This is a genomic window from Ruegeria sediminis, from assembly GCF_005938215.1.
In the GTDB taxonomy this organism is placed as follows: Bacteria; Pseudomonadota; Alphaproteobacteria; order Rhodobacterales; family Rhodobacteraceae; genus Ruegeria; species Ruegeria sediminis.
The window spans coordinates 56,219-111,575 of sequence record NZ_VCPD01000005.1 but is presented as its reverse complement, the minus strand read 5'-3'; the positions used below and the strand labels follow the sequence as shown (position 1 = coordinate 111,575).

The window sequence follows — 55,357 nt, the reverse complement described above, 5'->3', positions numbered from 1 at the left end:
AGTCACCTCCACGCGTCGAAGCGCACCACATGTGGCCACGCAAAGCCAGAGTACCGAACAAAGTGTTGAAAAGCGGTAAAGAGAGACGTCCCGATTTTTGCCGGGGTCGGAAGCAGCTGACGGAACTCCGTTGGCGAAGGCCCGGCCGGACCCCCGGCCCGTCGCCGCGGCGGCAAAATCGCCTTGTACAAACCGGACAAACCCCGTCCGGCCCAATGTACAAAACGGAAGAAACCGCCGGTCAGGTCAGTTGCCCGACTCCTTCTGCTGCGCCTCGATCTCGCGCCATTTGGCGACGTTCCGGTTGTGCTCCTGCAGCGTTTCGGCAAAGGCGTGCCCGCCCGTGCCATCGGCCACGAAGAACACGAAATCGGTCTTCTCCGGTGCAACCGCGGCCTCCAGGCTGGCCAGCCCGGGATTGGCGATCGGCGTCGGAGGCAAGCCGTCGATAAGGTAAGTATTCCAAGGCGTTGCGCGCCTAAGCTCACTTTGCCGCAAGCCACGGCCCAGCGTGCCTTGCCCCTTGGTGATGCCATAGATCACGGTCGGGTCCGTCTGCAGCTTCATGCCCTTTTCCAGACGGTTGACGAACACGCTGGCGACCTGCCCGCGCTCTTCTGGAACGCCGGTTTCCTTTTCGATGATCGACGCCAGTATCAGCATCTCCTCGGGGCTCTCCAGAGGCAGCCCTTCCTGCCGGTTTTCCCAGGCGGCGCCTATCCTAAGCTGCTGTTTTTCCACCATTCTTTGCAGAACCGCCGAACGCTCGGCCCCCGGCCTGACCTCGTAGCTGTCGGGCGCCAGCATCCCTTCCGCCGGCACGTCCGTCACCTCTCCGGCCAGCACGTCGATCGCCTTCAGCGCCTCGACCACCTGCCAGTTGGTCACGCCCTCGGCCATGGCGATGCGATATCGCGTATCCGCCTGCTCCCGCTTTTCCGTATAGGAATTAGGCACTTCGTCCACGGCCGGATCAAACTCCGCGACCTCGACGAACTCCAGCGTGGCCGGGTCCAGTTCGCGCACCAGAACCTTGTTGCTGGTCACGCCGATGCGATAGACAACTTCGGTGCCGCAGGTGCTTGCGCCGCCCTTGGTGATGTCCTCGACGATCTCCTCCATCGACGCCCGTTCGCGCACCAGGAAGCTTCCGGCCTTAAGTTCTTGAGATTTATCAGAATATTGGGCTCCAAGACGGAAGATCATGCCGCTGGTCACCGCGCCCTGCTCCTGCAGATCCTGGCTGACGCGGGCCATGTTTGACCCCCGCTCCACCCGCAGGCAGATCGCCGTCTCCAAGGGCCCTTCAGCGGTGTATTGCGCCTTGCCCCAAAGGACCAGACCCGCGATCAGGAACAGGCCGACCACCAGAACGGTCAGCATGTTTGAGGCAAGCGCGCGCCACATTCAACCGGCCTTTCCGAAGATCACGCTCGCATTGGTGCCGCCAAAGCCGAACGAGTTCGACAGGGCCACGTTGATTTCGCGCTCGCGCTTCTGGTTCGGCGCCAGATCGACCGGCGTCTCGACGGCCGGATTGTCCAGGTTGATCGTCGGCGGCGCGACCTGGTCCCGGATCGCGAGGATCGAGAAGATGGCCTCGATCGCCCCCGCGGCCCCCAAAAGGTGCCCCGTGGCGGATTTGGTCGAGGTCATCGTGACCTTGCCGGCATGCTCGCCCAACAGCCGCTCCACCGCGCCGAGTTCGATCGTGTCGGCCATGGTCGAGGTGCCATGCGCGTTGATGTAGTCCAGATCCTTCGGCTCCAGCCCGGCGCTTTTCAGCGCGGCCTTCATCGAACGTTCGGCCCCATCCCCGTCCTCGGAGGGCGCGGTGATGTGATAGGCGTCGCCGGACATGCCATAGCCAAGCACCTCGGCATAGATCTTGGCGCCGCGCGCCATGGCATGCTCGTACTCTTCCAGCACGACCACGCCAGCGCCTTCGCCCATGACAAAGCCGTCGCGGTCCACGTCATAGGGCCGACTGGCGGCCTTGGGGTTGTCCGCGAATTTCGTGGACAGGGCCTTGCAAGCGTTGAATCCGGCGATGCCGATCTCGCAGATGCAGCCTTCGCCGCCGCCTGCGATCATCACATCCGCGTCGCCCAACCGGATAAGACGGCTGGCGTCCCCGATCGCATGCGCGCCTGTCGAACAGGCCGTGACAACCGAGTGGTTCGGGCCCTTGAAGCCAAAGCGGATCGACACCTGCCCCGAGGCAAGGTTGATCAGCGCGCCGGGAATGAAGAACGGCGAGACACGGCGCGGCCCGCGCTCCTTGATCAGGTTGGCAGTTTCGGCGATGGAGCCGAGGCCGCCGATGCCGGAGCCTATCATGACACCCGTGCGCAGGCGCGCTTCCTCGTCCTCGGGCAGCCAATCGGCGTCCTTGCAGGCCATCTCGGCCGCTGCGATCGAGTACAGGATGAAATCCTCGATCTTGCGCTGTTCCTTCGGCGGCATCCAGTCGTCGGGATTGAAGGTGCCGTTTGTTCCGTCGCCGCGAGGAACCTCGCAGGCATAGGTCGTGGCGACCCCGCTTGCCTCGGCATCGAATAGGGTAATGGGCCCTGCGCCCGACTCTCCGGCCAGCAGCCGCGACCATGTTTCCTCGACCCCGCTGGCCAAAGGAGTGACCAAACCAAGACCGGTTACGACGACTCTGCGCATGAAGTGCCTCTTGCCTGCTTCCTGTTTAAGAACCGCTCTTACCCCGGCCAAGGGTCCGGGGGCAAGAGCGACGGCATTTCCATCTTCAGCGCATTTCAGCCACTTGCCTGCCGACCAGGCCAAGAACCGAGGTCACGAGTTGTGCAGCCGTCCGCGCCCCCGCCTGATCGCGGTCCCGCTCGGGCATGAACTCGACCAGATCGAAACCGGCGATCCTCGCCTTCGCGGCCACTCCCTTGATCAGATGAAGCGCCTGGCCATAGCTCAATCCTCCGGCGGTCGCCGCGATCACCGCCGGCATGATGGCGGGGTCCAATGCATCGCAATCGAAGCAAATCACCACTTGCGCCCTTGCCGGGATCAGGTCCAATGCGCGCTCCATCCCTCCCGCGGAGAGTTCATGCGCGGGGATCAGATGTGCGCCCCATGCCGTCGCCGCTTCCAGCGCATCCATGCCGGCCGATCCGACGCCGCGCGCGCCAACCTGCACTATCCGCTCAACGTGCCGCATTTCGCTGGCCCGCCGCATGGTCGAACTCAGGCCCATCCGCTCGCCCTGCACCTCATCGCGCCAATCGATATGCGCATCGATCTGAAGCACCGTCAGCGGCCCGTGCGCCTCGTAGGCTTGCAGGAACGGTATCGGAACCGAGTCATCGCCGCCCAGCAGGATCGGAACAGCGCCAGCTTGCAGAACCGCTTTCGTGGCGTTTTCGACTTTCGCCCGATTGCCTGGCGCATCCACGGCGTCGACCGAAAGATCGCCGGCATCGACTGCGCGAACACCCGCGGGCAGAACAGGACCGCCGAGGTCGAAATTCACCTTGCCGGTATCGCCGGCATATGCGGCAGCTCCGGTACGGATTGCGAACGGTCCGCCGGCGCAATAGGCCCCGACCGAGCCATATGGCGTTGCACAGTCCGCACCGAACACCACGATGTCGGCTGCGATCTCGTCGAAATCGCCTGTAGGCAGGCCAAGCAGGTTGCCCGCTTCGCCGCCACCGCCGAACATGTCCTTGAGATCGACCACCTGCGCCCCCTTTCTCCAAACATCCCACAGGATGATGACGTCAGAAGGCGCAGGCAAGCCTTATTGGAAATCCGCCACCGGCTCGTGCGCCGTCTTGGCAACCTGAATGGCCTCGGCCAGGTCGAGCGACTTGCGGAACAGCGCCCGTCCGACCAGTGCCCCCGAGATGTTGGGAATGTAGGCAAGACGCGAAATGTCATCGACCGTCCGCACGACGCCGCTGGCGATGACCGGGGTGCGCGACTTTTCCGCCAAGCCCGAGATGACGCCAAGCTGCGCTTCGACATCGCCCATGTCGCTGTCGATATCCGTGACGACGATGCCCGCGAACGGCGTGTCGGCAAAGGCTTCGATGAATGCTTCCGCCGTGAACGAGCTTTGGTGCTGCCATCCCTCGGTCATCACGTAGCCCTGCCAAACGTCCACCGACAGCACGATCTGATCCGGGTGCAGCTTGGCAAGTTCCTTGACCAGATGCGGTTCAATTGCCGCCAGCGTACTGATGACGATGCGCCCAGCGCCTTTGTCGATCCAGTGTTCCACATGCTCGCGGCTGCGCATACCTCCGCCCAGTTGCACCGGGATTTCTGCCGCTCGGATGATTTTTTCGACCAGCTCCGCGTTGGGGGTCGATCCAGCGACGGCGTCCAGGTCCGTGAGGTGCATCCACTCTGCCCCCGCCGCAGCCCATTTGCGCACGGTTTCGATCGGGTCCACGTGCCACACCATGGCTGAATCCAGCCGGCCTCTGTCGAGTGTAACGCACCGACCGTGCTGCAACTCCATTGTTGGATAGATGATCATGAGCCTGGTCCTCCGCCCATTCGCCGTTGATTTCCAGCATACCATATAGCAGCGGGATTCGCGCACATCGCACGGTTTCGGCATGGTCTGGACCATTTGCGTCGTGACGCGTCGGAATGAGGTTCAAATCCTCGCCGGAGGACCGTTCCGGCGCAGCAGATGCACGGATGCTCCGTCGCATTCGGTTTCGCGCATGACTTTGTAACCCAACCTCTCGGCGAGCTTGATCGAAGCGGCGTTCGCGGTTTCGATCATCGCCACCAACGGCCCCGGGATCACGCGGTCGAACCAGTCATGCGCGGCCTGTGCCGCCTCGAATCCCAGGCCCTGCCCCTGAGCTTCGGGCGCGAGGACCCATCCGGCTTCGGGAAAGGTGTCGAAATCCTCGCCCAGGCATCGGTTTCCGTAAAAGAACCCTGCCTGCCCGACCATGCGCCGCGTCGATTGCAGCACCACGCCCCATTGACCGAAACCCGTCATGTGCCAATGTCCGGCATTGCGCAGGAACGCGTTCCAGGACTCGCCGCGTGAGCGCGGCTTGCCGCCGACATGGCGCACGACTTGCGGGTCGCTCCATATTTCGGCGTACCGCTTGAAATCTTCCGGGCGCATCGCGCATAGCGTCAGACGCGCCGTGTTTATCATCGGGGTGGATCGTATCATGCCCTGCCCGCGCCGATCGTTTCTGCCTCGGCGACAGAGTGCAAAGCGAAGGGCGAGCATGCAAGCCGGATTTCGACCGGGCAAAGAAAAACGGCGCCTCCGTTGCCCGGAAGCGCCGCCTTTGATCTCACATCGAAACTCAGGAAGCTTCGGTGATGAATTTCACTGCGTCGCCGAAGGTCTGGATGGTTTCGGCCGCGTCGTCCGGGATCTCGATGCCGAACTCTTCTTCGAATGCCATCACCAGCTCAACGGTGTCCAAGCTGTCTGCGCCCAGATCGTCGATGAAGGACGCGTTCTCGGTCACTTTGTCCTCTTCAACACCCAGGTGTTCAACAACGATCTTTTTCACGCGATCTGCGACGTCGCTCATGTCTTATCCTCATTCCTTCAGGGCGCTGTGCCCGGTTCTGCCCTTGCCCGCTCGGGGTGGCTTTGTTTTGCCCGTTCCGGGCGGTTTGGGTCCCGGATGCCCGGGGAGAGAGAGCCGACCCATGGGAACAGCCCCCGCAAACATGTGCCGCCTATAGCACAGACAACGCAAGAGGCAAACGCTTTCGCATCCGCCTGGAATTGCGCTTACAACATGGCCATACCGCCGTTCACATGCAAGGTGGCGCCAGTCACATATCCGGCTTCCGGGCTCGCGAGATAGAGAACCGCGGCCGCGATTTCCGATGACTCTCCCATCCGCCCGGCAGGAACCTGCTTCAAGAGGCTGGTCTTCTGGTCATCGGTCAACTTGTCGGTCATCGCCGTCGTGATGAAACCCGGCGCGACCGCGTTGACGGTGATTCCCCGCGTCGCCACCTCGTAGGCCAGCGACTTGCCCATGGCGACCATCCCTGCCTTCGCGGCAGCATAGTTGGCCTGCCCCGGGTTGCCGATTGCACCCACCACCGACGAAACGTTGACGATCCGGCCCCAACGCGCCTTCATCATCCCGCGCAGCACGCCTTTGCACAGCTTCATGGTCGCGTTCATGTTGACGTCGATGACGCTCTGCCATTCGTCGTCGGACATCCGCATGAAAAGGTTGTCCTTCGTGATGCCCGCGTTGTTCACAAGGATGTCGACCGACCCCATGGCCTCGGCGGCCTGCTTGGGCAGCGCCTCGACCGCCTGCGGATCGCTCAGGTTGCATGGCAGGACATGCACCCGGTCGCCCAGTTCATCGGCCAGCGCCTTCAGCGGCTCGACCCGGGTGCCCGACAGCGCAACCGTGGCGCCGGCACCATGCAGCGCGCGCGCGATATCGCCGCCAATTCCGCCGGATGCGCCAGTGATCAGCGCGTTCTTTCCAGTCAAGTCAAACATGTTTTTTCCTTTCCGGGCGCAGAAGTTGGTTCCTCGCGACCCAAATTCCTTATCGAAACCTATGCGTCGCCCTCGGCGACCTTCTTCACGTCCTCCGGAGAGCCAACCGCCTTGCATTCGATGGCGCGATCGATCTTGCGGATCATGCCGGACAGGGCCTTGCCCGCTCCGATCTCCCAGGCTTCGATCACACCCTTCGCCGCCATGTATTGCACGCTTTCCCGCCAACGGACCGACCCGGTCACCTGCTCGACCAGCAACTGCCGGATCACGTCGGGGTCGGTCACGGTCTCGGCGCGAACATTGGCGATCAGTGGAACCGCCGGCGCCTTGATCGCGACGCCGGCCAACGCCTCGGCCATCACGTCCGCCGCGGGCTGCATGAGGGCGCAGTGGAACGGCGCGCTCACCGGCAGCATGATCGCGCGTTTTGCGCCCTTGTCCTTGGCGATTTCCGCGGCCCGTTCCACGGCCGCCTTCGCCCCCGAGACCACGACCTGCGTCGGGTCGTTGTCGTTCGCGGCCTGACAGACTTCGCCCTGCGCGGCCTCATCGGCAACGGCGCGCACAGCCTCAAGGTCCAGTCCCAGAATGGCGGCCATTGCACCCTCGCCCACGGGCACCGCGCTCTGCATCGCCTGACCCCGGGTGCGCAGCAGCCGCGAGGTATCCGCGACGGTCAGTGAGCCGGCAGCGGCCAGCGCCGAATATTCGCCCAGAGAATGCCCCGCCACGAACGACGCGTTGGAGACCGAAATACCTTCTGCTTCAAGCGCGCGCAGCGCCGCGATCGAGGTCGCCATCAGCGCGGGCTGAGCGTTCTGGGTCAGGGTCAGTTCTTCGATCTCGCCTTCCCAGATCAGCTTGCTGAGTTTCTCTCCCAGTGCCTCATCTACCTCGTCGAACACGGCCTTTGCTGCCGGATAGGCATCGGCCAGCGCCTTGCCCATTCCGATCGTCTGGGCACCCTGCCCGGGGAAAACGAATGCGATTGTCATTGCGACCTCTTCGGTGACGTTGGGTTGCGGCGCGGTGTAAACCGCCAACGCCCGCGGCACAAGCTCTGCATACAGACACGTTTCCTGTGCGCTTGACGCCATTGCGCCCCACCCTTGCCTGCCTAGATTGCCAACAGCAAGACGACAGGAGTCCGCACCCAATGCCGCTTTCCAACACGCCGCGCAGCTACGGAGGCATCGCCAAGACCTTCCATTGGCTGACCGCTCTGCTCATCCTGACGGTGATTCCCCTGGGCTGGATTGCCAATGACCTGGCCGAGGCGATCAATGACCCGTCGCGCGCCTCGACCCCCGCCGAGATCGCCAACGCCGTACGCTTCTTTTCCCTCCATAAAACCCTCGGCGTCGCCATCTTCTTCGTGGCCCTGGCCCGAATCCTCTGGGCTCAGACGCAACCCAAACCGGGACTTTTGAACGCTGATAAGCGGCTTGAGTCCTTTGCCGCCGAAACCGTCCACTGGCTGCTCTACGGCTCTCTCGTTTTTGTTCCTTTGTCCGGCTGGGTCCATCACGCCGCGACCGAAGGCTATGCGCCGATCCTGTGGCCGTTCGGGCAAGACTTGCCACTGGTCGCCAAATCCGCGCCGCTCGCGGAATTTGCCGGGGGCCTGCATGGCATCCTGGTCTGGGTGCTGGTCGTCGCGCTTGCCCTCCACATTCTGGGAGCGGTCAAGCATCACGTGATCGACCGCGATGCCACCCTGCGCCGGATGCTTCCCGGCCGCGCGGTCGCCGGCGAGCCGCCCGCACAACGCCACAGCGCCCTGCCGGCCGTGTCCGCCCTCGTCGTCTGGTGCATCGCATTGGGTGCCGGAATCCTGACCGGCGCTTTCCCTGCCCACGACACCGCCAGCCGCGCAGATGCCCGCCTGGATCAAGTGCAATCAGACTGGCAGGTATTGGACGGTTCTCTCTCCATCGCCGTGAAACAGCTTGGCGCCCCGGTCACCGGCGAATTCAGCGACTGGACCGCTGCGATCACGTTTGACGACCCGCCGGAACCCGGACCGGCAGGCACGGTCGAAGTAGCCGTGGCCATCGGTTCGTTGTCGCTCGGAACTGTCACGGATCAGGCGATGGGTCCCGATTTCTTCGATCACGCCAGCTTCCCGACCGCCAGTTTCAAGGGCGAGATCCTCAAGACGGAAACGGGATATGAGGCTCGGGGCCCACTGACCATCCGAGGCCATAGCATCGACATTACGCTGCCTTTCGCTTTGCAGCTCGAAGGCGATACCGCGACCATGTCAGCAAGCCTTGTCGTGGACCGCCTTGAATTCGGTATCGGAAAGACCATGCCGGATGAAAGCTCGCTCGCCTTCGCGGTCGAGATCGCGGTCGAACTGACCGCCACCCGTGGACGAGAGCTTGCGGCGGATACGACCGGAAGCCAACGACGGCCCTTGCAATAATGAGGCCTGTTCGCAATCGGGCCATCTGCACAATGAAAAACGCCGGCCCCTTTTCCGGGACCGGCGGTCGGTGTCGCAGGGTTTTCAGGCTTACTCGGCCTTCATCGCCTCGACCGAAATCCGGACTTCGACTTCATCGCTGACGTAAGGCGCGAATTTGCCGACTTCGAAATCCGAGCGCAGCAGCGTGGTCGTCGCGTCGAACCCGGCCCAGGGCTTGCCCGCCATCGGGTGATCGCCAACCTGGTTCAGGCGCGCGTCCAGAACAACCGGCTTGGTCACACCGTTCATGGTCAGGTCGCCGGTGATCTTGGCCGTGTTTTCCCCCGTCACCTCGATGCCGGTCGAGGTAAACGTGACCAGGTCACCTTCTGCCGCGCCAAAGAAATCCGCCGACATGAAATGCTCTTCGCGGGCTTCCCAGCCAGTGAACATCGACGTGACAGGCATCGAGACTGAAACGCTCGAAGCTTCCGGGTTCTCCTGGTCGAACAGAATCTCACCTTCGAAGCCCGAGAACATGCCGGTCGTGTTCGAAAAACCGAGGTGGTTGTAGACAAACACGACTTGGCTGTGGCTGGGGTCAAGATTGTACTTTACGGGTGCGGCAGTCGCTGCGGCGGCAGTGGTGGTTGCCAACGCGGCCGCCAGAAGGAAGGGCTTCATCAGATGTGCTCCATGAATTGCTATGCGATGCACCTCTGCAGGGGTGCACCTGAAAAGACATGTGCCGCCCGAAGGCGGCACGCAATCTTCATTCTCTCACAGTTTCTGTGACTAGATGAACACCCGGCAAGTCATTGTGAAATCATGACGGACCCGCTCAGCTGTCCCTTCAGCGCGTGGCTGACCTCTGCCGACGGCAGCGGCAGTTTCATCAGCAGACTGCCGTCCATGTCGAACAGTTCCACCTGCCGATCCGAAAACCTCGCACCGCCCAAGGTGTCGTAGCTGCGGCGCAAGACGGTCTGTGGGCGTCCGTTTTCGTTCTTCTGCAGAACGCGCACTTCGCGACGGATCGGATCGAAAAAGGCGTCGGGCCGGTTTTCCACGAATTCCAGCGTCAGCAGGACGACCCCGAAGATCAGATACAGCAAGGATGCGCCCGCCTTGATCGGCAGCACTTCGGCCCCGAAGGCCGAACCCGGCAGCACCCACATCGCGAAGGCGCTCATGATCAGAAAGGCGCCAAGCGCCCGGAACAGGATCAGCCGCGCGCGCCAGTTCGCAGCGAATGCGATCTTGACTGGAACGCTCGTCTCATAAGCCGGCGCCGAAACCGGCTGAGTGAGTGTGTTTGTGTTCATAACGGTCATTACTCTTCTCGCCCCGATACAAAGTTGCCTGAACTCCGGGTTTTTCCCCGCATGGTTTCAACTTTGAGCCGAAAAGCGTCAGCAATTGGGCAGCCCAAAGGTATTAGGGCGGCACCCCAGGGACATTTCTGCGGGGGCTTGCCCGCGGCGCTCAAACGTGTATATGGGGCCATCCTTTCGCAAAGCTTCATGAACCGCGCAGCCTCTCGTGGCAGGGTCGCGAAAGGGAAATGGCCCCGCCTATGAAATGCGCCTCGATAGAAACAGGAGAAAACATGCCGTTTTATGAGCATGTCATGATCGCGCGTCAGGACCTGTCCAACGCGCAGGCCGAAGGCCTCATCGAACATTTCGGCACCGTCCTCGCGGACAACGGCGGCAAGGTCGTCGACAGCGAGTACTGGGGCGTCAAGACGATGGCCTACAAGATCAACAAGAACCGCAAGGGCCACTATGCCTTCCTCAAGACCGACGCCCCCGCCGGCGCCGTGCAGGAGATGGAACGCCTGATGCGTCTGCATGACGACGTGATGCGCGTTCTGACCATCAAGGTCGAAGGCCACGAAGACGGCCCTTCGGTCCAGATGCAGAAGCGCGACGAGCGCGAACCGCGCCGCGAGCGCCGTTGATCACCGCCTGAGGAAAGGACACCAAACCATGGCTGCAAAACCGTTTTTCCGCCGCCGCAAGGTCTGCCCGTTCTCGGGTGATAACGCGCCGAAGATCGACTACAAGGATACTCGCCTGCTGCAACGCTACATCTCCGAGCGCGGCAAGATCGTTCCTTCGCGCATCACCGCCGTATCGGCCAAGAAGCAGCGTGAGCTGGCTCGTGCGATCAAGCGCGCCCGCTTCCTCGCCCTGCTGCCCTACGCCGTGAAGTAAGGAGCCGAACCCATGCAAGTCATCCTTTTGGAACGCGTTGCGAAACTGGGTCAGATGGGCGACGTCGTTGACGTCAAGCCCGGCTTTGCCCGCAACTTCCTGCTGCCCCAGGGCAAAGCCCTGAGCGCATCCGAAGCCAACATCGCTTCCTTCGAAGCCCAGAAGGCGCAGCTCGAAGCGCGCAACCTGGAAACCAAGAAAGAAGCCGAGGCTCTGGCCGAAAAGCTGGACGGTCAGCAGTTCATCGTGATTCGCTCGGCATCGGACGCCGGCGCGCTTTATGGCTCCGTCACCCCGCGTGACGCCGCCGACGCCGCGACCGCCGCGGGCTTCAGCGTCGACAAAAAGCAGATCGTCCTGGTCGCCCCGATCAAGGAACTCGGTCTGCACAGCCTCGCCGTGAAGCTTCACCCCGAGGTCGAGGTCGAAATCAAGCTGAACGTGGCCCGTTCTCAGGAAGAAGCCGAACTGCAGGCTTCGGGCAAATCGATCCAGGAAATGGCCGCTGAAGAAGAGGCCGCGGCTGAATTCGAGATCGCCGAACTGTTCGATGACATCGGCTCTGCCGCGTCCGAGGACGAAGTTCTGGCGGCTCAAACCGCCGAAGAAGGCGAAGAAAAGGCCTGATAGGGTCTGCACCTTCATTTCCGAAAGGCCGCGCAGTGTTTGCGCGGCCTTTTTTCTTGCAGCCCGGCGGCTTTCGGCGGGAAACGGCACATCGCCGGAACTCTACCTTGCGATGAGTCGACATCCCCCTATGATGCCCGCCGAAACGGAGGTCATTCATGCGAAACCTGCCCCGCCGCACCGTGATGGCTATGCTGGGCTCTGCCGTGTTGACGGCATGCACCAGCAGCAACGATCGACTGAGCAGCCGGAACGAGCCGTTCTCGCCTCCGCTCTATCCCAACGAAACCCCGGAATTGCGCCGCCTTATCAATAAATGGGCCGACTTCTACGGATTGCCCCGCCAACTGGTCCACAAACTGGCCATCCGGGAAAGCACGCACCGCCCCTGGGCCGTCAACAGACCATATTACGGGCTTCTCCAGATCCTGCCAGCGACGGCCCGATCGATGGGGTATCGCGGCTCGCCCGAAGGTCTTCTGGACGCCGACACCAATCTTCAGTTTGCGGGAAGATACCTGCGCGGGGCTTGGCTTTTGTCCGACGGCGATCAGCAACGCGCCATTTCACTCTACGCCCGCGGCTATTACTACGAGGCGAAGAAGCGCGGTATGCTGGTCGAAGTGGGCCTCAGGAAGGCCGATACATAGCCAAGAAACGAGTGCGAATTCCCCGAAACGGTCGAAAATCCACGGTCATAGTCCCAGAGAATTCTTCGATTGCCCCACACTGGAACCGGAACAACCATTGCGTGAAACGCTAAAAATGCGTCAAAAAATCTATATTAAACAGCCACAAACACTAAGAGAAACATACATACAACAGTACCGCGTGGACAAAACCTACTTCAGCTTGTCATGAAAACGAAAGTGTGTTGTTCTGCTTTCCGTCAGGGAAACGTAGGAAGCACACACTGGCGTCTGGGTGGTTGTGGGTGCGATAAAGCTGGCAACGCAAGTTGTCTCGGTACTAGCTAAATGGAAATTGTCGACCTCAGCACGCTTCCGCAGCCGGAGACTCAGTACACCGAGTTTCTGCGGCAGGTCTGTGAAAAATTCGAGATGGATAATGCCGCCTATGCCGGGATGAACCCTGCGGCCGGAACCATTCATGGACATGTCACCTACAGCGACGACTGGAAGGCCCATTACCAGGAACAGGGCTTTCACATGATCGACCCTACCCTGCACATGAGCCAACGCAGTATTGCGCCGGTGGACTGGAGCCGTCTGGAACGCAACAAGGATTTCCAGCGTGTCTTTCGCGACGCCAACGATTTCGGCATCGGCGATCAGGGCCTGACCATACCCGTGCGCGGCCCTTATGGCGATATCGGTTTGCTGAGCGCCACGCGCGAATGCAGCCGTGACGAGTGGAAGAAGCTCGTATCCAACGTGATCACCGAACTGCAGTCGATGGCCGTGCATATCCATGACTCGGTCATGGCCTCTGATGCCGTCACCAGGATCCTTTATCATCCGACCCTGTCGAGCCGCGAACTGGAGATCCTGCAATGGGTCGCAGCGGGCAAGTCTCAACAGGATATCGGCGACATTCTGTCGATTTCACACCGGACCGTCGAAGTGCATCTGCGCTCGAGCCGCGAGAAACTGAATGCCCTGACAACGCCTCAGGCAGTCGGCAGGGCCATCGGGATCGGGCTAATCTACCCTGGTTAATAAAAAAATCCGGCGGAATACGGGAAACCCCCAATAGTCTCAGAATCAAATCTGGATAACGATTGGTATACGGACACACCACTCGGAAGGGGGATAACATGATCATCGTAGTTGATGGCTTAAACAGACACATGTTCACAGGCATCGTGGACGAGATGTTTGAACTGAGGGCCAGGGTTTTCGGCGGCCGTCTCGGCTGGGATGTCAAGATCGAGGATGGCAAGGAGATCGACGAGTTCGACCACCTTGATCCCGCCTACGTTATCGGTCTCGACGACGAGGGGAATGTCGTCGCCGCCGTGCGGGCGCTTCAGACCACCGGGCCGCACATGCTGGCCGACGTATTCTGCGCCATTCTGGACGGCGAACCGCCCATCCGCAGCGCGACCATGTGGGAATCGACCCGGTTCTGTGTCGACACGCAGCGCCTGAACCGCGGCAAGGACAAGAACTCGGTTTCCTACGCGACCTGCGAATTGATGATCGGTTCGCTCGAATATGCGCGCAGCGCAGGTATCCAGGACATCGTGACGGTCATCGACCCCGTGATGGACAGGGTGCTCAAACGTTCGGACAACGCACCTTACGACTATGTCGGCAAGACGGTTCCGATGGGCAAGGTTCCCGCGCTCGCCGCGCTGCTGGACTGTACCGAGGAACGGATCAACAGGGTGCGCGACTTCGCGGGAATTCACCACGACGTGTTCCTGGAAGAAGACGCCGCGCTGGAATTGTTCGAACGCAAGGTGGCCGCGGCCAAGGCGGCCGAGACCAGCCCCGCCAACCGGGATCACAAACCGCTCAGCACCCTGGAAAGGTATTTTGTCGAGCAGATGCGCGAGGCAAAGACCGAAGCCGAAGTACAGGCCGTTCTCAAGCTGATCGAGGCGCTTTCGGACACCTTCACCCCAGAGCAAAGACAGGCTCTTATCAATACCCCCCGTGCTTTTGCTATTGAGGCCTGACCCCCTCACCTCATAAGGACAAAAGCCACCCAGGCGGAGCCGTCGAATTTCCGGCGGCTCCGCGCTATTCTGTTTTCGCTGTCTCCGTGTTTCAGGTCTGGGACCGGTCTGCGGAAAGAAAAAGCCCCCTGAGCGGGGGCTTGCCATCCAACGAAAATCAATCCTTTGCCAGTCAGACCGGATCCGCACGACGGCAAATCCGGCCCTGCCGGTGAGGAAAGAGGATCACTCCTCTTCCAGCGCCTCGACGGCCTTTTGCAGCTCGTCCTTGCCGACTTCCTTTTCGTTGATCTGCGCCAGTTCGAAGACATAGTCGACGACCTTGTCCTCGAAGATCGGCGCGCGCAGTTGCTGCTGCATCTGGGCGTTCTTCTGGATGAACTCGAAGAACTGACGCTCTTGCCCCGGGTACTGGCGGGCCTGGTTCATGATCGCCTGCGTCATCTCGGCATCGGTCACCTCGACCTTTGCCTTCTGACCCAGTTCGGCCAGCAACAGGCCCAGACGCACACGGCGCTCGGCCAGCTTGGTGTGTTCCTCTGTCGGTTCGATCTCGCCGTGGTTGTGATCGTGAACCTCGGGGTTTTCCTCGTGCCACAGCTGATGCGCGATCTGCTTGGCTTCGGCCTCGACCAGCGACGGCGGCAGGTCGAACTTGACCTTGGCGTCCAGCGCGTCCAGCAGGCCGCGCTTCATGACCGCACGGGCGGCGCCGGAATATTCCGCTTCCAGACGCTCCGCGATCTGCGCCTTGAGCGCCGCCAGATCCTCGGCGCCGAATTTCTTGGCCAGCTCGTCGTCGATCTCGGCGGCGACCGGCTCCTTCACTTCCTTGACGGTGCAGGTGAACACGGCTTCCTTGCCCGCCAGATGCTCGGCGCCATACTCTTCGGGGAAGGTCACGTTGACGTCCTTCACCTCTTCGGCCTTCACGCCGACCAGCTGATCCTCGAAGCCGGGGATGAAGCTGTTGGAGCCCAGAACCAGCGGGTAATCCTCCGCCGAGCCGCCGTCAAAGGCCTCACCGTCGACCTTGCCGACGAAATCGATGACGATCTGATCACCGTCCTTAGCTTTCGAACCCTTGCGGCGTGCTTTGAAGTCCTGAGCAGTCTCGGCCAGGCTTTTCAGAGCCTCGTCAACGGCCGCATCGTCGGCTTTCACCACCATCTTTTCCAGCGTGATCGACTTCAGATCGACCTCGGGGATTTCCGGCAGCGCCTCGTAGGACATCTCGACATGGACGTCGTCGCCCTCTTTCCAATCCTCGTTGGTCATTTTGACCTGGGGCTGCAGCGCCGGACGGTCGCCGCTGTCCTCGAAATGCTTGTTCATGGCGCTGTCGATGGTCTCCTGCATCGCCTCGCCCAACAGACGCTGGCCGAACTGTTTCTTCAGCAGCGCCATCGGTACCTTGCCCTTGCGGAAGCCTTTCATCTCGATATCCGGCTGCGCCTCGGTCAGCTTCTCGTTGACCTTGTCGTCCAGCTCGGCCGCAGTGACGACGATGTTGTAGCCGCGTTTCAGACCTTCGTTCAGCGTCTCGGTAACCTGCATTATGGTAGTCCCCATAGGATTCGGGGCGCGCGAAACCGCGCGCCGGGCAAATTTGACGCCTTCTATTTGCCATGCTGCGCAGGTGCAAGGGCCAAGTGCCGCTTCGGCCCGCATTTGCCGGCCAAATGCCCGCAATAATCACTTTGCAAAGCCCCGGACCAAACAGCTATTGCGCCGCGTACAGACCCGGTTCAGAACTTCCACAGCGCTCCCAGAACCCAGGTTTGGTTCCGCTGGTAGCGCGTCGTGCCGTCGTCGAAAACATGGCTTCTGTACTTCAAATAAGCATCCGTGTTGATGCGTTCGATCTTCTGCACAAGGGCAATGCCCCAGGCATGAGTATCTGAACCCTGGTTCACGAAATCCCGGCCGCTGTAGTAGTCGACGCCTACGCCGGTCTTGCCCCAGGTCAGCCATTGCCCCTCATAGGCGACCTTGCCGTACCAATATTCGGGGTTGCTGGCGCCAACCTTGTCGTCCTCGCGCCTGCCCGCCGCCACGGTAAAGCTCAGGCCGTTCCGCAGCAGGACGGACGCCGACCCCATCGTGTCCTTGCGGGTTCCCGTGTTGTCGTCGCGGGCACGTCGGGCATAGGCAACGCCGGCCGCAAACTGAACGCCACCCTCAAAGGTATTTGCGTAGAAAACCCCAAGGTCGAGCGTGTCGTCATCCTCGCTCAGATCCAGAATGTTCTGGCCCCAGGCCACGCCCCCGGAAACACCCGCGGTGAAACCATTGAACTTTGGCGTGTCGTAGCGCGCGCGCCAACCGCGACTGCCGTCGAAATTGTCGGCCGTGTCCCTGATCGTGGGGCCGCTCAGCGCGCCCGCCGGATCCCGGTAGATGAAGGACGTGTTTTCATCATTCGTGAACGAATAAAGCGCCAACCCGACATAGGATAGGTCGATCGTCGCCGCCCCATCTGACACCATGGATCCTTGTCCGAGCGAGGTCTTGCCCCACCGGCCTTTCAGCGAAAAATCGAAATGCCGGATATCATCGATGGTCCATCCGGAAAAGAAGCTGCCATTCTGATCCCACTCCGCCGAACTCGGCAGGCGCAACCCGGTCTCGAAGCGAAACATGAACTCGCGCTCACCAAGAGGCCGATAGTATCGCAATCCAAGTCGGCTGTTGGACAGCGCGTTGTCCAGAAGGCGGGTATTTGTCTGCTGCCCGTCGTCAACCGATATCAAGGCGGGGTCGAACTGCCCGTAGAACGAAACATGACCGCCGAATTTCGTGTCGAATTTCAACTCTGCAAAGGCTGGGACGGCCGAGCCGAATACAGCAATGGCAACGGTGGCGGCTGTCCGGGTTTTCGACGTCAAATTCGGCACGCGACAGATTTCCCGTTCAATACGAATGTCCGGTTTCACCCGGTTTGGTGCGGCTCGGCGTCCACCGATCCGCCCGCCGCGCGCTTCGGTTTCGCCATTGCGAAACTCGTACCTTCAGTTCTAACGGAAATCCAATGCAGGTTCCCAGAAACTCGCAACAACTGGCCGGCTTGGCCTTTGAGCATTGCGCGCAAGCAACGGATCTACAAACCCATATCCCGGAAAACCGCTGGCAGCTGTTCAGGCAGGTCCTCGGCGATCAGCCCCGGACCAAAGCTGCGTGCACATTCGACATGCAGCCACGCCGCCGTCTCGGCCGCGGCCATCGGGGCAAACCCGCGCGCAAGCAGGCCAGTGACAAACCCCGCCAGAACATCGCCCGAACCGGCGGTGGCAAGCCACGGCGCTGCCCGTTCGTAGTGCGCCGAATTGACCGAGCAACGCCCATTCGGCGCCGCGATCACCGTGTCCGCCCCCTTGAACAGCACGATACAACCCGCCCGCTTCGCCGCTTCCCGCGTCGCATCCACCTTGGAATAGGCGGGGCCTTTGGTGGGTACCTCTTTGAGCCGTTCTGCTAGGTCCGGGAACAGTCGGGCGAATTCTCCTCCATGCGGGGTCAGGACACATGTATCATGCAGCAGACCGAACAATTCATCCGGCCTGTCGGCAAAAGCCGTAAGCGCATCCGCATCCAGCACCGTTGGCCGGGGTTTAACCTCGCCTTGCCCCAGGACGACAGGCACAAGTTCCCGCGCCCGTTCAAGGCCCAGCCCCGGCCCCAGGCAAAGCGCATTCAGACGCTCGTCCACAAGTGTTTCCGCCAAGCCTTCGGCCCCGTCGACGCGCCGAAGCATCAGCGCCGTGATATGGCCCGCCACCTCCATCTGCGCTTCGGGCGGCACCCCCAGCGTCACCAGCCCGGCGCCTATCCGCAGCGCCCCCCGCGCCGCCAGCCGCGCGGCCCCGGTCTTGCCGGGGCCGCCGGAAAGCACGAGAGCATGGCCGTGGACGTATTTCTGCCCTGCGCCCGGCTTGACCAACCCGGCATCCGGATCCGGCTTGCCTGTCAGTGTCGCGACTTCATCCATACTTCCGGCTCGCAAACCGATATCGGCAACGGCCACCTTTCCGCAAAACATGGGTCCGGCACCCAACACATGCCCGAGTTTTCGCGCATGAAACGTCACGGTTAGCCCGGCTCGCGGGGCGCAGGCGCCATCCCCCAGCACCCGGCCGCTGTCGCTGCACAAGCCCGAAGGAATATCTACTGCCACAGTCTTCCGGGCTACAGCCGGCGCCGTATTGAACCTGACGACCCTGTCACGGACAACATCTGTCAAAGCACGGGTCAGGCCGGTCCCGAATAGCGCATCGACATACAGATCCGCGTCCTCCGATGGCTCTGGCGCATCGGCCAGATCTTGCACTTCGCCCAATTGCAGCCACCGCTGGAAATTCGCCCTTGCATCCGGCGGCAGCTTTTCCGGATCGCCATACAGAAACACATCCACGTCCCACCCGCGTTCCTTCAGCAACCGCGCAACCACGAACCCGTCGCCGCCATTGTTGCCGGGGCCGCACAATACCACCGCGCGCTGCGGTCTCTCGCCAAGATCCGGCCATTCCTCGAAAATCGCCTCGACAACGCCCTGCCCGGCCCGTTCCATCAGCTCCAGACCGGTCACCTCGCCGCTCTCGATCGCCGCCAGTTCGATCGCTCGCATCTGCGCCGCCGTCAGCAATTCCGTCATCTCAAGCCTCCTCGCGATTCATTTTCGCGCGTTTTTTGTGCAACTCGCACAAAACTTGACCTCTCGTCTAATTTTTAGCCACACCTCAGCCGGGCCGTTTCCGCAATCGCATTGCCGCCCCAGCATAGACGTGATCTGAGCCAGCCTGACAAGCATGCGAGGTATCTCCCGATGAAGAAGATCGAAGCGATCATCAAACCGTTCAAATTGGACGAAGTGAAGGAGGCGCTTCAGGACGTGGGTGTCCAGGGCCTGAGCGTGATCGAGGTCAAGGGGTTCGGTCGCCAGAAGGGCCACACCGAACTCTATCGCGGCGCGGAATACGTCGTCGATTTCCTGCCCAAGGTGAAGGTCGAAGTGGTACTGGACGACGATCAGGTCGACGCCGCGATCGAGGCCATCATCAGCGCGGCCAGGACCGACAAGATCGGCGACGGCAAGATCTTCGTCTCGCCCGTCGAACAAGCCATCCGCATCCGGACCGGTGAATCCGGCTCGGACGCGCTGTAACCAAACAACCAAGAACTCAAGCAGAGGACTTTAAAGAATGAGCAAGGACGCAGTTCTAAAGCTGATCAAGGAAGAGGATGCCGAATATGTGGACATCCGCTTCACCGACCCGCGCGGCAAGCTGCAGCACGTGACCATCGTGGCTGACCTGGTCGACGAAGACTTCCTGGAGGAAGGCTTCATGTTCGATGGCTCGTCCATCGCCGGCTGGAAGTCGATCGAGGCGTCGGACATGAAGCTGATGCCCGACACCGACAGCGCCTATGTCGATCCGTTCTATGCGGAAAAGACTGTCTGCATCCATTGTTCGGTTGTCGAACCGGACACCAGCGAGCCGTATGAGCGCGATCCGCGCGGAACTGCAATGAAAGCCGAAGCCTACCTGAAAGCCTCCGGCATCGGCGACGTGGCCTACATGGGCCCTGAGGCCGAGTTTTTCCTGTTCGACAACGTGCGCTACTCGAACACCATCAACAAGGTGTCCTTCGAGGTCGACGCAACCGACGCGTCCTGGAACACCGACACCGATTACGAGATGGGCAACATGGGCCACCGTCCGGGCCTCAAGGGCGGCTACTTCCCCGTGAACCCGATCGACGAGGCGCAGGACCTGCGTGCGGAAATGCTTTCGACCATGAAGCGTCTGGGCATGAAGGTGGACAAGCACCACCACGAAGTGGCCTCGTGCCAGCACGAACTGGGTCTGATCTTCGGCACGCTGACCAAGCAGGCCGACGAGATCCAGAAGTACAAATACGTGATCCACAACGTGGCCCATGCCTATGGCAAGTCGGCAACTTTCATGCCCAAGCCGATCTACGGCGACAACGGTTCGGGCATGCACGTCAACATGTCGATCTGGAAAGACGGCAAGCCGCTCTTTGCCGGTGACAAATATGCCGACCTGTCGGACGAAGCCCTGTGGTACATCGGCGGCATCCTGAAGCACGCCAAAACGCTGAACGCCTTCACCAACCCGGGCACCAACAGCTACAAGCGCCTGATCCCGGGCTTCGAGGCACCCGTTCTGCGCGCCTATTCGGCACGCAACCGGTCGGGCTGCGTCCGTATTCCGTGGACCGAAAGCCCCAAGGCCAAGCGCGTCGAAGCCCGCTTCCCCGATCCGTCGGCAAACCCCTACCTGGCCTTTGCCGCGCTGCTGATGGCCGGTCTGGACGGCATCAAGAACAAGATCGATCCGGGCGAGGCGATGGACAAGAACCTCTACGACCTGCCCGCCGAAGAACTGGTCGGCATCCCGACCGTCTGCGGCAGCCTGCGCGAGGCGCTGGAATGCCTGGCCGCCGATCACGACTTCCTGCTGCAGGGCGACGTGTTCACCAAGGACCAGATCCAGGGCTACATCGATCTGAAGATGGACGAAGTGCACAAGTACGAGCACACCCCGCATCCGGTCGAATACGGCATGTACTACAGCTGCTGACCGTCCAACGGCTCGGAACATCGAGGGCGCCCGCGAGGGCGCCCTTTTTCGTTGAGTTGCGTCTGGTGCGGCTTTGCTCCGCCCAGTCAAGCGCCGCTCGCGAGAATTTTTCTTTGCCCAAGGCGCGGCAACCGGTACCATTACAGTCATTTAGATGGATAAGTTAGATGCGCGAATTTTTCTCTGCTCTGGCGGTCATCCTTCTGTTGACCCCCGTCACACCATCGGCGGCCCCGTGCGGCAACACCGGCGCCGGATTCGAAGCTTGGAAAGAAGATTTCGCCGCGGAGGCGAAACGTGCCGGTGTTGGAAAGACCGGACTGCGCGCCTTGGCGCAGACCCGGTATTCGACGGCGACGATCGCGGCGGACCGCAACCAGAAAAGCTTCAGGTATTCGCTGGACAAATTCATGAAGGTGCGCGGGGCGGATGTCATCGTCGCGCAAGGCCGCAAGCGCAAGGCGCAGCACCCGCATTTCTACGCGGCGCTGGAACGGCAATACGGTGTTCCGGCGGGTATCCTGATCGCCATACACGGCATGGAAACAGGGTTCGGACGCTTCATGGGCGACAGCCAGGTCGTCTCGGCGATCACCACGCTGGCCTATGATTGCCGCCGGTCCGAGTTCTTTATCCCGCACGCGATCGGGGCGCTCAAGCTGGTGGACCAGGGCAGCATCACGATGTCGACCAAGGGCGCCAAACATGGCGAGCTGGGTCATACACAATTTTTGCCCGGTAACGCGCTTGTCTACGGGGTCGACGCCACCGGTGACAGGCGCGTCGATTTCTACAACATGACCGACGCGCTTGCCTCGACCGCGAATTTCCTGCGCCAGAAGGGCTGGAAACCCGGGCGCGGCTATCAGCCCGGCGAGCCGAATTTCGCCGTCATACAGCAATGGAACGGCGCAAGTGTCTACCAGCAGGCGATAGCCATCATGGCGAGTCGAATCGACGGCTGAATTGCGCCCACACTCTCCTTTGTCCGCCGCATTTCCGCCACAAAGCCGCCATGCGCCGCACTGAAACGCCATTGTTCATTGGTTTCCAATACGTAATCAATCCGGCGAAAAATCCAGATCTTTCCAATTCGGTCAAAATTTCTCCCTGATCGGCGGGTAGGATTTTTCCCGTCAATACACGTATTGGAGGATTTGCGCTGTGACACCGAAGAACAGGTACCATGGTGGCCTGGTATTCCATGGCGACGATGAGAAAGCGCTGGAACGCTTCAGCCAGATCGTTGCGGCGACCCTTCAAGACTACGGGCATCTTGTCGAGCGCAAGTCCCTTCTGACCGCAACCGAGGCGAGCATCGTCTCCAGCCAGTACCTTGTGCGGCTGAGCCTGGACGCCGAAGTGCCGGTACCCGAGGACCGGTTCGAAAGGCTGGACCGGACGGTGGGCCTGAAAACCCTGGTCAGAAAACCGGCGAACCGGAGCAAGAACCGGTTGGTCATCAGCATGTCGCCGGTTTCGAACCTTCTGGACGACAATGAAATCTCAGAGCTGATGCTGGTCGTCATGCTCTACCGGATGGTCGACATATGCGCCTCTCAGCATGTGGAATGGCTTTCCCCCAGTACGGTGCTGACCATCGAGCAGTTCATGAGCGCATTCGACACGCTCACGCCCCGACGCCAGCGCGGACGCAAACAGGCATTTGCCTCTGTCAGCGGGCGTTTCGCCGGATGGAAATCCGATGTTCAGGAACCCGAGGCATTCGCGGACCATCCGCAAATGCCCGAGGTCCCTGTCGGGGATACCCGCCCCATCGAGGTGACGGATCAGGTTCTTCTGACGCTGGCCTTCCGGCAGGACCACCACGAGGGCGCGCCAGAAACGGAGGCCCTCGAGGACAAGCTGCAACTCGACATTCAACGGCTGACCAGTTGGGGCATGACGGGCGTGGTCGCGTTTCTCTCAGCCCCCGTCGCCCTTTCGATGGCGGCTGTGAACCTGATCCGGGGCGAAGATTTCCGGCTCAATACTCAGGTGCTCTCATACACGGCCGCACTGGTTCTGCTGCAAAGCAGCGGAGCCTTGGCCGATGTCACCTCGGCATTGGGCCTCTAGCGCACCGACCCCCGGCGCGGCCCCGCCATTCGGCGGGGCTTTTTTTATGGCTCGGGGACTGTTCTGGCCGCAAGCACATAGGTGTGGATCGAAAACACGACCGCACGGCTTTGTGGCAGTCGCAACAGACATTGCCTTTCGCTGCGCAGGAACTTCGCCCCGGCCCGCTCGCGCACGTGGCGCGGTGCGCTGGCGCTGCGGGGTTGGAACAGTTCTGCATCTTCGTACCAAAGCGCATTGAACCGCCATAGCGGCCGACCCGGCTGGATCCCGTCGAACAGCCGCTGCACGCGCTTTGCGATGTCGTCGTCGTAGCTGGCGACCGGATCATGAATGCCGATCAGGGGGCGCATGAATTTCTCGGACAGCTTCCAACTGGCCGGAAAACACAGGATGGCGCCGGTCAGCACATGCTCGGCCTCCTGCTTCTGCAGGATGCAGAAATCCTCTTGCACCAGCAGGCACAAAGTTTCCAAAGGCTTTGTGCGATCGATCCGCACCTTGATCCCGTCGGCGCGCGTCACTTGATCCGCTGCGCCGGGATAGGTCTTTGCCAGCACCAGTTCCAGCAGTTCCAGGGCAGCCGGCATGGCGCTTTCGTGCAGGGCCAGAACCTCTCCGCGCCTCTCCGACAACAGCCGCTCGCGTTTCGCCATCTGCTCGGCAAAGGCGTCATCCTGCTGCAACCAGTCATCCATTGCGGTTGGCTGGATGCCGGGCAGTGGGCGTTCTGTCAGCGGATTGTAGGGAATCGATTTCTGAAGAATTTCGGTCATCGGACCGGGCTTAACACCCCCAATGTCGCATGTCGGCCCAAAAACGACGAAAAGACCGTCGCAATCCGCCGCGACCTCACGTCTTCTGGAAAGCAGTCTGGCGGCGCTACCAGGGAGGCAAGCCGTGAACCAACATTACCGAGACATCCGCAAGATCGACCCCACCCGGGGAACCACGCTGGGCGACGGGACGCCGAACGACAACGATCGGATCGAAATCGGTCCGACGCAACTTGCCTTCGCCGAATGGGCCGACGCCGGACTGGTGCTGCCCAACCTCGAAAGGATGCGGGAACACCGCTGGAAACGCCTGACCCAAGGCATCGCCGATCGCGGCTACGGCGGTCTTCTGATGTTCGACCCGCTCAACATCCGCTACGCGACCGACAGCACCAACATGCAGCTGTGGAACACCCACAACCCGTTCCGGGCAGTTCTGCTGTGCGCCGACGGCTACATGGTGATCTGGGACTACAAGAACTCGCCCTTCCTGTCCAAATTCAATCCGCTGGTGCGCGAGCAACGTTCCGGCGCGGACCTCTTCTATTTCGACCGCGGCGACAAGATGGACGTGGCCGCCGACGTGTTCTCGAACGAGGTACGTGTCCTGATGCAGGAACATGCGCCCGGTAACAAACGTCTGGCCGTGGACAAGATCATGCTGCACGGCCTGCGCGCGCTCGAGGCGCAGGGTTTCGAGATCATGGAGGGTGAGGAACTCACCGAAAAGACCCGCGCCATCAAAGGGCCGGACGAAATCCTTGCGTTGCGATGCGCCCATCACGCCTGCGAGTCCGCAGTGGCCGAGATGGAAAAATTCGCCCGCGCCAATGTAGGCGACGGCAAGACCACCGAGGACGATATCTGGGCCGTTCTGCATGCGGAGAACATCCGCCGCGGCGGCGAATGGATCGAAACCCGCCTGTTGGCCTCGGGCCAGCGCACGAACCCCTGGTTCCAGGAATGCGGTCCCCGCATCACGCAGAAGAACGAGATCATCGCCTTCGATACGGACCTGATCGGGTCCTACGGCATGTGCATCGACATTTCGCGGACCTGGTGGATCGGCGACCAAAAGCCCCGCGCCGACATGATCTACGCCATGCGCCACGCGCACGAGCACATCATGACGAACATGGAGATGCTCAAGCCCGGCGTTATGATCCCCGAACTGACCGCCAACGCGCACAAGCTAGACGACAAGTTCCAGGAACAGAAATACGGTTGCCTCATGCACGGTGTCGGCCTGTGCGACGAGTGGCCGCTGGTTTCTTATCCGGACAAGGCGGTCGAGGGCGCCTACGACTACCCGCTGGAGCCCGGCATGGTGCTCTGTGTCGAGGCCTGCGTCGGCGCGGTCGGCGGCGATTTCTCGATCAAGCTCGAGGATCAGGTGCTGATCACAGAAAACGGGTTCGAGAACCTGACCACTTACCCCTTCGACCCGGCATTGATGGGTGATTAGACTGCCGGAATGACTCAGGACCGACCCGGCGACGCACCCTGCTTTGCGCATGACCTGGTCAACGGGTTTCCCGTTGACCACACAACCTGGCGGGACGTGACGCGGTTTCGCAAAGCGGAACGTGCGCGCCTGCTGGCGCTGCGCGACCAGATGCGCCCGCCGGAACGCACGCGACAAGCGGATGTCATATCCGAAGGTTTGGACAGGCTGGTCACACCCGGTCCGGGAAACGTGGTGGCAGTCTACTGGCCGATCCGGGCCGAGCTTGACCTGCGCAATTGGATGCGCCGGTGCCATGACGCCGGCGCCACGGTCGTTCTTCCGGTTGTCGCCGAAAAAGAGGCGCCGCTGCAATTCCGCAAATGGTCGCCGGGATGCCGGATGACGCGCGGTATTTGGCGGATACCGATACCGGCGCAGGGGGCCGTCCTGAATCCCGATGTCATCGTCTCGCCCGTTCTCGGCATCGATGTTCAGGGATACCGTCTGGGCAACGGCGGCGGCTACTACGACCGGACGCTGGCTGCGATGGAACGCAAGCCACTGACCATCGGCATCGGGCAGGACTTTGCCCGCATCGACACCATCTATCCGATGCCGTGGGACATACCGATGGACAAGGTGCTGCTGGGCGACGGCAGTTCTTGGCGGCGCGAAACCGACTGACCCACCGATCCTCAACTTGGCGTGACGGCGCCGGTCCATGCCTTGCCTCCATGGTCCGCCCGTCTCAGACTCCTGCGCGTATCAGGAGTATTTTTCATGCCCACAGAACGCGTCACTTTCGCCGGACATGACGGCAGCCAGCTTGCCGCGCGTCTCGACCTGCCCGACGGGCCGGTTCTTGCAACCGCACTTTTCGCACATTGCTTTACCTGCTCCAAGGACATCCCGGCAGCCCGGCGCATTTCAGCCCGGCTGGCCGCCATGGGGATCGCCGTACTGCGTTTCGATTTCACCGGCCTCGGACATTCCGAAGGTGAGTTCGCCAATACGACCTTCACCTCGAATGTCGGCGATCTGGTCGCCGCCTCCCGCTTTCTGGCCGAACGCGATATGGCCCCTGAACTGCTGATCGGGCACTCTTTGGGCGGCGCAGCGGTGTTGCGGGCGCGCGGCGACATCCCGTCGGTCAAGGCGGTCGTCACGCTGGGTGCGCCGTCCGATCCCGGTCACGTGGCACATCACTTCGCAGACGCCATTCCGCGCATACGCAGCGAGGGCACGGCCGAGGTCATGCTCGGCGGCCGCCCCTTCCGCATCGGCAAGGAGTTCGTGGATGACATCTCTGCGGCGCAACTCACCCCGGCGATACGGGAATTGAAAGCAGCGCTACTGGTCCTGCACGCGCCCCGCGACGAAACCGTCAGCGTCGACAATGCGAGCGAAATCTTCCTGGCCGCCAAACATCCCAAAAGCTTCGTGACGCTGGATGATGCCGATCATCTGATCTCGCGCGCAGAGGACGCCGAGTACGCGGCCGAGGTGATTGCGGCTTGGTCGACGCGTTACCTGAACCTTCAGCCGCCCGCCCCGCCACCCGGCGCGCCAGAGGGTGTCGTCCGGGTGACCGAGGTCGATGCGGACGGGTTCCTGCAGGACATCCAGTCGGGGCCAAAACATCACGCGGTCGCGGACGAACCTGTTTCATACGGTGGCACCGACCGGGGCATGACGCCCTACGGCTTTCTCTCGGCGGGTCTGGGCGCCTGCACGTCGATGACGGTACGGATGTATGCCCGCCGCAAGGGCTGGCTCTTGACCGGCGTCAGCGTAGACGTTTGCCACGACAAGGTTCACGCGCAGGACGCAGGGCTGGCGGGCGACGGCAAGATCGACCAGTTCAAACGAAAGATCCGTCTGGACGGACCGTTGGACGAAGAACAACGCACGAAGCTGCTGGAAATCGCGGACAAGTGCCCGGTGCATCGGACGCTGGAGGGATCGTCGCATGTCGTGACCGAATTGGACGAGGCATCACTGACGTCCTGATGCAAGGGCGCTAAGGCGCGATCCGGGGTAAACGGTTCCGCTTTGCAGGCCCAACGATACGCCAAAGGCGATTTGATATTTGTCAAAGTCCCTAAACACGGCTTGTGAGATCGTGATCGCGATCCGTCCGGCATCGACACGGATCTGCTGTGTCAAAAGGAGCGCGCGAATGGGACTGTTTTCGAAATTGGCCAAAAGCACTGACCTGATGCAGGGCATGGCGGACCGGCTTGGCGTGGATCTGAGCGAAGCGATCTGCAACTCGCCCGATACCGAAGCCGCGAAGTACCGCGGGGCAGTGATCCGCTGTTCGTGTTGCGCGGACCAGGGCGCCTGCGCCGAGTTGCAGGCCCAGAACGACCGCCTCGCCGAAGCTCCGGACTATTGCATGAACCGCGAGATGATGGCGGCGCACCAAGCCGAAAGCTGATCGCATCAAGACGGAGACTTATCCGTCGCGGGCGTAGTCCGTAAGCATCACATAGGACTTGCGCGGGCCTTCAACCTCCCAGCGCACGCTCCAGTTTGGCCAGCGTGCGAAGTCGTAGGCGACGCCATAGCTGTCGGGCAGACAGGCGTGATGGGCCGTCGGCGCCGCTTCTTTCAACGAAAACCCGTGGAAAAAGCGGCCGTCGGCAAATCGCACATCGATGCGCCCTGAACCGGTACACCACAAATATCTCCGTGTTCCTCGCAGCGGGGCCTGGCCGGGAATGCTCAGCATCACCACTTCGTCGTAAAGATGCCCCCCCTCGCCGCGTGTCAACGCGGCGACACCTGTCGCGTACACTACCTTTCCCGCCCGATGATCCTGAATGGTCCGGACCATTCGCCAGGTGCCTTCGAAATCCGCGATTGAAGCCGGCCCAGTCATCGCTCGAGTGCCTTTTCCAGAAGGCTGGCATGGCCCATGATCAGGGCAAACCGTCTCATCCGCGTGTTCCCACCTTGTCCAACAAGCCCAGCGAGTCTAAGACCCGCGCCAAAGCCCCTGCCAATCACAAAAAGGTGCCGCTGCCAATGATCCCCCGCTATTCCCGCCCCGAAATGGTCGCCATCTGGTCGCCCGAGACCAAGTTCCGCATCTGGTACGAGATCGAGGCCCATGCCTGCGACGCCATGGCCGATCTGGGCGTCATCCCGCGCGAGAATGCCGATGCGGTCTGGAAGGCCAAGGACGTGGAGTTCGACGTCGCGCGGATTGACGAGATCGAGGCCGTCACCAAGCATGACGTGATCGCCTTTCTCACCCATCTGGCCGAGCATGTTGGCAGCGACGAAGCCCGGTTCGTGCATCAGGGCATGACCAGCTCGGACGTTCTGGATACCTGCTTCAACGTCCAGCTCACCCGAGCAGCCGACATCCTGATCGAGGACATGAAGGGTCTGCTCGACGCGCTCAAACGCCGCGCCTACGAGCACAAGGATACGGTCCGCATCGGCCGAAGCCATGGCATTCATGCCGAGCCCACAACCATGGGCCTGACCTTTGCCCGTTTCTACGCCGAGATGGATCGCAACCTGCGCCGTCTTGAGGTTGCGCGCGACGAGATCGCCACCGGCGCCATCAGCGGCGCTGTCGGCACCTTCGCCAATATCGATCCGCGCGTCGAAGAACATGTCTGCGCCAAGCTCGGCCTCAAGCCCGAGCCGATCAGCACACAGGTGATCCCGCGCGACCGCCACGCGGCCTTCTTTGCGGCGCTCGGAGTCGTCGCCTCCTCCATTGAAAACGTAGCCACCGAAATCCGCCACATGCAGCGGACCGAAGTGCTGGAAGCCGAGGAATTCTTTTCGAAGGGCCAGAAAGGCTCTTCCGCGATGCCGCACAAGCGCAACCCGGTGCTGACCGAAAACCTGACCGGCCTGGCCCGTCTTGTGCGCATGGCCGTGGTTCCGGCGATGGAGAACGTGGCCCTCTGGCACGAACGCGACATCAGCCACAGCTCGGTCGAGCGCAACATCGGCCCCGACACCACCGTGACGCTGGATTTCGCGCTGGCGCGCCTGACCATGGTGATCGACAAACTGGTGGTCTATCCCGACAACATGATCGCCAACATGAACAAGTTCCGCGGCCTCGTGATGTCGCAGCGGGTTCTGCTGGCGCTGACGCAGGCCGGCGTCAGCCGTGAGGACGCCTATCGCCTGGTGCAGCGCAACGCCATGAAGGTCTGGGAAGAGGGCAAGGACTTCAAGACCGAGCTTCTTGGAGATGCCGAGGTTACGGCGGCGCTGAGCGCGGCGGAGATCGAGGAGAAATTCGATCTGGGCTATCACACCAAACATGTGGATACGATTTTTTCACGTGTTTTCGGTAAGTAACCGCCCGTTTCCGGCAACGCGATCGCACATCACCGGTTTCGGCGAAATGACCCAGAGCCACATCTTTTGCCCGAATCCGAAAAACCGGGTATGATGCGCGCGCAAGTAGAGACAGGAGAAACGCGATGACGTTCAAGACCCTAGCTTGCGCGCTGGCTTTCGGGCTGGTCTCGACCGCCGCAATGGCCTGCGAGTTTCACAAGCAAACTCAATCCTGCGCGCCCGGCACCGTCTGGGATAGCGAAAGCGAAACTTGCGTGAAAGCGGTAAACAGCTGAAGCGCAGTTCACCGAACTTTGAAAAGAAGCGGGCCGATTGTGGCTCGCTTTTTTCATGCATGAGCTATGATGTCCCACACCAGTTGTTTCAACGGAGTTTTCCGATGCGCATTTTGATTGCCGCCGCGATTGCCTTTCAGGGTTTTGCCTTCACTCCCGGCACAGCCGAAGCCGCAGGCGGCGACAGCACCCCACCGAAGCCGACCAACACAACAAAAAAATGCCTGTTTGGACGTGTCTGGGACGCGAACGCCGGTAAATGCGTCAAGCCCAACAAGACCAACTTCACGGATGACGAACTGTACCAGGCGGTGCGGGAACTGGCCTATGACGGACAATACGGACATGCGCAGGACGTTCTCCGCGCCATGAGCGATCAGAATGACGACCGGGTGCTGACCTATTGGGGATTCACCTATCGCAAGATGGGTGAATTGGAACTTGCCAACCTGTTCTATGAGCGGGCGATCTCTGCCAATCCGGACAACATCCTTGCCCGCAGCTATATGGGACAAGGGTTTGTTCTGGAAGGTAAAACGGACCTCGCGGTCGCCCAGTGGCGCGAAATCAAGGCGCGCGGCGGCGAAGGCAGTTGGGCCGAAACATCGCTGCGGGACGCCATCCGGACAGGGCTGACCTACAGCTACTAAATTTCAAGCTTTCTTTACCGCCAGCGCCTTATCCTGCCTGCGAATAACATGACGTGCCGAGCAACGCAGGAAGATGCAGGACACCAACAACGCGCTGGTACAGAAAAAGAGCGGCTTGCCGGACGATGAAGCGGGGCTGGCCGCAGATCCCTACGGAAGAAGGGTCGTGCCGCGCGACCTCACGGGGCAGGAAAAGGCCGCCATCGTTGTGCGCCTTTTGCTGAACGAAGGCGCCGACCTGCCGCTTGAGGAGCTTCCTGAGGAATTGCAGGAAAAGCTGGCCCTCCAGATGGGGCACATGGGGCTGGTCGATCGTTTCACACTTGAAATCGTGGCGCAGGAATTTGCGGAGGCTCTGGATGCCATTGGGCTGTCCTTTCCGCATGGCCTTGCCGGGGCGCTTGATGTCATGACGGGCCGGATCGGGCCGGCGACGGCGGCACGTCTGCGCAAGAGGGCCGGCGTGCGGCAAGTGGGCGATCCGTGGCAACGGTTGCGCCTGCTCGACGCGGCGGAGCTTGCCGCTATGGCGCAGGCCGAAAGCACCGAAGTGGCCGCGGTCTTGCTGTCCAAACTCGACACGGCCAAGGCCGCCGAACTGCTGGGCAAACTGCCTGGACCCGCGGCGCGGCGGATCACCTTTGCGGTGTCCCGAACCGGTAATGTAACCCCCGAGGCGGTTGAACGGATCGGCTGGTCCCTGACGTCGCAACTGGATCAGAAACCGGTTCCTGCCTTCAGCGAAGCGCCGGGCGCTAGGGTCGGGGCGATTCTGACCCAGTCCGCCGCCGCGACGCGGGACGGGCTGCTCGACGCGCTGGACGAGGAAGACGCGGATTTCGCAGGCGCAGTGCGGCGCGCGATCTTCACCTTCGCGCACATCCCCGGCCGAATCCCTTCGCGCGACGTGCCCGCCATCACCCGAGGCGTCGAGCAGGCCGTTCTTGTCAACGCCCTTGCCGGAGCCTCGGCCGAAGAGGACCGGATCGCCGCCGAATACCTGTTGTCGAACATGTCGACGCGAATGGCGGACAGCCTGCGCGAAGAGATGCGCGATCGCGGCGCCGTCAAACAGGCCGAGGCCGAGCGGGCCATGACGGAAATCGTCGGTGCCATCCGCAGGCTGGTCGACGACGGCGCTATCGCGTTCAAAAGCCCCGACGAGGAGGAGGTGGCCTGACCCCTCCTCATCTGTCCAGACTGCGCGATTTGCGTGGACAGCCTGCGAGGAACCGGCCTATCTACGCGCATGATCCCCGCTCCCCTCATTTCCTTCACCGAATGGGACCGCACATGAGCGCAAGCGCCGGCCGTGCCATCCTATTCATGGTGCTCGCGATTCTCTGCTTTTCGCTGATGGACGCGACGGTAAAGGCGCTGGCCCCTCGGATCGGCGTGCTGTCCGCGCTCTGGGTCCGGTATGCGGGGCAGATGGCGGTGGTATTGCTGCTGGTTCTGCCGCGGCTCCACCTCGTCGTGCGGACGCGGTATCCCGGCCTGCAATTCCTGCGCTCGCTGCTGCTGATGGGGGCCACCGGGTTCTTCTTCACCGGCATCAGCCGCATTCCGCTGACCGACGCCACCGCGCTCATGTCGCTGAATCCGGTGCTCATTACCCTTGGCGCGGCGCTTTTCCTGGGCGAATCTCTCGGCCCGCGCCGCATTACCGGCATCGCCCTGGCAATGCTGGGCGCCTTGATCGTCATCCGGCCGGGATCCGGTGTGTTCCAGCTAGCCGCGCTGTTCCCGGTGGGCGCGGCAGTCTGCTATTCCGCCTATGCCATCCTGACACGTCGGGTGGGACCGGACGAGAACCCCTGGACCTCGCTTTTCTACACGGGGCTGGTGGGCACCATTCTTCTGAGCCTGATCGCGCCCGCGCAATGGCAGGCGCCCGACAGCTTCGCCTGGGTTCTGATCGTCCTGGTGGCGGCCTTCGGTACAATGGGGCAGATGCTGCTGATCCAGGCGTTCAGCTCCGGCGAGGCCACGATGCTGGCCCCCTATGCCTATTGCGGGCTGGGCTTCGCCGCCATCTGGAGCGCACTGTTCTATGCGGAGTACCCGGACCTGTGGACGATCTGCGGCGCGCTTGTGATCGCGGGATCGGGTCTGTATGTCTGGCACCGCGAAACGCAACTCCGGTGAGCCCACTCAATGCCCGTCGAAAAATCGGAACTCAGCCGCTCTGAACTGGCGCAGTACTATGTCGCCAATCTGTTCCTGAGTTGCGTGATCCGGCTTATGCACCTGCTGCCCTACGAGCACCGGATCGCGACGATGGGCGCATTGGTCCGCGGTCTTGCGCCGCTCGTCGGGTTCAAGCGGCGGGTGCGCAGCAACCTCAAGCTCACTTGCCCGGACCTGTCCGACGACGAAGTGGAGCAGATCTGCCGCGACGTATGCGACAATGCCGGCCGCGCAATAATGGAGCATTTTTCGCCAGAGGATTTCGTCGAGCGGCAAAAGCGAGCCAAGATCACCGGCCCTGGATTGGCAGCCTATGATGCCGCTTGTGCCGAAGGTCGTCCGGTCATGGTGATTGCCGCGCACTTCGGCCACTACCTGGCGATCCGCATCGCGCTGCAGGAGCGCAGCGGAGTGCCGCTTGGCTGTCTCTACCGGCGCATGGCCAACCCATATTTCAACGAGAATTACGTCAAAGCCTTTCACAAGACCGGCGAGCCGATGTTCGAACAGGGCCGACGCGGCATGATGGAGATGGTGCGTTCCCTCCGGAACGGCGGCCATATCGCCATCGTGTCGGACCTGCACGCACATGGCGGCGAAGAACTGACCTTTTTCGGAAAACCCGCGGTAACTTCGGTGCTGAACGCCGAGTTGGCGATCAAGTATGGCGCGGAGGTGATCCCTTGCTACGCCGTGCGTCAGCCCAACGGCGTGGATTTCGAGATCGTGCTGCACGACCCCGTGCCGCATTCCGACCCCAAGACCATGACGCAGTTTCTGAACGACGATCTCGAAGGCGTCGTCCGACAGCACATGGGACAGTGGTTCTGGATACACCGCCGCTGGAAAGCCTGGAACGGGATGGGCGTGCAGCCCGAAGACATGCCCTGATCACTCGGCCCGCGCTGCGGCGATGATCGGCCCCTGCCCCGCGCGCTGAACCAGAATGACCGCGGGCAAATCTGACTTGAGCGTGGCGGAATAGGTCTGCGCCTCGGCGCCATTCCATTGCCCGAGAACCTGCCAGCTTTCCACCACGTTGGCATAGTCGAGTTTCCTCCCCGCCAACTCGCCACGCTTGATCTCGGCGTGCCGAAGCGGCGAATACTGCACGACCTGCACATCATAGGAATCGCCATGCGGCAGATCCAGCGGCCTGACCTCGACGCCGATCTGCCCACCGGCTCGATCGGCACGCAGCGATACTTCTGCCGCCTCGGACCGATGCGCGTCGATCAGATCCATCAGCGCCAATCCGTCTGCTCCCGCGATGTCGTCCTGCCCGTTGACGATCATTTGCGGCGTGTAGATCATCGTGCGGCCACCCTCGCGGGCATAGGCCTTTTGCCGCAGCGTGTGCGCGGGGTCGGCAAACAGATCCTTCCAGCCGATGTAATCCCAGTAGTCGACATGCAACGCCAGTGCGATCACGTCATCGCGCCCGGCCAGTTCATGCATCAGGGCATCGGCCGGCGGGCAGGACGAACAACCCTGCGAGGTAAAAAGCTCGACAACGACCGGGTTGTCCTCGGCGCCCGCAGGGACGACAAGCGACATGAAGGCAACAATGGCTGCGGTCGTGGATCTGAACATGTCCGATTCTGAACCCATGGATGTCTTTTCCGGTTTAAGACGCCCGACGATCAATAACCAATCAAGGTTTCTTGAGACGAAACGCGTTCAGCACATAAAAATGTGTGCAATGGTATACAAAAATTGCCGCACCCCCCCTGTTCGACCTTGAACCGTGGCAGTTCGTGTTGCAGATAGCCAGCAGCGAATCCCAAAATCCACGCCATTTGAGAGGGAGGCCACAGATGCCCATCAAAGTTGGACAGGATACCGCCAAGACACGCAAGACGCTGAGCGTGAATGGCAAGTCCATTTCCTATTACTCGATCCCCGCCGCGCAAGAGGCCGGTCTGGGCGATTTCTCGAAACTCCCGGCCGCGCTCAAGGTGGTATTGGAGAACATGCTGCGGTTCGAGGACGGCGGCTTTTCCGTTTCGGTCGATGACATCAAGGCATTCGCCGAATGGGGCGCCAAGGGCGGCAAGAACCCGCGCGAGATCGCCTATCGTCCGGCCCGGGTTCTGATGCAGGACTTCACCGGCGTACCCGCGGTTGTGGATCTGGCCGCGATGCGCGACGGCATCAAGGCGCTTGGCGGCGACGCACAGAAGATCAACCCGCTGAACCCGGTCGATCTGGTCATCGACCACTCGGTAATGATCGACGAGTTCGGCAACCCCCGCGCGTTCCAGATGAACGTGGACCGCGAGTACGAGCGCAACATGGAGCGTTACCAGTTCCTGAAATGGGGTCAGGGCGCATTCAACAACTTCCGCGTCGTGCCGCCGGGAACCGGCATCTGCCACCAGGTGAACCTGGAGTACTTGGCGCAGACCGTCTGGACCGACACCGACCAGAACGGCGACGAAGTGGCATATCCGGACACTCTGGTGGGCACCGACAGCCACACCACCATGGTCAACGGCATGGCCGTCCTGGGCTGGGGCGTTGGCGGGATCGAGGCCGAAGCCGCGATGCTGGGCCAGCCGATCTCGATGCTGATCCCCGAGGTCATCGGCTTTGAACTGACCGGCGAGATGGTCGAAGGCACCACCGGCACAGACCTGGTTCTGAAGGTCGTGGAAATGCTGCGCAAGAAGGGCGTGGTGGGCAAATTCGTCGAATTCTACGGTGAAGGTCTGGATCGCCTGCCGCTGGCCGACCGCGCGACCATCGCCAACATGGCGCCCGAATACGGCGCGACCTGCGGCTTCTTCCCGATCGACGGCGAAACCCTGCGCTATCTGCGCCAGACCGGCCGCGACGAAGACCGCATCGCGCTGGTCGAAGCCTACGCCAAGGAAAACGGCTTCTGGCGCGGCCCGGACTACGCGCCGATCTATACAGACACGCTGACGCTCGACATGGGCACCATCGTTCCGGCGATCTCGGGCCCCAAGCGCCCGCAGGACTATCTGCCGCTGACCGCGGCCGCCCACGCCTTCGAGAATGTCGTGGCCGACTACCGCGGCATCGACATCTCCAACGGCGCCAAGGACATGGCGCACGAGGGTCCGGTGGCGACAAAACCGGTCAATCTGCACAAGACCGCCAAGGTCGAAGGCGAAAGCTACGAGTTGCGCGACGGCTCGGTGGTGATCGCTTCGATCACTTCCTGCACCAACACCTCGAACCCCTATGTGCTGATCGGCGCCGGTCTGGTGGCGCGCAAGGCGCGGGCCCTTGGCCTGAATCGCAAGCCCTGGGTCAAGACTTCGCTGGCGCCGGGCTCTCAGGTCGTGACCGAGTATCTCGAGGCGGCGGGCCTTCAGGAAGATCTCGACGCGATCGGGTTCAACCTTGTCGGCTACGGCTGCACCACCTGCATCGGCAACTCCGGCCCGCTGCAGCCGGAAATCTCGAAGGCGATCAACGACAACGACCTGATCGCAACCTCGGTGCTGTCGGGCAACCGCAACTTCGAGGGTCGGATCTCGCCGGATGTCCGCGCCAACTATCTGGCCTCGCCGCCGCTCGTCGTGGCCTATGCGCTGGCGGGCGACATGAACATCGACCTGACCACCGAACCGCTGGGTCAGGACAAGAACGGCAAGGACGTCTATCTCAAGGACATCTGGCCGTCCAACAAGGAAATCTCCGACCTGGTGCACGCCACCGTGACCCGCGAGGCGTTCCTCAAGAAATACGCCGACGTCTTCAAGGGTGACGAGAAATGGCAGTCGGTCGAGACCACGGACGCGGAAACCTATGACTGGCCCGCAAGCTCGACCTACATCCAGAACCCGCCCTATTTCCAGGGCATGGGCATGGAGCCGGGCACCATCTCGAACGTCGAGGGCGCGAAGGTGCTGGCAATTCTGGGCGACATGGTCACGACCGACCACATCTCGCCCGCCGGTTCCTTCGCTTCGACCTCGCCGGCCGGCAAGTACCTGCTCGATCGGCAGGTGCAACCGCGCGAGTTCAACTCCTACGGCTCGCGCCGCGGCAACCACGAGATCATGATGCGCGGCACCTTCGCCAACATCCGCATCAAGAACGAGATGCTGGACGGCGTCGAAGGCGGCTACACCAAAGGCCCCGATGGCGATCAGACTTCGATCTACGAAGCATCGATGGCCTATCAGGCCCAAGGCACTCCGTTGGTCGTGTTCGGCGGCGAGCAGTACGGCGCAGGATCGTCCCGCGACTGGGCGGCCAAGGGCACCGCGCTGCTGGGCGTCAAGGCCGTGATCGCTGAAAGCTTCGAGCGCATCCACCGCTCGAACCTGGTGGGCATGGGCGTCATCCCCTTCGAGTTCACCGGCGGCGACAACCGCAAGACGCTGGGCCTGAAAGGCGACGAGACCGTCTCGATCCATGGCCTGGACACCATCCAGCCGTTGCAGGAGGTGCCTTGCACCATCACCTATGGCGATGGAACCGAGAAGACCATCCAACTGAAGTGCCGGATCGATACCGCGCCCGAGATCGAATACATCGAGAACGGCGGCGTGCTGCACTACGTGCTGCGGAATCTCGCGAAGGCGTCTTGAGCGCCCCTTAGCAACTGAAGTTTCGAAAAACTTTGAAAGCCCCGTCGATCGACGGGGCTTTCTTAACTTGGCGTTAACGCTTTGCCGCACAAATGGGATCGAAACCATCACTACGGCCGGAGTATTTCAGACGTGGCACTTTCGACGCAGCAACAACTTCTCGTGGAGCAGAGACTCAGCAACGACAAGAAATCGACGGGCGTTGCCTATCTTCTTTGGCTCTTTCTGGGTGGTCTGGGCGGGCATCGGTTCTACCTTGGCCGGACCGGTAGCGCCGTCACCATGCTGATCCTTTCCATCCTCGGTTGGGCTACCGTGGCCTTCATGGTCGGGTTGGTTCTGTTGATCCCGCTTGGGATCTGGCTGCTGGTCGATGCCTTCCTGATTCCCGGCATGATCCGCGAAGATGCCGAAGCCAAACGCGCACGGATCGCCAACGAGGTCGCCGTGATGTCGGGCGGCGCAGGCTGAACAGCAAGGTCGCGGTCACGGCTCCACGAGCGCGCCCATCAAGGACGCGCTACAAGAATACGGGCACTATTGGCCGCCCGCGGCCTTCTCCATCGCCGGGCGCAGACGGTTGGTCAGTTCGCGCTGTGTTACCGGTCCGGCGATCCGCAGAATGATGTTGCCATCGCCATCGACAAGGAACGTCTCGGGCACGCCATAGACACCCCAGTTGATGTTCATCGACTGCTCCGAGGCTCCGACGGCCTCGTAGGGATCGCCCAGTTCTTCCATGAATGCCAGCGCGTTGTCAGGATCGTCCTTGTAGTTTGCGCCGAGGATCGTGATGCCCTCTTGCTGCAGTGCTTCGAGGTTCGGGTGTTCGACCCGGCAGGGCGCGCACCAACTGGCCCAGAAATTGACCAGCTTGATCTTGCCATCGCGAAGCGCCTCATCAGTCCAGAGGGGTTTTTCGCCCAGTTGCTTAAGTTCCACAGCTGGGGCCTGCTTTCCGGCAAGAGCGGTCGGCAGTTCCTCCTTGTTGTCGCGGAACATTCCGACAGCCGCCAGCAGAACGAAAGCGCCAAAGATCAGCGGCGGCGCGATCATCAGGGGCGAAATCTTAGCCATTGCGGGTCATCCTCTGTTCGACCTTTTCCATCTCGGCGCGAACCTTGCGGCCGCGCAGGATGCTGAATACTACCAACGCCACCAAAAGCAGCAGCGAAGCCGCGTAGGCCGACAGGACCGTGTCGGCGTATTTTCCCAGATCGGGCATCATGCGTTGACCCTTTCCCGTGCCAAAAGCGCCTTGATCCTGCGCGCCCGGATCTCGGTCCCGGTGCGATAGAACACCAGCGCGATGAACAGCAGCACGAAACCGACGATGCACAGCAGAAGCGGGTAGAAGAATATGTTGCTCACCTTTTCCTCGGTATCCGTGCCCGTGATCGCCCCGGCCCGCATGACGGACGCGCCCTGATGCAGGCCCTGGTTCCAGAAATTCACTGCATAGCGGCTGAGGAAGGCAAAGACCGAGCCCACGAGGCACAGGACCGAGGTCAGATCGGCCGCGGTGTCCGGATCCTCGATCGCCTCCCACAGGGCGACGTAACCGAGGTAGAACAGGAACAGGATCAGGAACGAGGTCAGGCGCGGATCCCAGGCCCACCAGGTGCCCCACATCGGCTGACCCCAGATCGCCCCGGTCGCCAGCGCGATCAGGGTCATGACGATGCCGACGGGCGCGGCGGCGCGGGCGGCAAGGGCGCTGACGTGGTGGCGGCGCACCAGCCAGACAAGCGAGGTCGCAAGCATCATGATCCAGCAATTGATCGCCATCAGCGCCGAAGGCACGTGCAGATAGATGATCTTGACCGTCGAACCCTGCTTGTAGTCGTCGGGCGTGAAGAAAAAGCCCCAGACTAGGCCGACCACCAGGAAGGCAGCGGAAGAGACCCAGAAGAACGGCAGCACGCGCTCGGTCGTGGTCAGAAACTTCTTGGGGTTGGCGTATTCCCAGAGGGAGTTGGCTTTGGATGCGATGGACATGGGCCTTATCTAGTCCGAGTCGGGGCGCTTCTCAATTGACATCGGTCAACGCAGATTGACGCGCAGCACTGCGGCGCTGGCAAAGGGCAAAAGTGCGATGGTGGCAGCGGTGATCCCGGCCAGCATCAGCAGGGGCGTCGCAGTCTCCATTCCGGTCGCGCCGCGGCGCGCAACCTCGGCCCCGAAGATCAGCGTCGGTACATAGAGCGGCAGAACCAGCAGCGACAGCAAAAGCCCGCCCCGCTTCAGCCCCACGGTCAGGGCAGCGCCAAAGGTGCCGAGGACACTGAGCGCCGGGGTTCCGATCGCCAGCGAAACGACCAGCCAGAAGAACCCCGGGACCGGCAGGTTCAGCAGAACGCCCAGAACGGGGGCGGCCAGCACCAGCGGCAAGCCGGTGGTGATCCAATGAGCCAGCGCCTTGATGGTCACCACCGATTCCAGCGGCAGCGGCGCCGTGGCAAGCAGGTCGAGCGAACCATCCTCCCAGTCCAGCGCCAGCAGCCGGTCGAGCGACAGGAGGCAAGCCAGCAACGCGCCAAGCCACAGCCCCCCCGGCGCAATGGTGGACAGCAGCGAGGATTGCGGCCCGACCGAGAACGGCACCAAAACCGTGACGATCAGGAAAAAGGCAAGACCCAGCCCGAACCCTCCGCCCGCGCGGAAGGCCAGCGTCAGGTCGCGCTTGAGCAGGGCGATCACAGGAAGCCTCCGTCAAAGTCGTCGATCGGTTGCGGCTTGGCCTTGTAAGGGCCGACGTCCAGCACCTCTCCGTCAAGGCCCAGGTCGATATGCGTGGCGATCAGGGCCGAGCCGCCCTGCCCCAGATGCCGCCGTACCGCATCGGCAAACATCGCGACCGCATTGCGGTCGAGCGACACGGTGGGTTCATCCAGCATCCAGATCGGGCGGCCGGTCACCAGCAACCGCGACAGGCCCAGCCGCCGTTTTTGTCCCGCAGACAAGTTGCCGGCATGGCGTTCCGCCAGGTCATTCAGGCCATAGGCGTCAAGCGCCGCCTGAATATCCCTGGCCCCGAACACCGACGCCCAGAATCGCAGATTCTCGACCACGCTCAGCGTCGGTTTCAATCCGTCGGAATGGCCTGCATAGGCCACGGTGTCCTCGGCGCCTGCGATCGTGCCGGCAAGAGGTGGCTGCAGCCCGGCCAATGTCCGCAGCAGCGTCGTCTTGCCGATTCCGTTCGGGCCGCGCAGGATCAAAGCCTTTCCCGGCTCCAATTCGAAATCGAGCCCTTCGAGAACGGGCACGCCGCCACGGGTGATGGAAAGGTCTGTAACGGTCAGTGTCATGCAGCCCGCTTATCCCATTGCCGGCGGGGGAAAAAGGCGGGATTTGCCGCATCCCGGCATTGCCGCCCCGTCACGACGTCGCAACGGGGTTCCATCACACTGGTAGCACGGCCAGCGCGATCCGGCGACCTTCGGAAAGGAGTACATTATACGTCCGGCAAGCCGCGGGCGAGTTCATGATCTCGACCCCCAGCCCCTTGCCTTCCAGCGCGGCACGCAGACCGGCAGGGATATGCGCCACCTCCTTGCCGGTGCCGATGAAGATCACGTCGATGTCGCCGGCCAGGTCCAGAAGCGCGGCCTCGTCCTGGTAGCCGCCCCACGGACGCGTGCCGTCCGGGCCGGTCAGAACCGAGCCCTCATGCACTTCGCCACCGATGCGGAAGAACCCCGGACCGTATCCGTCCACGGGCCGGGCACCGGAAAAAGCCATTTCATTCAGGCGCATGTACGTCTTCCTTCAATCCAGGATCGGCAGTCCCGAGATCACCGCCAAGGCAATCACGGAATATGACGCGCGCCGGTAAAGCTTTTTAAGAGACGGATCGAAAAGCGCCTTGCCGACAAGCGTCGTCACAAGATACGGCATCGACAGCAGAGCGACCACCCATAGCGTTGTGACCCCGGCAAGCCCTCCCAGAAGGATGTTGAAGACGATCACGATGTCGAGCATCGCCAGGAAGATGATCGTGTTGGCCCGCACTTTCCGCACGTCGCGCGCGTTGGCCAAGTAGAAGACGATGACCACCGGCCCCGTCAGCCCGGTCATGCCCCCGACCGTTCCCGCCCCGCCACCGATCGCCAACCGCCCCGGCCAGCCGAGCCGCCCGTGCCAGCGCCAACCGGTGATGACGGCCATCAATGTCAGTCCGATCACGGCGCTTGAAACCCAGCGCAGCGTCAGCGCATCGAGTTGCGCCATAGCCCAAAGGCCGAAGGGCACCATCACGGCGGCCGACAGCGCCAGCGTGCTGACCTCGCCCTTGTCGCATTCCCTCCAGGCCTGGGGTGCCAGCGCCAAGGTCGAAAAGATGCCCGTAGCGGCCATCAGGAAAACCACGTCCGCCATGGGCAGGAACTGCGTACCCACGGGCACAAAGATCATTGCGGTGCCGAAACCCGTGAAGCCGCGGACAAGTCCCGCGGCTCCGATGGTGAAAAGCATCCAGCCGAGGCCCGGCAATGCCAGGGCCTGCAGGAAGCTCTCAGGCATCTATGTCGGCAAACTGGTTGCCGGCCGTATTCGAAGGTTTCGACCAGTCCCGCTTGACGCCCAGCCACAAAAGGATGGTCGAGGCCACGAAGACAGACGAATACGTCCCCACGATCACGCCCCAGATCATCGCGAAGACAAAGCCGCGGATCACGTCGCCGCCCAGAACGTAGAGCGAGACCAGCGCCAGCAGCGTCGTGACCGAGGTCATCAACGTGCGGCTCAGCGTTTCGTTGATCGAGAGGTTCAGGACCTCCTTCAGGTCCTTCTTCTTGTATTTCCGCAGGTTCTCGCGCACCCGGTCGAATACGACCACGGTGTCGTTCAGCGAATAGCCGACAATGGTCAGCAGGGCCGCGATGATGGCCAGATCGAACCGGATCTGCAGTTCCGAGAAGATACCGATGGTCAGGATCACGTCATGCACCAGCGCGGCGACAGCGCCCAGCGCGAATTGCCATTCGAAGCGCAGCCAGATGTAGACCAACACCGCCGCGATCGCGAGCATGACCGCGATGACCGCCGTCTGGATCAACTCGCCCGACACTTTCGGGCCCACCGATTCCACTGACACGAACTCGATATCCGGCGCAACGCCGCGCATTGCATCGAGGACGTCACTGATGATCTGGGCAGTGACCGCCTCGGCGTCTTCCTGCGCCTGAATGCGGATCATCGCCACGTTCTCGTCGGGGCCGAAAGTGGGGTCGAAGATCTCGGTGATCGTCACGTGGCCCAGATCGAGCGGAGTGATGGCGTCACGATAGGCGCCCACGTCGATGGCTTGCGCGCTTTCAGTTCTGATCGTGGTGCCGCCCCGGAAATCGATGCCAAAGTTCAATCCCTGGATCAGGAACGAGGCAAAGCCCACCACCATCAGCAGCGCCGAGATGCCCAGCCACAGCTTCCAGCGACCGAAGAAATCGAAAGAGGTTTCCTTGGGAACAAGTCTCAGTCTCATGTCAAACCTCGATCGTCTTGGGGCGGCGGCGTTCAAACCACATCACGATCATCGTTCGCGTCACGAAAATCGCGGTGAAGACCGACGTGATGATGCCCAATCCCAGGGTGATGGAAAAGCCCCGCACCGGACCCGATCCCATTGCGAAAAGGATCACCGCCGTGATGAAGGTGGTGACGTTGGCGTCAAGGATGGCCGACAGCGCCTTTTCGTAGCCAAGTTCGATGGCGCGGGCCGGGCCTTTGGCGGTCTTGAGTTCTTCGCGGATGCGTTCGAAGACCAGCACGTTGGCGTCCACCGCCATGCCGACGGTCAGCACGATCCCCGCGATGCCAGGCAGGGTCAGCGTCGCCCCGATCAGGGACAGCAGCCCAAAGATCAAGCCCACGTTGATGATCAGCGCAAGATTGGCGAAGATGCCGAACAGGCCGTAGCTCAGCGCCATGTATGTCAGAACGGCGGCGAAGGCTACGATGGTCGCCACCTTGCCCGCATCGATGCTGTCCTGGCCCAGTTCCGGACCGATCGTGCGTTCTTCGAGGAATTCCAGCCCGGCGGGCAGCGCCCCCGCGCGCAGCAGAACGGCCAGATTGGTGCTTTCCTCGACGGTGAAGCGACCGGTGATGATGCCCGAACCGCCGGGGATGTGCGACTGGATCACCGGCGCCGAGATCACCTCGTCGTCAAGAACGATGGCAAAGGGCGCACCGACATTGTCGCGGGTATAGTCGCCGAACTTGCGCGCGCCGGAGGTGTTGAAACGGAAGTTCACCGCCGGCCGGCCATTCTGGTCGAATGCCGGCTGCGCGTCCACCAGTTCCTCGCCGGTCACGACCGGGGCGGATTCGATGGTGTAGTAGACGCCTTCTTCGTCCAGCGACGGGATTACCTTTTCGTCGACGCCTGCGGGGGCATCCGGATCGGATCCGCGCGACACGACCGGGTTGAAGGTCAGCTGCGCAGTGGTTCCGATGATTTCCTTCAGCTCCGAAGCGCTGCCGATGCCAGGCACCTGGATCAGGATGCGGTCCGCGCCCTGACGCTGGATCGTGGGTTCGCGGGTGCCTACTTCGTCGATCCGGCGGCGCACGATCTCGAGCGCCTGCCGAACGGTGCGGTCATCCGAGGCCAGCTTTTCCGCCTCGGACAGTTGGACGACGATGGTGTCTCCATCGGCGCGAACATCGATATCCGACGCGCCGGCTCCGGTCAGGGTCTGGATCGGACGCGACAGGCCGCGCACCACCTCGACGGCGCGGGTCATGCCTTCGGGCTGGCTGATCTTCACGCGAATCTCGTCCGGCGCCGAAGGCTGCTTGCGGATCGTGCCGACAGTCGTCCGTTCGTCCCGCAGGGCGTCGCGGATTTCCGGCCACATGGCCTCCATCCGGGATTCGTAGACGTCACCGACCTGCACCTCGGCCAGCAGATGCGCGCCGCCCCGCAGATCGAGCCCCAGATTGACCAGCGAAGACGGCATCCAGCTTGGCCATTCATCGGCTTCCGCCTGCAGGGCCGGGCTGTCATTGCCCAGTTCGATTGCCGCCCTTGCGTCGTTGGACTGTTCGACGCGGGTATAGAACGCGTTTGGCAGGGCCATCAGCAGACCGGCCACGCAGACCAGCCAGATCAGAACCCGCTTCCAGGTGTCGATTTGCAGCATTGCCCTGCCTTTTCAAGAGTTTGACGGACGAAGTTACTTCGCCGGCTCGGTCTTGTTCAGAACCTGGGCGATGGTCGAACGGACCACGCGGACCTTGACGCCTTCGGCGATCTCGACTTCCAGTTCGCCGTCTTCCTTGACCTTGGCCACCTTGCCGATCAGACCGCCCTGGGTCACGACCTGATCGCCGCGGCGCAATGCCTCGACCATGGCCTGGTGCTCTTTCACCTTCTTCTGCTGCGGGCGGATCAGCAGGAAATACATGATCGCGAAGATCAGGATCAGCGGGAGAAACTGGGCGATTGCGCCACCTTCCATGGGATATTCCTTTGTTCAGATGTTGGGGAGGTTTCCCCGCGAATTTGGCGGGAACCTATGCGTTGCACAGGGGGTTTGCAAGCAATGCCGTCGGGACGGCGAAGGGACGTCAAAGCAACGATGTTCGGATGCACTCGAACGTCGCTGGCATGCGCCCGGTTCGCTTTCGGATCAGGTGAGGCGGAGCATGCGATCGATCCTCCGTTTCTTTCCGGTCAGCCCATTGCCGGCCGGTGCGTTGCTGGGCCGCACCTTTCGGGCGCGAAACGGCTGGATTTCTTGCGGGATGGGCGGCGCGCCTTGCGAATCATGTTGCAAAATCTGGCGATTCGGCGCTTAGCTTGGCGTCGCGCAAGCCGCCGAGCGCGGGGTTTCGCCCCACTTTCCGGTCCGGAAGGCGGCCCGGCCATTTCTCACAAGAAGGAAGAGGCGCATGCTGATGGTGCGCTGCTATCTTGCCCCCTCGCAGATCGAAGGGCTGGGGCTATTTTGCCATGACGACATCGCCAAGGGCGACCAGGTCTGGCGCTATGACCGGATGCTGGATCTGGTCTATCCAATGACCAAGCTCGACACGGTCGATGCACCCGCGCGGGACTTTTTGGAACGCTACAGCTTCCCCGACATGGACCGGCCGGGCTACATGATGCTGTTCGGTGACGAGGCGCGCTTCATCAACCACGCCATGTACCCCAACCTCGATTTCTCGGACGGCCTGCGCGGGATCGCCGCGCAGGACATTCCGGCCGGCACCGAACTGACCTGCGACTATTCCGATTTTCATACCGGCGAGATCGTGTTGCAACCTCCGCGTCACCGGGTCGGCGGCCTGCATTCCACGACCCACTGAACAAGGCAGGGACCGGTCGGCAACGGCCGGTCCTTTTCTTGCCCCCGACAAGGTTGGCGGCGCTACACCCCGCCCCGCAGATGGTGCATAACCGGATCCAGTGAATCACCGTTCAAGGATCCGACCCATGCACGACATCCGCATCATCCGCGAAAATCCAGCCGCCTTCGATGCCGCGCTTGCGCGCCGCGGGGATGCGCCGGTGTCGTCGGACCTGCTGAGGCTGGACGAATCCCGCCGCGCCAAGATTCTGGCCGCCGAAACCGCGCAGGCCGAGCAGAACAAGGCCAGCAAAGCGGTCGGCGCGGCCAAGGCCAACGGCGACGAGGCCGAATTCGAGCGTCTCCGCGCCTTGGTGGCCGAAAAGAAGGCCGAAGTGGCCCGGATGCAGACCGAGGCCAAGGATCTGGACGCGCTGTTGGCGGATCAGATGTCTCGTATCGCCAACCTGCCGGCCGACGACGTGCCGGATGGCAAGGACGAGAATGACAACGTCGAAGTGAACCGCTGGGGTACGCCGCGCGAATTCAGTTTTGCACCGAAAGAGCACTACGAGATCGAATGCGTCAAGAACGGCATGGATTTCGAAACGGCGGCCAAGCTGTCCGGCTCGCGCTTCGTGCTTCTGTCGGGCGCAGTGGCGCGCATCCACCGGGCGCTGGCGCAGTTCATGCTGGACACCCATACCACCGAGAACGGGCTGACCGAGGTCAATGGTCCGGTTCTGGTCCTGTCCGAAATGATGTACGGCACCGGGCAATTGCCGAAGTTCGGCGAAGACAGCTATCAGACCCGCGAAGGCTGGTGGCTGATCCCCACGTCCGAAGTGTCGCTGACCAACATCGTCAACGACAGCATCGTCGAGGAAAGCTATCTGCCCCGCCGATACACCGCGCACTCGCTGTGTTTCCGGTCCGAGGCCGGATCGGCGGGCAAGGACACGCGCGGGATGCTGCGGCAGCACCAGTTCGAGAAGGTCGAGATGGTGTCGATCACCCATCCGGACAAATCCGACGACGAACAGAAGCGCATGTTGCGCTGTGCCGAGGGTATCCTGGAAAAGCTGGGCATCCCCTATCGCACCGTCGTCCTGTGCACCGGCGACATGGGATTTGGCGCGCGGCGCACCTATGACATCGAAGCATGGATTCCGGGGCAGAACACTTATCGCGAGATCAGCTCGGTTTCGACCTGCGGTGATTTCCAGGCCCGCCGCATGAACGCACGTTTCCGTCCCGAAGGCGGCGGCAAGCCGGAATATGTGCATACCTTGAACGGTTCAGGTCTGGCCGTCGGCCGGTGCCTGATCGCCGTGCTAGAGAACGGCCAGAACGAAGACGGCACCGTTTCGCTGCCCGAGGTTCTGTCGCCGTACCTGGGCGGCAAGCTGACGCTGCAACTGGACGGCACTTTGGCATAAGAAAACCGGCAGCCGGACATCCGGCTCCGGCTTGAATGTTGAAGGGGCGAAGAGGCGAACGGTGATTACTCCTTCGCCTTTTTCTTATTCTTCTTGTTCTTCTTTTTCTTCTTGTCTTTTTTGTCCTTCTTGGACTTCGTCTTGACCTTTTCCTTGGCCTTTTTGAACTTGGCCTCGATTTCCTGTTTTTTCTTCGCCGCCTTTTTGGCCTTGGCCTTTGCCTTGGCTTCCTTCTTGGCTTTCGCTTCCGCCGCGGCGAGGGCTTCGGCATCCGGGCCGTCCTCTACGGGTTTGGGTGCCGAGGCGGCCCGTTTCACGGTTTGGGGCGTGGTCCTGCGCTCAGCCGCCTTGCGCCCTCCGGCAGTTTTTCGGCCCGCAGGTTTGCGCGCCGAAGTGCGGCGCACGGGCGACGTCGCTGGCGCCGGCGCGGCCAAAAGTTCCTTCGCGGCCGCGATCAGGACAGGTGCGCGGGCCGTTCCGATGCGGGGAACCTTAACCAGTTGTTCAGGTGTCGCGCCGGCCAGGTCGGCCGCTGTCTTGTACCCGTGGGCGATCAGAACCTCTCCCAGCGCCTTTCCTACTCCGCGCACATCCGTGACTGGTTTCATTTCCGGACCTTTCCTTGTCTCTCGTTCAGTTTCACGTTTTTTTGGGCAGGCACCACGTACCTTCAGCTGGCGACCCGAGGCCCCCGCGCCGTGCAGACGGCTTCAGCCGGTTTGGGCCAGGTTGGGGTTCCGAACTTCTCTCGGAAACGGGACCAGCCGCTTCGCGTCTTCGTCCCACAGCTTGAGATTCAAGGCGGCCACCGCCTCGGGGAACTTAATGCGGCGCGGAGTGTATTCGGGCGGCAGGTTGTAATGGCACGCCCGAAGCCGGTACGAGGGGATCCGCGCGTTGAAATGGTGAATGTCATGCAGCGTGATGCAGGCCACCGCCGCGTCGAACCACCAGCCGAAATCCAGGGCCGAAGAGCCCTGCAAGGCTGCCAGTTGCGGGTCAAGATCCGGGCGGCGGTCCCAGTAGGTATCCTCGAAATTGTGCTGCAGATAGACGAGGAACACTCCGATCATGCCGCCGAGGAAGGAAAACCCGATCCAGACCAGAACGCCGGTGGTCCCCGCAACGAGATAGAGGAGCCAAAGCATCACCACGATCGACAGGTTGTGCAGCAGCACCCCTTTGGCCCCGAAGCGGGTTGTGTTCTTCGGCCATCGGTAGCGGATGAAATAGGTGAACAGCGCCCCGATCGGCACCAGGAAGAACGGATTGCGATACATGCGGTAGATCAGGCGTGTCTTCCAGTCCGCCTTGTGCCATTCCCGCAAGGTCATGGTATGGATCTCGCCGGTTTCGCGATGCTCCAGATTGCCGACTCCCGCATGGTGCAGGTTGTGGTTCTGCTTCATCACCTCGAACGGCGCGAAAGTGAAGGGCGACAGCACATGGCCTGCCCATTCGTTCTGCTGCCGGGTCTCGAACAGCGAGTGATGCCCGCAATCGTGCTGCAACACGTAGAGGCGCACGGCGCAAAAGGCGAACACAACCCCGGCGGGGATCAATACGTACCACTTGTCCACATGGGTGGTCGCCAGCCACAGCGCCGTAAAGTAGACGGCGAAGGTTCCGAAGTAGCTGAAAGCGGCGCGCCGGTTGTCCTGCACCGCGTATTGTCGTGTATATGCCCTCAGATCCATGCCGCCCGCCCTCACGATGGCCCGGTCAAACTTCGTTGCAAGATAGGCGCGGCTCGTCCCGGAACAAGCCGCCCGCGCATGAACCGTCGCGCAGGCGAATGCTAACGCCATGAGCAGGGCAATGTCACGCCCTGCTCGCAAAAATTCCGCGAATTGACGAGGTTACCCCTTGCCTTTGAGGTGCTTGGCCAGCGCGCCTGCGTTCTTCTTGCGCCGTCCCTTGTAGGGGTTCTTGTCACCCTGCCCGCGCAGGGTCAGCCGGATCGGAGTGCCGGGCATGTCGAAATCCTCGCGCAGGCCGTTGACCAGATAGCGCGAATAGCTGGCCGGCATCTTGTCCGGATGCGAGCACATGACGACGAAGCCGGGCGGCCGGGTCTTGGCCTGGGTCATGTAGCGCAGCTTGATCCGCTTGCCCTGCGGCGCCGGCGGCGGATGCTGCTCCAGCATGCCTGTGAGCCACCGGTTCAGCGCGGCGGTCGGTACCCGGCGGTTCCATACGTCATGGGCCCGCAGGATGGCGTCGTGCAGGCGGTCAAGGCCCCTGCCCGTCTTTGCCGATACCGTCACCAGCGGGGCGCCCCGCAGCTGTGGCAACAGGCGTTCGAAAGCCTCCTTGAGCTCGCGCAGCTTCTCCTGCCTGTGCTCTTCCACGTCCCATTTGTTGACCGCGACCACGACGGCGCGGCCTTCGCGCTCGGCCAGGTCGGCGATCCGCAGATCCTGCTGTTCGAAGGGGATGGCGGCGTCCAGCAGGACGACCACGACTTCGGCGAATTTCACCGCCCGCAAACCGTCCGACACCGAGAGCTTTTCAAGCTTTTCCTGCACCTTCGCCTTCTTGCGCATACCTGCGGTGTCGAAGATGCGCATGGGCGTGCCGCCCCAGTCGATGCTTAGGCTGATCGCGTCGCGTGTAATACCCGCCTCGGGGCCGGTCAGCAGGCGCTCCTCGCCGAGGATCTTGTTGATGAGAGTGGACTTGCCCGCGTTGGGACGTCCGACGACCGCCACCTGCAACGGTTTCGCCGCGGTAATCGCTGCGGCTTCAAACTCCCCGTCCTCGTCTTCCGGCAGTTCGACATCCGTCGCGGGTGCTTCCACTACTTCCACTTCGGCAGCCTCTTCAGCCATCGCATCGGCGATCGGCATGAGCGCGGCATAAAGATCGGCCATCCCCTCGCCATGCTCGCCGGACAGTCGGATCGGTTCGCCCAAGCCCAGGCCGTAGGCTTCCAGCACCCCGGCATCCGCCGCGGCGCCTTCGGCCTTGTTGGCGGCGAGGATCACATGTTCCGAGCGTTTGCGCAGGATCTCGGCGAACATTTCGTCCACGGGCGTGATCCCCGCCCGAGCGTCGATCAGGAACAGGCAGACATCGGCCATGTCCACCGCCCGCTCGGTCAGCCGACGCATCCGGCCCTGCAGGCTGTCGTCGGTGGCATCCTCCAACCCGGCCGTGTCGATCACGGTGAACCGGAGATCGCCCAGCCGCGCCTCGCCCTCGCGCAGGTCGCGCGTCACGCCGGGCTGGTCGTCGACCAGAGCCAGGCGTTTGCCGACGAGGCGGTTGAACAGGGTGGATTTGCCCACGTTCGGGCGCCCCACGATGGCGAGGGTAAGAGACATGTCACTCAACTTTCAAAACTCAGACGCGCCCTATAGCGCGTCCGGGCGTCAACGGAAAGCGTGCAAATCACCCTTGGCCGAGACCACATACAGCGTCTGGCCTGCCACCACGGGCGCGGTCGTGGCCCCGCCGGGCACTTCGGCAAGATGCACCAACGTACCGTCCACCGGGCTGAAGAACCGCAGGTACCCGTCGTTCGAAGCCACGACCAAGCGCCCGCCGGCCATGATCGGGCCATAATGGGCGACGATCGGGCCGCGTCTTCTGGGCTTGTCCTTGACGAACCCGGGCAGATCCTTGGCCCAGACAAGCGAGCCGTCCGCGGCGTTCAGCCGGATCAGCTGGTTGCGGTCGCTGACAAGAAAGACGCTGTCTCCGACCGGCCATACCGGGCCCAGGGAACCTTCGTCCGCGGTCCAGGTCCGCTCGCCCGAGTCGGCCTTGTAGGCAACGGTTCGGCCGGAATGGTTGCCGATATAGACCGTGTTGCCCGAGATCATCGGAGCGCCGGTCACGTCGATGATCTGCGCCGCGGCGCGCCCTTTGCGGCCACCCGAGACCGAGGCGTTCCAGCGGCGGATGCCGCCGCGCCGGAAGCTTGCCGTCACATCGCCCGAGCCGAATGCAAAGATCACCAGGTCCGAGGTCAGGGCCGGGGCCGGCGCGCCGAGAACGTTGCCGACGCTGGGCGTGCCCTCGATCTGCCACTGAATGCGCCCGTCCTTGGTGCTGACGGCCCAGCCGGTCTGATCCCCGGCCACGAGGTACAGCAGGCCGTCGCGGATGGTTGGCATCCCGCTGCCGGTCGCATTCAGCTTTTGGCGCCAGCGAACCCCGCCGGTCCGGGCGTCCAGGGCGGTCAGGCGACCGAAGCCTGACGACACGTAAAGAACGCCGCCATCATAGGCCAAGCCGCCGCCAGTGGCGGCTTTTTCGTTTTCGCCCGAAGGAATCAGGTTGGTGCGCCAGACCACGCCGCCCTGCGGCGTGACTGCGGTCACCGTGGCGCCGGAATCGAGGGTATAGACCAGCCCGCCGGCCACCACGGGATCGGCGGTGATCCGCTGTTTGCGCGCGTCACCGCTGCCGATCGGCACCGACCAGATTCGCTGAGGCGAGGCCCGAAGGGCCGCATTCGACGTGCGGAAGGCCGGTGTGCCCGGGCTTTGCGCCCAGCTTGCATTGGCCTGCTGCGACGGCAGTCGGATGGGCCTGGAGCCCGAAGTCTCGACAGTTGCGCCCTCGGACGAAGGCCGGATGTCCTCGCGTTCGCCGGGCAATATCTCTTCACGTTCGGTGCAGGCGGTCAGGGTGATCAACGCTGCAGCCATCAGCGGCAGCCCGTAGCGGAAAAAACTCTTTGTTACCATGGTATCTTGAACTCGCCTGTCGTGTGATTGCCGTCCGCGCGAACCGGGCTCAGCCCTGTTGACCGGAAAGAGGCTCCGGTTTTCCGCCCAGCGCCACAATCAACTGAGTGGCGCGCTGTTGCAAGTCCACGCTCGCCTCGGCGTCCTGTCTGACCGCCTCGAGACGGGTCAACGCTGCGTCAACTTTGCCTTCCTCAATGTCGATCAGGGCGAGTTGCTCTTCGGCCAACAGGCGCAGCGGCGCGCCCGGGTTGGCCAGGGCCTCGAATTGCTGGCGTCGGTCGGCGACGGGCAGACTGTCGCCTTGCATCAGAAGGCCCTTGAACGCCGCGATCTGGCGATAGATCTCGGGCAACTCGCCATCGGCCGCGATACGGTTCAATCCTTCAACCGCGGCATCGGTTGTACCCGTATTGGACGCGGCCGAGGAAAGCAGCATCTGTACGACCGCATCGCCACCGGCGGATTCGGACTGGATTTCCGCCAATCGCGTCGCGCGCCCCTCGGCGTCATTCTCGGCCAGCGCGGCGATGATCTGATCGCCCAAGGATTCGGCCGAGGCCGTCGCCGTCGCCTTGCGGTATTCGTTGTAGGCCGCGCCGCCGACAACGATGATCACCAGCAGAACGCCCACCCAGCCCCAACGGCGCAGCAGCAGGTACAGACGATCACGGCGAACCTCTTCGGTCACCTCATCGATGAAACTGTCAACGTCGCTCATCCCTGCCCCCGGGTGCTGTTATCCAAAAGTCGGCCTGTCATACCCCGCCCCATGCGGCAAGCCAAGTGCCCCGATCCGGTCATTTTCGACCTGCTTGCACAGTCAGGAGAAAAAAAATAATCTGAACTGGTCAGTTTAGAGTGGACAAGACACAGAACCAGCCCCATCTGAGGGCATGTACATATTTCTGTTTGCACGGAACGGTTCTGGGAAAGGCACAGGATGCGATTGATCCCCTTCATCACCGCCCTTCTGGTGACGACCGCATTGTATTTGCTGGTATTCGAACGCGAGGCGTTGCTGGTTTTCGCCAAGAACGAGGCCGCCGCAGCGCAAAATGACCAGGCAACACAGGCCACGGACGAAGCCGTCGCCGAGGCGACGGCGAAGGCGGTTGGCGTCGTCGCACTTCGGTCCACGGCGCGCGAGATCAACAGCGCCGTCGTGCTGCGGGGTCAGACCAAGGCGAACCGTCAGGTCGAAGTCCGCGCGGAAACCACCTCGACCGTGATTTCCGAACCCAAGCGCAAAGGCGCCTTCGTCAAGGCCGGCGAAGTGCTTTGCGAACTGGATCCGGGCACCCGCCCCGCCAGCCTGGCCGAAGCCAGGGCGCTCAAGGTAGAGGCTGAAAGCCGGATGCCCGAGGCGCAGGCAAAGCTGGATGAGGCGCTGGCTCGGCTTGCCGAAGCCGAGATCAACTTCACCGCTGCCCAGAAGCTGTCGGAAACCGGCTATGCTTCGGAAACGCGCCGCATCTCGACCGAAGCCGCCATGCGGGCCGCCGAGGCGGGCATCAAATCGGCCGAGGCCGGGCTGGAAACCACCCGCGCCGGTATCGAAGCCGCTACGGCAGCCGTGGCCGTCGCCCAGCGCGAGATGGATCGCCTGACCATCGAGGCGCCGTTCGACGGGCTTCTGGAAAGCGACACGGCCGAGTTGGGAAGCCTGATGCAACGTGAAGCGGGCTCGCTCTGCGCCACGGTGATCCAGCTTGACCCGATCAAGCTGGTTGGGTTCGTGCCCGAGACCGAGGTCAACCGGGTCAGCCCGGGCGCTCTGGCGCAGGCCGAACTGGTCACGGGGCTTCAGGTCCAGGGCCAGGTGACCTTCATCAGCCGCTCTGCGGACGAGACCACCCGCACCTTCGAAGTGGAAGTCACCGTTCCCAACCCGGATCTTCAGATCCGCGACGGCCAGACCGCGACCATCGCGATCTCGGCTGAAGGCGCCAAGGCGCATCTGTTGCCGCAATCCGCACTCACGCTGAACAATGAAGGGCAGTTGGGCGTCCGCATCGTCGGCGAAGGCAACGTGGTCGATTTCATGCCAGTACGCCTGCTGCGCGATGCGCCGCACGGCGTCTGGATCGGCGGTCTGCCCGAAACGGTTGACGTGATCGTCGTGGGGCAGGAATTCGTCACCAAGGGCGTGACGGTCGCGCCGACCTACCGCGAGGCGTCCCAATGACCGGCATCGTCGACTGGGCCGCCTCTCGGGCCCGAATGGTTCTGGCCTTCATCGCGATCTCGATCGTGGTCGGCGGATTCGCCTATGTGAGCCTGCCGAAGGAAGGCGAGCCAGACATTGAGATTCCGGCGCTGTTCGTGTCGGTCCAGTTCCCGGGCATCTCGGCGGAAGACAGTGAAAACCTGCTGATCAAGCCGATGGAGACCGAACTGGCCGATCTCGACGGCCTAAAGAAGATGACCGCGACCGCGGCCGAGAACTATGCCGGTGTTGCGCTTGAGTTCGAGTTCGGATGGGACAAGAACGCGATCACCGCCGACGTGCGCGACGCGATGAACAGCGCCCAGGCCGAATTCCCGGATGGGGCCGAGCAATACACGCTGAGCGAGTTCAATTTCTCCGAATTCCCGATCGTCATCGTCAACCTGACGGGCGCGGTGCCGGAACGGACGATGGCGCGCATCGCCAAGGACTTGCAGGACGATCTGGAAGCCCTGGACGCGGTGCTCGAGGCCGGGATCGCCGGGAACCGCGACGAGATGCTCGAGGTGGTGATCGACCCGCTGCGGCTCGAGGCTTACAACGTCACCGCGGCGGAACTCATCAATGTCGTCCAGAACAACAACCAGCTGATCGCGGCGGGCGAGGTCGAGACCGAGCAGGGGACGTTCTCGGTCAAGATCCCGTCCTCGTTCAAGACGGCGCGGGATGTCTACGACCTGCCGGTCAAGGTAAATGGCGACCGGGTGGTCACGCTGGGGGAGCTGGCGGTCATCAACTACACCTTCGAAGACCGCGAAGGCACGGCGCGTTTCGATGGCGAATCTACCGTCGCCCTGCAGGTGGTCAAGCGCAAGGGCTACAACCTGATCGACACCGTCGAAACGGTGAAACAAACCCTCGCCGAGGCCCAGAAGAAATGGCCGCCGGAGCTGCGGGCCGCCGTCGAAGTGGGCACCTCGAACGACCAGAGCCGCGTCGTCGGTTCCATGGTCAGCCAGCTTGAGGGATCGGTGCTGACCGCAATCGCGCTGGTGATGATCGTGGTTCTTGCTTCGCTGGGTTCCCGCGCGGCGTTGCTGGTGGGCTTTGCCATTCCGACATCCTTCCTGCTGTGCTTTGCCTTTCTCGCCGCGATGGGTGTCAGCATCTCGAACATCGTGATGTTCGGCCTCATCCTTGCCGTGGGGATGCTGGTCGATGGTGCGATCGTTGTGGTGGAATATGCCGACAAGCGCATCAAGGAAGGCGTCGGCCCCATGCACGCCTATGTCGAGGCGGCGCACCGGATGTTCTGGCCTATCGTATCCTCCACCGCGACGACGCTCTGCGCTTTCCTGCCGATGCTGTTCTGGCCCGGCGTGCCGGGCGAGTTCATGGGGATGCTGCCTGTCACGCTGATCTTCGTTCTGTCC

General features: G+C 62.1%; 58 protein-coding genes and 1 pseudogene (1 of these 59 only partly in view). 27 read left to right on the top strand and 32 right to left on the bottom strand.

From position 1 onward, the window contains the following. Positions 1-246: 246 nt before the first annotated feature. From mltG to fabD, 8 genes are all read right to left on the bottom strand, one after another. Entirely contained in the window at positions 247-1,407 is a 1,161-nt protein-coding gene (gene mltG, locus FGK63_RS14745) for an endolytic transglycosylase MltG (RefSeq protein WP_138843585.1), read from the bottom strand. Further along, complete coding sequence (gene fabF, locus FGK63_RS14740) at positions 1,408-2,673, bottom strand: beta-ketoacyl-ACP synthase II (RefSeq protein WP_138843583.1); 1,266 nt, start codon at positions 2,671-2,673, stop codon at positions 1,408-1,410. It abuts the gene before it with no gap. A gap of 85 nt (positions 2,674-2,758) precedes the next feature. Beyond that, the gene (locus FGK63_RS14735; RefSeq protein ID WP_246044045.1) at positions 2,759-3,763 is read right to left on the bottom strand and encodes an arginase family protein; all 1,005 of its coding nucleotides are present in this window, start codon (positions 3,761-3,763) and stop codon (positions 2,759-2,761) included. 3 nt (positions 3,764-3,766) lie between these two features. Beyond that, positions 3,767-4,510, bottom strand: coding sequence for a 1-(5-phosphoribosyl)-5-[(5-phosphoribosylamino)methylideneamino]imidazole-4-carboxamide isomerase (locus tag FGK63_RS14730; protein ID WP_138843582.1), 744 nt, complete (start codon positions 4,508-4,510; stop codon positions 3,767-3,769). A gap of 123 nt (positions 4,511-4,633) precedes the next feature. Beyond that, a complete protein-coding gene (locus FGK63_RS14725; RefSeq protein WP_138843580.1) occupies positions 4,634-5,173 on the bottom strand; it encodes a GNAT family N-acetyltransferase in 540 nt (179 codons plus the stop codon). 139 nt (positions 5,174-5,312) lie between these two features. Beyond that, a complete protein-coding gene (locus tag FGK63_RS14720) occupies positions 5,313-5,546 on the bottom strand; it encodes an acyl carrier protein (RefSeq protein ID WP_028091986.1) in 234 nt (77 codons plus the stop codon). Positions 5,547-5,752: 206 nt separating this feature from the next. Then, entirely contained in the window at positions 5,753-6,490 is a 738-nt protein-coding gene (fabG, locus tag FGK63_RS14715) for a 3-oxoacyl-[acyl-carrier-protein] reductase (RefSeq protein WP_138843578.1), read from the bottom strand. Between the two features lie 59 nt (positions 6,491-6,549). Further along, entirely contained in the window at positions 6,550-7,488 is a 939-nt protein-coding gene (fabD, locus tag FGK63_RS14710) for an ACP S-malonyltransferase (protein ID WP_138843576.1), read from the bottom strand. A 161-nt stretch (positions 7,489-7,649) separates the two neighbouring features. Here fabD and FGK63_RS14705 point away from each other — a divergent pair, with 161 nt between their 5' ends. Next, positions 7,650-8,921 carry a cytochrome b/b6 domain-containing protein gene (locus tag FGK63_RS14705; protein WP_138843574.1) on the top strand — a complete coding sequence of 424 codons (1,272 nt, stop codon included), beginning with the start codon at positions 7,650-7,652 and terminating at the stop codon, positions 8,919-8,921. A 90-nt stretch (positions 8,922-9,011) separates the two neighbouring features. Here the strand turns inward: FGK63_RS14705 and FGK63_RS14700 are convergent, their stop codons facing one another. Together FGK63_RS14700 and FGK63_RS14695 are read right to left on the bottom strand one after the other, a co-directional pair. Further along, entirely contained in the window at positions 9,012-9,587 is a 576-nt protein-coding gene (locus FGK63_RS14700) for a YceI family protein (RefSeq protein WP_138843572.1), read from the bottom strand. Between the two features lie 131 nt (positions 9,588-9,718). After that, positions 9,719-10,237, bottom strand: a complete 519-nt coding sequence (locus tag FGK63_RS14695; RefSeq protein WP_138843570.1) for a hypothetical protein — start codon at positions 10,235-10,237, stop codon at positions 9,719-9,721. Between the two features lie 275 nt (positions 10,238-10,512). On the opposite strand from FGK63_RS14695, the gene rpsF reads away from it, so the two are divergent. The 6 genes from rpsF (at position 10,513) to FGK63_RS14665 (ending at position 14,393) form a co-directional block, all read left to right on the top strand. After that, entirely contained in the window at positions 10,513-10,866 is a 354-nt protein-coding gene (rpsF, locus tag FGK63_RS14690; RefSeq protein WP_138843568.1) for a 30S ribosomal protein S6, read from the top strand. Between the two features lie 28 nt (positions 10,867-10,894). Then, complete coding sequence (rpsR, locus tag FGK63_RS14685; protein ID WP_005982441.1) at positions 10,895-11,122, top strand: 30S ribosomal protein S18; 228 nt, start codon at positions 10,895-10,897, stop codon at positions 11,120-11,122. Between the two features lie 12 nt (positions 11,123-11,134). Next, positions 11,135-11,749, top strand: a complete 615-nt coding sequence (gene rplI / locus FGK63_RS14680) for a 50S ribosomal protein L9 (protein ID WP_138843566.1) — start codon at positions 11,135-11,137, stop codon at positions 11,747-11,749. Positions 11,750-11,907: 158 nt separating this feature from the next. Beyond that, positions 11,908-12,399: a transglycosylase SLT domain-containing protein gene (locus FGK63_RS14675; RefSeq protein ID WP_171052660.1), complete on the top strand. Its 492-nt coding sequence runs from the start codon at positions 11,908-11,910 to the stop codon at positions 12,397-12,399. 327 nt (positions 12,400-12,726) lie between these two features. Beyond that, positions 12,727-13,428 carry a LuxR family transcriptional regulator gene (locus FGK63_RS14670; protein ID WP_138843564.1) on the top strand — a complete coding sequence of 234 codons (702 nt, stop codon included), beginning with the start codon at positions 12,727-12,729 and terminating at the stop codon, positions 13,426-13,428. 98 nt (positions 13,429-13,526) lie between these two features. After that, positions 13,527-14,393, top strand: a complete 867-nt coding sequence (locus FGK63_RS14665) for an acyl-homoserine-lactone synthase (protein WP_138843562.1) — start codon at positions 13,527-13,529, stop codon at positions 14,391-14,393. Between the two features lie 225 nt (positions 14,394-14,618). Here FGK63_RS14665 and tig read toward each other — a convergent pair whose 3' ends face one another. The 3 genes from tig to FGK63_RS14650 all read right to left on the bottom strand — a co-directional run bounded on the left by tig (position 14,619) and on the right by FGK63_RS14650 (position 19,044). Further along, positions 14,619-15,950: a trigger factor gene (gene tig, locus FGK63_RS14660; RefSeq protein ID WP_138843560.1), complete on the bottom strand. Its 1,332-nt coding sequence runs from the start codon at positions 15,948-15,950 to the stop codon at positions 14,619-14,621. A 191-nt stretch (positions 15,951-16,141) separates the two neighbouring features. After that, entirely contained in the window at positions 16,142-17,290 is a 1,149-nt protein-coding gene (locus FGK63_RS14655) for a porin (protein WP_246044044.1), read from the bottom strand. Positions 17,291-17,493: 203 nt separating this feature from the next. Continuing rightward, complete coding sequence (locus FGK63_RS14650; RefSeq protein WP_138843558.1) at positions 17,494-19,044, bottom strand: NAD(P)H-hydrate dehydratase; 1,551 nt, start codon at positions 19,042-19,044, stop codon at positions 17,494-17,496. Between the two features lie 171 nt (positions 19,045-19,215). Between FGK63_RS14650 and FGK63_RS14645 the strand changes: the two genes are divergently transcribed. From FGK63_RS14645 to FGK63_RS14630, 4 genes are all read left to right on the top strand, one after another. Further along, positions 19,216-19,554, top strand: coding sequence for a P-II family nitrogen regulator (locus FGK63_RS14645; RefSeq protein WP_138843555.1), 339 nt, complete (start codon positions 19,216-19,218; stop codon positions 19,552-19,554). Positions 19,555-19,591: 37 nt separating this feature from the next. Further along, positions 19,592-20,998, top strand: coding sequence for a type I glutamate--ammonia ligase (gene glnA, locus FGK63_RS14640; protein WP_138843553.1), 1,407 nt, complete (start codon positions 19,592-19,594; stop codon positions 20,996-20,998). A 167-nt stretch (positions 20,999-21,165) separates the two neighbouring features. After that, complete coding sequence (locus FGK63_RS14635) at positions 21,166-21,963, top strand: lytic murein transglycosylase (RefSeq protein WP_138843552.1); 798 nt, start codon at positions 21,166-21,168, stop codon at positions 21,961-21,963. Positions 21,964-22,162: 199 nt separating this feature from the next. Then, positions 22,163-23,077, top strand: a complete 915-nt coding sequence (locus tag FGK63_RS14630) for a hypothetical protein (protein WP_246044043.1) — start codon at positions 22,163-22,165, stop codon at positions 23,075-23,077. Positions 23,078-23,121: 44 nt separating this feature from the next. On the opposite strand, the gene FGK63_RS14625 is transcribed toward FGK63_RS14630, so the two are convergent. After that, the gene (locus FGK63_RS14625) at positions 23,122-23,853 is read right to left on the bottom strand and encodes a heme-dependent oxidative N-demethylase family protein (RefSeq protein ID WP_138843548.1); all 732 of its coding nucleotides are present in this window, start codon (positions 23,851-23,853) and stop codon (positions 23,122-23,124) included. 124 nt (positions 23,854-23,977) lie between these two features. Between FGK63_RS14625 and dddP the strand changes: the two genes are divergently transcribed. The 4 genes from dddP to FGK63_RS14605 all read left to right on the top strand — a co-directional run bounded on the left by dddP (position 23,978) and on the right by FGK63_RS14605 (position 27,740). After that, entirely contained in the window at positions 23,978-25,318 is a 1,341-nt protein-coding gene (dddP, locus tag FGK63_RS14620) for a dimethylsulfonioproprionate lyase DddP (RefSeq protein ID WP_138843546.1), read from the top strand. Positions 25,319-25,327: 9 nt separating this feature from the next. Beyond that, a complete protein-coding gene (locus FGK63_RS14615; protein ID WP_138843545.1) occupies positions 25,328-25,984 on the top strand; it encodes a 5-formyltetrahydrofolate cyclo-ligase in 657 nt (218 codons plus the stop codon). Positions 25,985-26,080: 96 nt separating this feature from the next. Beyond that, positions 26,081-27,310: a bifunctional alpha/beta hydrolase/OsmC family protein gene (locus FGK63_RS14610; protein ID WP_138843543.1), complete on the top strand. Its 1,230-nt coding sequence runs from the start codon at positions 26,081-26,083 to the stop codon at positions 27,308-27,310. A gap of 169 nt (positions 27,311-27,479) precedes the next feature. Continuing rightward, positions 27,480-27,740 (top strand): DUF6455 family protein, encoded by a 261-nt coding sequence (locus FGK63_RS14605; protein WP_138843541.1) that lies wholly within the window; start codon positions 27,480-27,482, stop codon positions 27,738-27,740. 18 nt (positions 27,741-27,758) lie between these two features. On the opposite strand, the gene FGK63_RS14600 is transcribed toward FGK63_RS14605, so the two are convergent. Then, complete coding sequence (locus FGK63_RS14600) at positions 27,759-28,184, bottom strand: DUF6314 family protein (RefSeq protein ID WP_138843539.1); 426 nt, start codon at positions 28,182-28,184, stop codon at positions 27,759-27,761. Between the two features lie 146 nt (positions 28,185-28,330). Here FGK63_RS14600 and purB point away from each other — a divergent pair, with 146 nt between their 5' ends. The 6 genes from purB to FGK63_RS14575 all read left to right on the top strand — a co-directional run bounded on the left by purB (position 28,331) and on the right by FGK63_RS14575 (position 33,644). After that, positions 28,331-29,635 (top strand): adenylosuccinate lyase, encoded by a 1,305-nt coding sequence (gene purB / locus FGK63_RS14595; protein WP_138843537.1) that lies wholly within the window; start codon positions 28,331-28,333, stop codon positions 29,633-29,635. Between the two features lie 125 nt (positions 29,636-29,760). Continuing rightward, entirely contained in the window at positions 29,761-29,913 is a 153-nt protein-coding gene (locus tag FGK63_RS20785) for a hypothetical protein (protein ID WP_171052659.1), read from the top strand. A gap of 104 nt (positions 29,914-30,017) precedes the next feature. Next, on the top strand, positions 30,018-30,563 hold the full coding sequence (locus FGK63_RS14590; protein ID WP_138843922.1) for a tetratricopeptide repeat protein: 546 nt from the start codon (positions 30,018-30,020) through the stop codon (positions 30,561-30,563). Positions 30,564-30,636: 73 nt separating this feature from the next. Continuing rightward, positions 30,637-31,743 carry a flagellar motor switch protein FliG gene (locus FGK63_RS14585; RefSeq protein ID WP_138843535.1) on the top strand — a complete coding sequence of 369 codons (1,107 nt, stop codon included), beginning with the start codon at positions 30,637-30,639 and terminating at the stop codon, positions 31,741-31,743. Positions 31,744-31,856: 113 nt separating this feature from the next. Continuing rightward, the gene (locus tag FGK63_RS14580; protein WP_171052658.1) at positions 31,857-32,711 is read left to right on the top strand and encodes a DMT family transporter; all 855 of its coding nucleotides are present in this window, start codon (positions 31,857-31,859) and stop codon (positions 32,709-32,711) included. Between the two features lie 9 nt (positions 32,712-32,720). After that, complete coding sequence (locus tag FGK63_RS14575; protein ID WP_138843531.1) at positions 32,721-33,644, top strand: lysophospholipid acyltransferase family protein; 924 nt, start codon at positions 32,721-32,723, stop codon at positions 33,642-33,644. Here the strand turns inward: FGK63_RS14575 and FGK63_RS14570 are convergent, their stop codons facing one another. Further along, a complete protein-coding gene (locus FGK63_RS14570; protein ID WP_246044041.1) occupies positions 33,645-34,364 on the bottom strand; it encodes a DUF1223 domain-containing protein in 720 nt (239 codons plus the stop codon). 206 nt (positions 34,365-34,570) lie between these two features. On the opposite strand from FGK63_RS14570, the gene acnA reads away from it, so the two are divergent. Together acnA and FGK63_RS14560 are read left to right on the top strand one after the other, a co-directional pair. After that, positions 34,571-37,321, top strand: a complete 2,751-nt coding sequence (gene acnA, locus FGK63_RS14565) for an aconitate hydratase AcnA (RefSeq protein WP_138843529.1) — start codon at positions 34,571-34,573, stop codon at positions 37,319-37,321. A gap of 132 nt (positions 37,322-37,453) precedes the next feature. Then, positions 37,454-37,792: a TM2 domain-containing protein gene (locus FGK63_RS14560; RefSeq protein ID WP_138843527.1), complete on the top strand. Its 339-nt coding sequence runs from the start codon at positions 37,454-37,456 to the stop codon at positions 37,790-37,792. Between the two features lie 66 nt (positions 37,793-37,858). Here FGK63_RS14560 and FGK63_RS14555 read toward each other — a convergent pair whose 3' ends face one another. From FGK63_RS14555 to yajC, 10 genes are all read right to left on the bottom strand, one after another. Next, complete coding sequence (locus tag FGK63_RS14555; RefSeq protein WP_138843525.1) at positions 37,859-38,398, bottom strand: DsbE family thiol:disulfide interchange protein; 540 nt, start codon at positions 38,396-38,398, stop codon at positions 37,859-37,861. Next, a complete protein-coding gene (ccmD, locus tag FGK63_RS14550; protein ID WP_138843918.1) occupies positions 38,391-38,546 on the bottom strand; it encodes a heme exporter protein CcmD in 156 nt (51 codons plus the stop codon). The genes FGK63_RS14555 and ccmD overlap by 8 nt, the downstream gene beginning before the upstream one ends. After that, positions 38,546-39,319, bottom strand: a complete 774-nt coding sequence (locus FGK63_RS14545) for a heme ABC transporter permease (protein ID WP_138843523.1) — start codon at positions 39,317-39,319, stop codon at positions 38,546-38,548. The genes ccmD and FGK63_RS14545 overlap by 1 nt, the downstream gene beginning before the upstream one ends. Before the next feature lie 45 nt (positions 39,320-39,364). After that, positions 39,365-40,021, bottom strand: a complete 657-nt coding sequence (gene ccmB, locus FGK63_RS14540) for a heme exporter protein CcmB (RefSeq protein WP_138843521.1) — start codon at positions 40,019-40,021, stop codon at positions 39,365-39,367. Beyond that, positions 40,018-40,632 (bottom strand): heme ABC exporter ATP-binding protein CcmA, encoded by a 615-nt coding sequence (gene ccmA, locus FGK63_RS14535; protein WP_138843519.1) that lies wholly within the window; start codon positions 40,630-40,632, stop codon positions 40,018-40,020. Before ccmA ends, ccmB begins: the two co-directional genes overlap by 4 nt. Before the next feature lie 94 nt (positions 40,633-40,726). Next, entirely contained in the window at positions 40,727-41,080 is a 354-nt protein-coding gene (locus FGK63_RS14530) for an Mth938-like domain-containing protein (protein ID WP_138843517.1), read from the bottom strand. 12 nt (positions 41,081-41,092) lie between these two features. After that, on the bottom strand, positions 41,093-41,845 hold the full coding sequence (locus FGK63_RS14525; protein ID WP_138843515.1) for a TSUP family transporter: 753 nt from the start codon (positions 41,843-41,845) through the stop codon (positions 41,093-41,095). Further along, positions 41,838-42,806: a protein translocase subunit SecF gene (gene secF / locus FGK63_RS14520; RefSeq protein ID WP_138843513.1), complete on the bottom strand. Its 969-nt coding sequence runs from the start codon at positions 42,804-42,806 to the stop codon at positions 41,838-41,840. Before secF ends, FGK63_RS14525 begins: the two co-directional genes overlap by 8 nt. 1 nt (position 42,807) lies before the next feature. Next, positions 42,808-44,469: a protein translocase subunit SecD gene (secD, locus tag FGK63_RS14515; RefSeq protein ID WP_138843511.1), complete on the bottom strand. Its 1,662-nt coding sequence runs from the start codon at positions 44,467-44,469 to the stop codon at positions 42,808-42,810. A gap of 33 nt (positions 44,470-44,502) precedes the next feature. After that, the gene (yajC, locus tag FGK63_RS14510; protein WP_138843509.1) at positions 44,503-44,787 is read right to left on the bottom strand and encodes a preprotein translocase subunit YajC; all 285 of its coding nucleotides are present in this window, start codon (positions 44,785-44,787) and stop codon (positions 44,503-44,505) included. 433 nt (positions 44,788-45,220) lie between these two features. Here yajC and FGK63_RS14505 point away from each other — a divergent pair, with 433 nt between their 5' ends. Then, positions 45,221-45,637 carry an SET domain-containing protein gene (locus FGK63_RS14505; RefSeq protein ID WP_138843507.1) on the top strand — a complete coding sequence of 139 codons (417 nt, stop codon included), beginning with the start codon at positions 45,221-45,223 and terminating at the stop codon, positions 45,635-45,637. Between the two features lie 127 nt (positions 45,638-45,764). Continuing rightward, complete coding sequence (gene serS, locus FGK63_RS14500) at positions 45,765-47,057, top strand: serine--tRNA ligase (RefSeq protein ID WP_138843504.1); 1,293 nt, start codon at positions 45,765-45,767, stop codon at positions 47,055-47,057. A gap of 65 nt (positions 47,058-47,122) precedes the next feature. On the opposite strand, the gene FGK63_RS14495 is transcribed toward serS, so the two are convergent. The 6 genes and pseudogenes from FGK63_RS14495 to FGK63_RS14475 all read right to left on the bottom strand — a co-directional run bounded on the left by FGK63_RS14495 (position 47,123) and on the right by FGK63_RS14475 (position 52,475). Further along, positions 47,123-47,491 (bottom strand): hypothetical protein, encoded by a 369-nt coding sequence (locus tag FGK63_RS14495; protein WP_246044039.1) that lies wholly within the window; start codon positions 47,489-47,491, stop codon positions 47,123-47,125. A 15-nt stretch (positions 47,492-47,506) separates the two neighbouring features. Beyond that, positions 47,507-47,665 (bottom strand): annotated as a pseudogene (locus FGK63_RS21230) (helix-hairpin-helix domain-containing protein); the annotation flags it as partial. 102 nt (positions 47,666-47,767) lie between these two features. Beyond that, positions 47,768-48,754 carry a fatty acid desaturase gene (locus tag FGK63_RS14490; RefSeq protein ID WP_138843500.1) on the bottom strand — a complete coding sequence of 329 codons (987 nt, stop codon included), beginning with the start codon at positions 48,752-48,754 and terminating at the stop codon, positions 47,768-47,770. Positions 48,755-48,916: 162 nt separating this feature from the next. After that, on the bottom strand, positions 48,917-50,383 hold the full coding sequence (gene der, locus FGK63_RS14485; protein ID WP_138843498.1) for a ribosome biogenesis GTPase Der: 1,467 nt from the start codon (positions 50,381-50,383) through the stop codon (positions 48,917-48,919). A 48-nt stretch (positions 50,384-50,431) separates the two neighbouring features. Further along, complete coding sequence (locus tag FGK63_RS14480) at positions 50,432-51,754, bottom strand: PQQ-like beta-propeller repeat protein (protein WP_138843496.1); 1,323 nt, start codon at positions 51,752-51,754, stop codon at positions 50,432-50,434. A 49-nt stretch (positions 51,755-51,803) separates the two neighbouring features. Next, positions 51,804-52,475: a hypothetical protein gene (locus FGK63_RS14475; RefSeq protein WP_138843494.1), complete on the bottom strand. Its 672-nt coding sequence runs from the start codon at positions 52,473-52,475 to the stop codon at positions 51,804-51,806. Positions 52,476-52,697: 222 nt separating this feature from the next. On the opposite strand from FGK63_RS14475, the gene FGK63_RS14470 reads away from it, so the two are divergent. After that, a complete protein-coding gene (locus FGK63_RS14470) occupies positions 52,698-53,942 on the top strand; it encodes an efflux RND transporter periplasmic adaptor subunit (protein WP_138843492.1) in 1,245 nt (414 codons plus the stop codon). Next, positions 53,939-55,357, top strand: the 5' portion of a protein-coding gene (locus FGK63_RS14465; RefSeq protein ID WP_138843490.1) for an efflux RND transporter permease subunit. The gene runs 2,388 nt beyond the window's last position; the window shows 1,419 of its 3,807 coding nt (coding positions 1-1,419); it begins with the start codon at positions 53,939-53,941; the stop codon falls past the right edge of the window. Before FGK63_RS14470 ends, FGK63_RS14465 begins: the two co-directional genes overlap by 4 nt.

Bases quoted from the DNA above. Each gene is read 5' to 3' on its own strand.
- FGK63_RS14530 (WP_138843517.1), bottom strand. From the start codon at position 41,080: ATGCGCCTGAATGAAATGGCTTTTTCCGGTGCCCGGCCCGTGGACGGA.
- FGK63_RS14590 (WP_138843922.1), top strand. From the start codon at position 30,018: ATGCGCATTTTGATTGCCGCCGCGATTGCCTTTCAGGGTTTTGCCTTC.
- purB (WP_138843537.1), top strand. From the start codon at position 28,331: ATGATCCCCCGCTATTCCCGCCCCGAAATGGTCGCCATCTGGTCGCCC.
- FGK63_RS14570 (WP_246044041.1), bottom strand. From the start codon at position 34,364: ATGGGTTCAGAATCGGACATGTTCAGATCCACGACCGCAGCCATTGTT.
- FGK63_RS14555 (WP_138843525.1), bottom strand. From the start codon at position 38,398: ATGGCTAAGATTTCGCCCCTGATGATCGCGCCGCCGCTGATCTTTGGC.
- FGK63_RS14625 (WP_138843548.1), bottom strand. From the start codon at position 23,853: ATGACCGAAATTCTTCAGAAATCGATTCCCTACAATCCGCTGACAGAA.
- FGK63_RS14615 (WP_138843545.1), top strand. From the start codon at position 25,328: ATGACTCAGGACCGACCCGGCGACGCACCCTGCTTTGCGCATGACCTG.
- rpsR (WP_005982441.1), top strand. From the start codon at position 10,895: ATGGCTGCAAAACCGTTTTTCCGCCGCCGCAAGGTCTGCCCGTTCTCG.
- FGK63_RS14525 (WP_138843515.1), bottom strand. From the start codon at position 41,845: ATGCCTGAGAGCTTCCTGCAGGCCCTGGCATTGCCGGGCCTCGGCTGG.
- der (WP_138843498.1), bottom strand. From the start codon at position 50,383: ATGTCTCTTACCCTCGCCATCGTGGGGCGCCCGAACGTGGGCAAATCC.
- acnA (WP_138843529.1), top strand. From the start codon at position 34,571: ATGCCCATCAAAGTTGGACAGGATACCGCCAAGACACGCAAGACGCTG.
- ccmA (WP_138843519.1), bottom strand. From the start codon at position 40,632: ATGACACTGACCGTTACAGACCTTTCCATCACCCGTGGCGGCGTGCCC.
- yajC (WP_138843509.1), bottom strand. From the start codon at position 44,787: ATGGAAGGTGGCGCAATCGCCCAGTTTCTCCCGCTGATCCTGATCTTC.
- FGK63_RS14705 (WP_138843574.1), top strand. From the start codon at position 7,650: ATGCCGCTTTCCAACACGCCGCGCAGCTACGGAGGCATCGCCAAGACC.
- FGK63_RS14670 (WP_138843564.1), top strand. From the start codon at position 12,727: ATGGAAATTGTCGACCTCAGCACGCTTCCGCAGCCGGAGACTCAGTAC.
- fabD (WP_138843576.1), bottom strand. From the start codon at position 7,488: ATGACAATCGCATTCGTTTTCCCCGGGCAGGGTGCCCAGACGATCGGA.
- FGK63_RS14545 (WP_138843523.1), bottom strand. From the start codon at position 39,319: ATGTCCATCGCATCCAAAGCCAACTCCCTCTGGGAATACGCCAACCCC.
- FGK63_RS14725 (WP_138843580.1), bottom strand. From the start codon at position 5,173: ATGATACGATCCACCCCGATGATAAACACGGCGCGTCTGACGCTATGC.
- FGK63_RS14675 (WP_171052660.1), top strand. From the start codon at position 11,908: ATGCGAAACCTGCCCCGCCGCACCGTGATGGCTATGCTGGGCTCTGCC.
- FGK63_RS20785 (WP_171052659.1), top strand. From the start codon at position 29,761: ATGACGTTCAAGACCCTAGCTTGCGCGCTGGCTTTCGGGCTGGTCTCG.
- FGK63_RS14490 (WP_138843500.1), bottom strand. From the start codon at position 48,754: ATGGATCTGAGGGCATATACACGACAATACGCGGTGCAGGACAACCGG.
- fabG (WP_138843578.1), bottom strand. From the start codon at position 6,490: ATGTTTGACTTGACTGGAAAGAACGCGCTGATCACTGGCGCATCCGGC.
- FGK63_RS14470 (WP_138843492.1), top strand. From the start codon at position 52,698: ATGCGATTGATCCCCTTCATCACCGCCCTTCTGGTGACGACCGCATTG.
- FGK63_RS14580 (WP_171052658.1), top strand. From the start codon at position 31,857: ATGAGCGCAAGCGCCGGCCGTGCCATCCTATTCATGGTGCTCGCGATT.
- FGK63_RS14585 (WP_138843535.1), top strand. From the start codon at position 30,637: ATGCAGGACACCAACAACGCGCTGGTACAGAAAAAGAGCGGCTTGCCG.
- FGK63_RS14635 (WP_138843552.1), top strand. From the start codon at position 21,166: ATGCGCGAATTTTTCTCTGCTCTGGCGGTCATCCTTCTGTTGACCCCC.
- FGK63_RS14610 (WP_138843543.1), top strand. From the start codon at position 26,081: ATGCCCACAGAACGCGTCACTTTCGCCGGACATGACGGCAGCCAGCTT.
- FGK63_RS14665 (WP_138843562.1), top strand. From the start codon at position 13,527: ATGATCATCGTAGTTGATGGCTTAAACAGACACATGTTCACAGGCATC.
- rpsF (WP_138843568.1), top strand. From the start codon at position 10,513: ATGCCGTTTTATGAGCATGTCATGATCGCGCGTCAGGACCTGTCCAAC.
- serS (WP_138843504.1), top strand. From the start codon at position 45,765: ATGCACGACATCCGCATCATCCGCGAAAATCCAGCCGCCTTCGATGCC.
- FGK63_RS14695 (WP_138843570.1), bottom strand. From the start codon at position 10,237: ATGACCGTTATGAACACAAACACACTCACTCAGCCGGTTTCGGCGCCG.
- mltG (WP_138843585.1), bottom strand. From the start codon at position 1,407: ATGTGGCGCGCGCTTGCCTCAAACATGCTGACCGTTCTGGTGGTCGGC.
- FGK63_RS14645 (WP_138843555.1), top strand. From the start codon at position 19,216: ATGAAGAAGATCGAAGCGATCATCAAACCGTTCAAATTGGACGAAGTG.
- FGK63_RS14505 (WP_138843507.1), top strand. From the start codon at position 45,221: ATGCTGATGGTGCGCTGCTATCTTGCCCCCTCGCAGATCGAAGGGCTG.
- FGK63_RS14700 (WP_138843572.1), bottom strand. From the start codon at position 9,587: ATGAAGCCCTTCCTTCTGGCGGCCGCGTTGGCAACCACCACTGCCGCC.
- FGK63_RS14600 (WP_138843539.1), bottom strand. From the start codon at position 28,184: ATGACTGGGCCGGCTTCAATCGCGGATTTCGAAGGCACCTGGCGAATG.
- ccmD (WP_138843918.1), bottom strand. From the start codon at position 38,546: ATGCCCGATCTGGGAAAATACGCCGACACGGTCCTGTCGGCCTACGCG.
- FGK63_RS14650 (WP_138843558.1), bottom strand. From the start codon at position 19,044: ATGACGGAATTGCTGACGGCGGCGCAGATGCGAGCGATCGAACTGGCG.
- FGK63_RS14575 (WP_138843531.1), top strand. From the start codon at position 32,721: ATGCCCGTCGAAAAATCGGAACTCAGCCGCTCTGAACTGGCGCAGTAC.
- rplI (WP_138843566.1), top strand. From the start codon at position 11,135: ATGCAAGTCATCCTTTTGGAACGCGTTGCGAAACTGGGTCAGATGGGC.
- FGK63_RS14480 (WP_138843496.1), bottom strand. From the start codon at position 51,754: ATGGTAACAAAGAGTTTTTTCCGCTACGGGCTGCCGCTGATGGCTGCA.
- glnA (WP_138843553.1), top strand. From the start codon at position 19,592: ATGAGCAAGGACGCAGTTCTAAAGCTGATCAAGGAAGAGGATGCCGAA.
- secD (WP_138843511.1), bottom strand. From the start codon at position 44,469: ATGCTGCAAATCGACACCTGGAAGCGGGTTCTGATCTGGCTGGTCTGC.
- fabF (WP_138843583.1), bottom strand. From the start codon at position 2,673: ATGCGCAGAGTCGTCGTAACCGGTCTTGGTTTGGTCACTCCTTTGGCC.
- FGK63_RS14475 (WP_138843494.1), bottom strand. From the start codon at position 52,475: ATGAGCGACGTTGACAGTTTCATCGATGAGGTGACCGAAGAGGTTCGC.
- tig (WP_138843560.1), bottom strand. From the start codon at position 15,950: ATGCAGGTTACCGAGACGCTGAACGAAGGTCTGAAACGCGGCTACAAC.
- FGK63_RS14720 (WP_028091986.1), bottom strand. From the start codon at position 5,546: ATGAGCGACGTCGCAGATCGCGTGAAAAAGATCGTTGTTGAACACCTG.
- FGK63_RS14730 (WP_138843582.1), bottom strand. From the start codon at position 4,510: ATGATCATCTATCCAACAATGGAGTTGCAGCACGGTCGGTGCGTTACA.
- FGK63_RS14605 (WP_138843541.1), top strand. From the start codon at position 27,480: ATGGGACTGTTTTCGAAATTGGCCAAAAGCACTGACCTGATGCAGGGC.
- secF (WP_138843513.1), bottom strand. From the start codon at position 42,806: ATGAGACTGAGACTTGTTCCCAAGGAAACCTCTTTCGATTTCTTCGGT.